This window comes from Cupriavidus sp. 22TCCZM01-5, from assembly GCF_057798915.1.
Map to the genome: position 1 here is coordinate 219,900 of NZ_JBYOJR010000001.1, position 56,019 is coordinate 275,918.

Genomic DNA, 56,019 nt, shown 5'->3' on the forward strand with positions numbered 1-56,019 from the left:
CGCTTGCCACGATCAGCCCGTCGTCACGCTTGCGGTGCTCAAGCACGCGGAAGCGCTGGCGGCCGCGCGTTTCGATCAGCAGCACGCCAAGCTGCTCCATATTGCAATCGACGATCTCTGCCAGGCAACCGATCGATTCCGGCACGGTTTGCGCGCCGGGCCGCGCGACTTCCTCGCCACTGGCGATCAGGCAGACGCCGAACGGTGTTGCATCGCGCAGGCAATTGCGCACCATGTCCACATAGCGCTTCTCGAATACGCGCAACGGCAGGCGGCCATCCGGGAACAGCACCGTGTGCAGCGGAAAGAGGGGCAGGTCATCCAGCGTCGGCGGCGTCGCGTCGACGGGAGCGGTGTGACGGAGAAGGTCTGTCGAGGACATGCGATGGCTGGCGTTCCACTGGATCGGGGAAACCGGCCGCCGGATCGGGTGCGGCGACCGCCATGGCTGCCAGGGCTTGACTTGCCTGGCGGCACCGTAGGGCCACGCAAGCGGCTATGCAGCCGGTGCGAGCTCGCGGTGTCTCACCAGCACATTACCATGCGCCCGGAAATAGTTGGCAAGCCTTTCCGCAATATAGACGGAACGGTGCTGTCCACCAGTGCAGCCGATGGCCACGGTCAGGTAGCTGCGGTTGTCCGCAATGAAACTCGGCAGCCACTTTTCGACATAGGCGCGGATATCTTCCGCCATGGCCAGCACCATCGGCTGGGCCTGGAGGAAATCGATCACGGGGCCGTCGCGGCCGGTCAGCGGGCGCAGCGCCAGGTCATAGTAAGGGTTGGGCAGCGAGCGCACGTCGAAGACCAGGTCGGCGTCGCTGGGCACGCCGTGCTTGAAGCCGAATGACTCGAACAGCAGCGTCAGGCGCTGGCTGTCTTCGCGGATCAGCTCCTTGATCCAGCTGCGCAGGGTGTTAGTGCGCACGTTGCTGGTGTCGATGCGGTGCGCGGACTCGGCCAGCGGGCTGAGCAGTTCGCGCTCCATCTCGATGGCTTCCATCAGCGCGCGGTCGTTGAACGCCTGATCGCCTTCGGTGCCTGGCGCGCCGTTGGTCAGGATCGACAGCGGGTGCCGGCGCCGCGTTTCCGAATAGCGCTGCACCAGCGCATCGGTGCTTGCCGTCAGGAACACGACTTCGACCTGATGGGTCTCGGCCAGTTCGCGAACCGTGTCGGGCAGGTGGTCCAGCGATTCGCGGCTGCGAATGTCGGTGGCCACGCCAAGGTGCGTATAGCCCTCGGCCGCAAGGTAGCGGGCCAGGTCGGGGATGAATTGGGCCGGCAGGTTATCGACGCAGTAGTAGCCTGCATCTTCAAGCACGTTCAGTGCGACGGATTTGCCGGAGCCGGAGATGCCGGTGATGAGGATGATGCGCATAGCATGGAAAGCATAGCATCCGGAGGTGGCCACGTCATGACAGTGGCCTCTCCACGCAAAAATGGCGAACCGCCCGGTTCGCCATTCTGGTCAGCATCGGCAGCTGATTACTTCGACAGGCATTCCTTCATGAACGCCTTGTAATCGTCGCCCTTCTTGCCCTTGCCTTCCTTGCTGCAGGCCGACATCTTTTCCTGCTGGGTCTTGGTCGGCTGCACGCCCTTGGCCGAAAGGCACTGCTTCATGAAGGCCTTGCGATCGTCGCCTTTCTTGTCGCCAGCCTGGTCGTTGCAGTCCTTCATCTTCTGCTGCTGCGCGGTGGGAGCCTTTGCGGCGGATGCGGGCGCGGCCTTGGGCGCCGCGGCCGGAGCAGCAGGCGTCGCCGGTGTTGCCGGGGTGGCGGGCGTTGCCGGGGTGGCCGGCTGGGCAAAGGCGCCGGTGGCCAGCAACGGCGTCACCAGCACACACATCGCGATCAGTTTCTTCATGCTTGCTCTCCTGGCTGTGGAAAACTTCGTGGCCGCATTTTCGCCAGCCAACGGCGGGCGCTGCGGCTCCGGACTGGGCTCGATGCCCATTACAGCACAAAACGAGGCATATCCCCACCGCGTTGACTTATTTGTCAACGCCGATGTAAGCAATTGAAAACGTGCCGCGGCTTGTCGCGATCGCCGCTCAGAGCAGGCGGCCCTGTCCGCGCGAGACCGCGTCGGCCTGCATTGCGGCGCGCTGGCGGTCCATGAAGTCGCGCAGGGTATCGATGCCGCGCAGGCGCAGGATGGTGTTGCGCACGGCGGCCTCGACCAGCACGGCGAGGTTTCGGCCGGCCGCCACCTGGATCTTGACCATATGGATTGGCAGGCCCAGCACGTCGAGGTACTGGGAGTCGAGCGGCAGGCGTTCGAACTCGCCGTCGTTGCGGCGCACCAGCTGGACCACCAGCTTCATCTTCATCTTCCGCCGCACGGCGGTCTCGCCGAAGATGGTCTTGATGTCGAGCAGGCCCAGGCCGCGCACTTCCAGCAGGTTCTGCAGCAGCGGCGGGCAGCGGCCTTCAATGAAATCGGGCCCCAGGCGCACGAAATCCACCGCATCGTCGGCGACCAGGCCGTGACCGCGCGAGATCAGTTCCAGGCCGAGCTCGCTCTTGCCGAGACCCGACTCGCCCATGATCAGCACGCCCATGCCCAGGATGTCGAGGAACACGCCGTGCATGGTCACGCGCGGCGCGGAAATGCGCGACAGATAAAGCCGCAGGTGGTCGATCACCGCCGCCGAGGAGACCGGCGTGGTGAACAGCGGCGTGGACGAGCGCGTGCAGCGCAGCTCCAGGTCCGGCGGCGGTTCCATGCCGTCGGCCACCACCAGGAACGGCGGCTCGAGCAGGATCAGCTCGCCCATCTGGCGCTTGCGGGTCTCGTCGTCCAGGCGCTGGTAATAGGTGATCTCGGGCTTGCCCAGCACCTGGATCCGGTTCGGGTGGATCAGGTTCAGGTGGCCAACCAGGTCCGCGGCCGAGGTAGCCTCGCGGGCAAACTCCACGTCGAAGGCGCGATCCGCACCCTCCAGGCCAGCCACCCACGAGAGTTTGATGTCGGCTGCGTTGTCGTCGAAGATCGACTGGGAGGTGACGCCGGTGAGTTCCATGCGGTATGACTTTCGGAGCGGGGACCGTGCCGGACTTTACGGTTGTCCGGTCTGTTGCCAGCCCAGGGGGAGGATCAGGGATGCCACTGCGTCAGGAGTTCGTGAACCGCGTCCGGCGTGGCCAGCGTTGCCAGGCCTTCGCGCATGTCGCGATCCGATAGCAGCTGGGCAATTTCGGAAAGGATTTCGAGGTGCTGCTGCGTGGCCTGTTCCGGCACCAGCAAGAAGATCAGCAGCGAGACCGGCTTGCCGTCCGGCGATTCGAACGGAATCGGCTCCGCCAGCCGCATGAAGGCAGCCAGCGGTTGCTTCAGACCCTTGATGCGTCCATGCGGAATGGCCACGCCCGCGCCCAGGCCGGTTGAACCCAGCGACTCGCGCGCGAACAGGTTGTCGGTCACGGTCGCCCGCGCCACGCCATGATTGTTCTCGAACAGGAGCCCGGCTTGCTCGAAGACACGCTTCTTGCTGGTGACGCTGACGTCGAGATTGATGTTGCCGGGTGGCAGCAGTTTGGCCAAACGATTCATGGGCGATGCGAGGATTTCAGTTAGCAGGCAGATCGGACTGCTCAGCCCGGAAACGAAGCAGGGCCGGATTGCGGCGAGGCCATGGTTTGCCAGGCGTTCGGCCATTAGTTCGGCCATTATAGAGCAGCGTCTCCCCTGTTCTTGTGCAATGCAGCGCCGGTCCCTGTAGGTCCCGGCCCGTGCTGGTGCCGCCGCACCAGGGTCAGGCGGGCGCACCGGAGTCGCCACCGGCTATGTCTTGGAGAGCATACACCGTGCGGCGCCAGTTGCGAACACTTGTGCCGGCGGCCCGGGCAAGGCTGGGGCCGCGGATGCAAAAAAGCCGCGCTACATGGCGCGGCTTGCTTTTATCAGTCCCTTTCTAAGGGCCAGCCTAACGACTGGCAGGCATGATCATTGCTGCTGTAATTGTGACTCGGCCATCTGGTACTTGACCGCTTCGCGGTCGTGGCCTTGCACGCGGTCCTTGTAGCGAATCACCTGGCGGTCCAGCTTGTCGACGAGTGCGTCGATGGCCGCATACAGGTCTTCGTGGTGGGCTTCGACAAAGATGTCCTTGCCCCGGAGGTGCAGATTGATTTCCGCGTACTGCCGCCTGTCCTTTTCCTTGTGATTGTCGACTGAGAGTAGCACGCTGACGCCAATGACTTGATCGAAATGCCTGACGATACGCTCCAGCTTCGTTTCCACGTACTCACGCAGAGGGGGCGTGATGTCCAGGTGGTGTCCACTGATCTTGAAGTTCATAGCGCTTCTCCTTCTGAAAGAGCTGCACCAGGCAGGCGGTGCAACTCGGCTACAAAGTCTTGCGGAGATTGACAGCAGGGATCTTCAGGGCTTCGCGATACTTGGCGACGGTACGGCGCGCGACGACGAAGCCTTGTTCACCCAGCAATTCGGCAATTCGGCTGTCGGAAAGAGGACTCCTCGGGTCTTCGGCTCCTATAAGTTGCTTGATCAAGGCGCGGATGGCCGTTGATGAAGCCGCGCCACCGGTTTCGGTGGACACGTGGCTGCCGAAAAAGTACTTCAGTTCGAAAGTACCCATTGGCGTTGCCATGTATTTATTAGTCGTCACCCGGGATATGGTTGACTCGTGTAATCCCAGTGTATCGGCAATCTCCCGCAAAACCAAGGGGCGCATCGCGATTTCGCCATGCGTGAAAAAGTTCTTCTGACGTTCGACAATTGCCTGCGAAACTCGCAGGATCGTGTCGAACCTTTGCTGGATATTCTTGATCAGCCAGCGCGCTTCCTGCAGCTTCTGCTGCAGGCCGGCCGCGCCGGACTCTCCCTTGGCTCCGCGCAGGATCTGCGCATACATATCGTTGATGCGCAGGCGCGGCATCACGTCCGGGTTGAGCTGCGCGATCCATCCGCCGCCACCCTTGCGCACGAACACGTCCGGCACCACGAAGTCGGCTTCGGGGCGGCTGTACGCGTGGCCCGGATATGGCGCGAGCGAGCGGATCAATTCGTGGGCGGCCTTGAGCGCCGCTTCGTCCACCTGCAGTGCTTTTTTCAACCGCGTGTAGTCGCGCACGGCAAGCAGCTCCAGGTGATGGTTGACGATCGACAATGCCAGCTCGCGCTGCGGGTGCTGCAGCCGGCGCAGCTGCAGGGTCAGGCATTCGGCGGCATTGCGCGCGCCTACGCCGGGCGGGTCGAAGCTTTGCAGCAGCGCGAGTATGGCCTGCACTTCCTCGACCTCGAATTCGAGTTCCTCGGGCAGCTCGGCGCAGATCTCCTCTAGCGACGCGCTCAGGTAGCCGTCGTCGTCGAGCGATTCGATCAGGAAGATCGCGAGCCCCTTGTCACGTGTAGAGATCTTCAGCGGCGCGAGCTGTTCCATCAGGTGTTCGCGCAGGGTGGGCTCGGCATCGCGCAACTGCATGGGCGTCTTCTCGTCGTCATCGCCCTGCGGGCGCCGCGCGAAATCGTCCAGGCTCCAGTCGCTGCCGTAATCGTCGCCACCGCTGTCACTGTAGCCTTCTTCATCTGCGCCCGCGCCGTTGGCGTTTGCTTCGCCATTGCCCTGCGGTTCCGCTGGTGCGGGTGCCGGTGCGCTCTGCAGATTGACCGAGCCGTCCGCAGCCACGCGCAGCGGGCTTTCGATCCAGTCGTTCTCGCGCTCGAGCAGCGGGTTTTCGGTCAGGGCCTGCTCGACTTCCTGCTGCAGTTCCAGCGTGGAAAGCTGCAGCAGCCGGATCGACTGCTGCAATTGCGGCGTGAGGGCAAGATGCTGGGAGAGGCGGAGCTGTAGCGACGGTTTCATGCGACCTATTCTATGCGCATCTTCCCGTTGTTGGAACGGAAATTGCTATCGCTGATGCTGCATGATCGTCTCTGCCAAGGGGACAGTTTCAGCCCCGGCTTCACATGCGGAAGTTCTCGCCCAGATAGACGCGACGCACCGACTCGTTGGCGATGATGTCTTCGGGCTGGCCCGCTGCGAGTACGGTGCCTTCGCTGATGATATACGCGTGGTCGCAGATGCCGAGCGTTTCGCGCACATTGTGGTCGGTGATCAGCACGCCGATGTTGCGTGCCTTGAGGAAGCTGACGATGCGCTGGATCTCGCCGACCGCGATCGGGTCCACGCCGGCAAATGGCTCGTCGAGCAGGATGAAGCGCGGCGACGATGCCAGCGCGCGCGCGATTTCCACACGGCGGCGCTCACCGCCCGACAGCGACAGCGCGGGATTGTTGCGCAGGTGGGCGATCTGCAGGTCGTCGAGCAGCGTATCGAGGCGGCGGTCGATCTCGGCCTTGGGCAGCGCCTTGCCGTTTTCGAGCTGGAGCTCCAGCACCGCGCGGATGTTCTCTTCCACATTGAGCTTGCGGAACACCGAAGCTTCCTGCGGCAGGTAGGACAGGCCCATGCGCGCACGCTCGTGGATGGCCAGGCCGCTGATGTGCTTGCCGTCGAGCACGATATCGCCCTCGTCCAGCGCCACCAGGCCCACGATCATGTAGAACGACGTGGTCTTGCCCGCGCCGTTCGGACCGAGCAGGCCCACGACCTCGCCGCTTTTCACGTCGAGCGACACGTCCTTCACCACCGTGCGCGACCCGTAGCGCTTCTTCAGGTGGCGCACGACCATCGTGCTGCTGTCGGCACGGACGTCGTTGGCGGCGGAAGCGGACGTGGGGGCGAGCATTGCGGTATCGGTCATGGTGGCGGTGGTGCGCTCGGGCGCGTAATTCAGGGCTTGCTGGACGGCGCGGGCGCCGGCTTCAGGTCGAGTGGCGGGGCGGCGGCCGCACCGCTAGCTTGCTGGCGCGGCGAGAGCACTGCGCGCACGCGTCCCGACGGGTTGCCGGCCGAGGTGTTGTCACCGCCGCCGGCAGCTGTGTAGAACTCGTTGCGGCTGTCGTAGGTCAGCACCGCGCCACGGATCTCGTCGACCAGCTTGGCGCCCTGCAGGCGGGCCATGCGGGCGTGGCCGATCAGCTTGGACATTTCCTGCTTGCCGTCGTACTCGATGCGATCGCCCCAGCCGTCCATGTACTCGTCCACGCCTTCACGCTTCTGCCGGATATAGGCCTGCTTGCCGGCCTTGGCCGTGGCCACCGCGAACTGGTAGCCCTCGGGATCGGTGCGGATCTCGGCCGCGTCCGACTTCAGCACCATGGTGCCCTTGGTCAGGATCACGTTGCCCGTCAGCGTGTAGATCTGCTTGACGTCGTCGTAGCTGGCGTTGTCGGCTTCCAGGACCAGCGGCTTGTCCCGGTCCGCGCGTTCGGCATGGGCGCCCAGCGGCGCCAGCACGGCAAGCGTGGTCGCCACGGCCAGCAGCAACGGGGTGGCGCGCCGGCGGGACAAGGTCGTCAGGGAAGCAATCATGTTGGCAAGGGTCGCAGGAAGGCGGAGGTTCAGGCGCGGTGCTCAGGTCCGCGGTGCCGCCCCGTCGTGCGCGGGCGGCTGTTGTTGTCAGGATCCCGGGGTCCGGGTGGGCGCACCGGTAATGATGGTGCCGCGTACGTTGCCCAGCAATTGTACTTCGCGGGTAACGTTGTTGAAGATCAGCCCGTTGGCGGTCATGAGCGACGGGCCGCGCGTGAGCTTCACGGCCTTGTCGGTCTTGACAATGTCGTCATTGACCAGAACCCGGAAGTACTCCGAGGCGGCCGTCATCAGCGGGTCCTTGGCTGCGTCGGCGCCTTGTTGCCGCTCGACGAAGCCGTTGCCGTACAGGTCGATGACCGAGCCTTCGGCATTCATGTTGCCGCGATCGGCGCGCACGCTCACCGGCGGGCGGTCAGGCTGGTAGGCGCGCATGGCGGGACGGGTCACTTCGTAGGACTGATCGTCGCCGAAGTGGACCATCTTGTCGCCGGTGAAGCGCATCTTGGTGCTGCCGTCCTGCGCGAGCTCGGTGGCCGAGAAGCGCTCCATGTAGTAGTCGGGCTCGTGCTTGCGTACGGTCGGCACCTTGGTGCCTTCCTGCTGCGTATTGATCTGCACCAGCCAGAACGTGCTGCCGGCCACCACTGCCATCAGCAGCAGCGGCAGCAGCCGCAAGACGATCCCGGTGAGGGAAGACAGGAGAGCCTGCATGGTGTCGTTGCGTGCGCGCCGGGGTTCAGATGACCTTGGCCCGGGTCAGGTCGTGGATGTGCAGCGCGCCCACCAGGCGCCCGTCATGGTCGACCACCAGCAACTGGTTGATGCGGTTGGCTTCCATGACCTGCACGGCTTCGACGGCGAGCTGGTCTTCATGGACCACGCGCGGGTTGCGGTGCATCACCTCGCCGATCGGCACGGTCTTCCAGTCGCGCGGGGTTTCCAGCAGGCGGCGCAGGTCGCCGTCGGTGAACACGCCGATGGCAACGCCGTCCGGGTCGACCACCGCGGTCATGGCCATGCCCTTGCGCGTGATCTCCATCAGTGCCTGGGCCAGCGGCGTGTTCTCGCGGACTTCAGGCACGGCATTGCCGGTTCGCATGACATCGCGCACGTGGGTCAGCAGCTTGCGGCCAAGCGCGCCGCCGGGGTGCGAGCGGGCGAAGTCTTCCTCGCCGAAGCCGCGCGCATCGAGTACCGCCACCGCCAGCGCATCGCCAAGCGCCAGCGCCGCGGTCGTGCTCGCCGTCGGCGCCAGGTTCAGCGGGCAGGCCTCCTGTTCCACGCCGGCGTCGAGATGCACGTCCGCCAGCTTGGCCAGGTTCGATTCCGGGTTGCCGGTGATCGAGATCAGCCGGGCGCCGATGCGCTTGACGATCGGGATGATCGACAGCAGCTCGCCGGTCTCGCCGGAATTGGAGAACGCGATCAGCACATCGTCGCGCGTGACCATGCCCAGGTCGCCGTGGCTGGCTTCGGCCGGATGCACGAAGAACGACGGCGTACCGGTGGAGGCCAGCGTGGCGGCGACCTTGCGGCCGATATGGCCGGACTTGCCGATGCCGGACACCACGACACGTCCGCTGCACTGGAGGACGAGCTGCACGGCATGCGCGAAGTCGGCGGTCAGGCGCCCGGAAAGCGCGGCGACCGCGTCGGCTTCAATCTGGAGGGTACTGCGGGCGAGCCGGAGTGCTCGATCCGCATCGAAATTGGCTATCATGGCGACGAAGTATACCAACGAATGCGGCGACGCCCGGGCTGTCCCGGCGAGCGCCGCGCTTGCCGTGTTCCGCCGGCAGGGCGCCCGTGCCGGGGCACAGCCGGCTGCCCTGGCCGGTTCATCCTGAGCGTCCGATGCATTCTCCGCTGGAACTGACCCTGGTGCTGCTGGCTGCCGCCGTCTTCGGCGTGGTCGCGTTCCGCATGCTGCAGCTGCCACCCATGCTCGGTTACCTGGCGGTCGGCATCCTGATCGGCCCGCATGCGCTGGGCCTGGCCAGCGACACAGCCCAGACCAAGTACCTGGCCGAGTTCGGCGTGGTTTTCCTGATGTTCTCGATCGGCCTGGAGTTCAACCTCAGCAAGCTGCGCGCCATGAAACGGCTCGTGTTCGGGCTGGGCGGCTCCCAGGTGGCGCTGTCGATGCTGGCCGTGGTGCCGGCGAGCTGGCTGTTCAACTGGCTGTTTCCCTTGTCGTGGCAGGCGTCGGTGGCGCTCGGCGGGGCGCTGGCCATGTCGTCCACGGCGATCGTCTCGAAGATGCTGGCCGAGCGCATGGAGCTGGAAAGCGAGCACGGCCGCAACATCATCAGCGTGCTGCTGTTCCAGGACCTGGCCGTGGTGCCGCTGCTGATCGTGATCCCGGCGCTGTCGCGCGACCCGGGCGACCTGGCCGTGGCGCTGGGCATGGCCACGGCCAAGATCGCCGTGGCGCTGGGCGCGATCTTCTTCCTGGGCCAGCGCCTGATGAGCCGCTGGTTCCACGTGGTGGCGGCGCGGCGGTCGCAGGAGCTGTTCATGCTGAACCTGCTGCTGGTCACCCTCGGCATGGCCGCGCTGACCGAGCGGCTGGGCCTGTCGATGGCGCTGGGCGCGTTCATGGCCGGCATGCTGATCTCGGAGACGCCGTACCGGCATCAGGTGGAAGAGGACATCAAGCCCTTCCGCGATGTGCTGCTGGGGTTGTTCTTCGTCACCATCGGCATGCTGCTCAATATCCAGGTGGTGCTGGAGCATGCATGGCTGGTGTTGATGCTGCTGGTCGTGCCGATCCTGTTCAAGCTGGTGCTGATCGCCGTACTGGCAAGGCTATTCGGCTCGCGCCAGGGGGTGGCGATCCGTACCGGCCTCGGGCTGGCGCAGGCCGGCGAATTCGGCTTCGTGCTGCTCAACCAGATCGACGGGCTGAACCTCGTGGATCCGGTGCTGATCCAGGTGATCCTGGCGTCGATGCTGCTGTCGATGCTGGCCGCGCCATTCCTGATCCAGTACAGCGACGCCATTGTGCTGCGCTTTGCCGCGAACGAATGGCTGATGCAATCGCTGAACATGACGCGCATTGCCGCGCAAAGCCTGCAGACCGAGAAGCACGCCATCATCTGCGGCTACGGGCGCAGCGGCCAGAACCTGGCCCATATGCTCGAGCGCGAGGGCATCACCTACGTGGCCCTCGACCTGGATCCGGACCGCGTGCGCGACGCCGCCGCGGCGGGGGACACGGTGGTCTATGGCGACGCCGGCCGGCGCGAGGCGCTGATTGCCGCGGGTATCCACCGTGCCGCGGCGATCATCGTCACCTACGCCAACACGCCGTCCGCGCTCAAGGTACTGCACCACGTGCAGGAGCTGGCGCCGGCACTGCCGGTGATCGTGCGCACGGTCGACGATTCGGAACTTGACACGCTGCAGAAGGCCGGCGCCACCGAGGTCGTGCCTGAGATCATCGAGGGCAGCCTGATGCTGGCGTCACATGCGCTGGTGCTGCTCGGGGTGCCCATGCGGCATGTTCTGCGCGGCGTACAGGAAGCGCGTGACGCGCGCTATAGCCTGTTGCGCGGCTACTTCCACGGCCGCGACGATGAGGAGGACATGGTCGAGCGCGAGACAGTGCGGCTGCACTCGGTGTCGCTCGGGCCGGCGGCGACGTCGGTGGGCCGGCGCATCGGCGCGCTGGGGCTGGAGCGGATCGGCGCCGAGGTCACGGCCGTGCGCCGCCGGGGCATCCGCGCCTTCGACCCGGAGCCGGACACGGTGCTCGAAGCCGGCGATATCGTCGTGCTGCGCGGCACGCCCGAGGCGCTGGAGGCGGCGGAGACGCGGATCCTCAGCGACTGAACGGATCCGCAGACGCCTGAAAGCGGCTAGTGCGCCGCACCGGCCGGTGCCTCCACCCACGACGGCGGCAGGCTGTCCAGCACCGAGCGCGCATCAAGCGAGCCGATCGGAACGCCGGTATCGGCAGGAATGCGGCCCTTGCCTTGCAGCATCAGGTAGCGCAGGCAGCACACACGCAGGAACGATGAAAAATTGCCGGCCACGGCCTCGTCACCGCGATGCGTGGTCAGTTCGTCATGCAGCCGGGTGATGAGCTGGTTGACGGTCATGCCGTCGCGCTGCGCCAGCTCGTCGAGCACTTCCCAGAACAGGTTTTCGAGCCGGATGCTGGTGGCAACGCCGTGCAGCCGCAGCGATCGCGCCTGGCACGCGTAGGACTGCGGGTTGGCGCGGATAAAGATCTCACACATCGTAACTCCCGTGCTGGCGGCGCTGGCCAGTGCCGGCCGCGCCGTGATCGGAAGCCTCTAATGTACGATCCGCGTCCCCAGCACGGCAAGGAACTGGGCCAGCCACGCGGGATGGGCGGGCCAGGCTGGCGCCGTCACGAGGTTGCCGTCGGTGTGGGCCTGGTCGACCGGGATATCCGCATACTTGCCGCCGGCCAGCTTCACTTCCGGCGCGCAGGCGGGGTAGGCGGAGCAGGTGCGGCCTTCCAGCGCGCCCGCGGCGGCCAGCAACTGCGCGCCGTGGCAGACCGCCGCGATGGGTTTGCCGGCGCCGGCAAAGTGCTGCACGATCTCCAGCACGCGCGCGTTCAGGCGCAGGTATTCCGGGGCGCGTCCGCCGGGGATGACCAGGGCGTCATAGGCAGCCGGGTCGATCTCGGCAAAAGTCGCGTTGAGCGCGAAGTTGTGGCCGCGCTTTTCGGTGTAGGTCTGGTCGCCTTCGAAATCGTGGACGGCGGTGGCGCAACTGTCGCCGGCCTTCTTGTCCGGGCATACCGCGTGCACGGTGTGGCCCACCATCTGCAGTGCCTGGAACGGGACCATCGTTTCGTAGTCTTCGGCGAAGTCGCCCACCAGCATCAGAATCTTCTTTGCCATCACGGTCTCCTGTATGGTTACGGGTGTTCGGCCGGGCCTGTCGGGCCCGGCATGGCACCGGCAGGGCCATTTTGCGGGCGGCCCGCGCGGCCCGGGTGGTAACCCGTTACCGCAGCTGCCGCCCGGCCGGCGTTTCCGGAGCGCCCGTGGCGCAACCTACCTTTCACGATTTCCATGGCAGATTCCATCATCCAGTCCCCCGACCTCGGCGACGTCACAGGCTACCTGCGCGAGCGCATCCGTACCGTGCCGGACTGGCCGTTGCCCGGTGTGCAGTTCCGCGACATCACGCCGCTGCTGCAAAACCCCAAGACCCTGCGCGTGCTGATCGACGTCTTCGTGCACCGCTACATGGACGCGCAGCTCGACCTGGTCGCGGGCATCGACGCGCGCGGCTTCATCCTCGGCGCCATCGTCGCGTATGAACTGAACCTTGGCTTCGTGCCGATCCGCAAGAAGGGCAAGCTGCCGTTCCAGACCGTGGCCGAAGAGTACGAGCTCGAATACGGCAGCGCCACGGTCGAGATCCACGCCGATGCCTGCAAGCCGGGCGACCGCGTGCTGCTGGTCGACGACCTGATCGCCACCGGCGGCACCATGATGGCCGGACGCAAGCTGCTGGAGCGTCTTGGCGCCACGGTGGTGGAGGGCGCCGCGATCGTGGACCTGCCCGAGCTGGGCGGCTCGCGCCTGCTGCAGGACGGCGGGCTGCCGCTGTTCACGGTGTGCCGGTTCGACGGCCACTGATCTGGCCGAGCGCTGATGCGCCAGCCGCCCGATCCATTCCGACGGAGATCCCATGCCCGACTTGCTGCTGTTCCTGGTGACCTCGATCGCCATCACCCTCGCTCCCGGCCCCGACAACCTGCAGGTGCTGGCGCGCGGCATGGCGCAGGGCCGGCGCGCGGGCGTGGTGGCCGCGCTCGGGTTTGCGGTTGGCTGCCTGTTCCACACGATGATCGCCGCGGTCGGGCTGGCGGCGGTCTTGCGTTCGTCGCCGCTGGCGTTCCAGCTGATCAAGTATGCGGGCGCCGCCTACCTGATCTGGATCGGCATCCAGGCGCTGCGCGCCAGGGGCGGGCTGGCGCAGGGCGCCGACGTGGCCGCGGTGCCGCTGCGCAAGGTGTTCCGGCAGAGCGTGCTGGGCAACATGATGAACCCGAAGGTCACGCTGTTCTTCCTGGTGTTCCTGCCGCAGTTCGTGCGCGCGGACGCCGCGCACCCGGCGCTGCAGTTCGTGCTGCTGGGCCTGGTGTTCATGCTGCAGACCGCCGTGGTGTTCTCGCTGTTCGGCTTGTGCGCGGGCTGGCTCGGCGCGTGGCTGCGCAGGCGTCCGGCCACCGGCCGCTGGCTGGACCGCGCGGCCGGGGCGATTTTCGTCGGCCTCGGCATCAAGGTTGCGCTGCCCTGAACGGGGGCTTGGCCCTCGCGCCCGCGGCGTTGCCCCGCCCCCGGGGCGGGCGCATAATGAGCCCTTGACAACAACATGATGACCGGGCGGAGCCTCCGAGCTGTAACCGACACCGGTCACACAGGGGCGCACAATGGGCGTACTTCTGCATCTCCTTTCCGGCGTGGCCCTGCTTGTCTGGGGCACGAACATCGTCAAGGTCGGGATCCTGCGCGTCTACGGCGCCAATCTCCGGCACGTACTCTCGACCAGCGTCGCCAACCGCTTCACCGCCTTCCTGGCCGGGCTGGGCGTTACCGGGCTGGTCCAGAGCAGCAACGCCACCGCCGTCATCGTCAGTTCCTTCGTGGGCCAGGGCCTGATCGCCGTGGCGCCGGCACTGGCCATCATGCTTGGCGCCAATGTGGGCACCGCGGTCATGGTGCAGGTCTTCTCGCTGGATCTGTCCTGGCTGTCGCCGCTGCTGATCTTCGTCGGCGTGATCCTTCATCTGTCCTGGAAGGGCAGCAAGCCGGGCCACGTCGGCCGCGTGCTGATCGGACTGGGCCTGATCACGCTGGCGCTCGAACTGATCTCGATCGCGACGCGCCCCATGGTGCAGGCCGCGGGCGTCAAGGTGCTGTTCGGCACGCTGACCGGCGACGCGGCGCTGGACATGCTGATCGGCGCGTTCCTGACCATCCTCTGCTATTCAAGCCTGGCCGTAGTGCTGTTCTGCGGCGCGCTGGCCTCGGCCGGCGTGGTGTCGATCCCTGTGGCGCTCGCGCTCGTGCTCGGCGCCAATCTCGGGTCCGGCATCTCGGCGCTGCTGACGACGTCGGGCAACAACCAGCCAGGCAAGCGCGTCACGCTCGGCAACCTGCTGTCGCGGCTGCTTGGCTGCCTGGTCGCCTTGCCGTTCCTGACCGAGGCGGAGAGCCTGCTCGCGCTGATCGACCATGACCCGCAGCGCCTGATCGTCAATTTCCATCTGCTGTTCAATGTGGCGTTGGCCGTGCTGCTGCTGGGCGCGACAGGGCCGCTGGCCAGGCTGTGCGAAGCGGTGCTGCCGGGACGCAACACCGGCGAAAGCCAGGTCACGCCGCGCCATCTCGATCCCGCCGCATTGCCCACGCCGACACTCGCGCTGGCCAACGCCGCACGCGAGGTGCTGCGCATTGGCGACCGCATCGAGCAGATGCTCGACAACATGCTGCGCGTGCTGCGCACCAACGACGCCAAGCTGGCGACCGCCACCTGCCGCATCGACAACGAGGTGGACGACCTCTACACCGCCATCAAGCTCTACCTGACCCGCATCAGCCTGGAAGCGCTGGATGAGCGCGACGGGCAGCGCTGGACGGAGATCATCTCGCTGACCATCAACCTCGAACACGCGGGCGACATCATCGAGCGGGTGCTGGTCGATGCCAAGGAAAAGAAGATCGCCCACAACCTGATGTTCTCCGAGGCGGGCATGCAGGAAATCGCCGAGATGCACGCGCGGCTCGTGGCCAACCTGCGGCTCGGCCTGTCCGTGTTCCTCAATGGCGATCTCAAGAGCGCGCAGACGCTGATGGCCGAGAAGGCCAACTTCCGCGAACTCGAGCAGAAATACGCGCGCACCCACCTGCAGCGCGTGGCCGTGCAGACCGCGGAAAGCGTGGAAACCAGTTCGCTGCACCTGGACGTCATCAGCGAACTCAAGCGCCTGAACTCGCTGTTCTGCGCGACCGCTTACCCGGTGCTCGAGCAGGCTGGCGTGCTGAACCGCAGCCGCATGAAGGAAGACGATGCTTCGGGCACGCCGCCGGTGCGGCAGCTGAGCGCCGCGGCGCGGCAGTGAGCTACAGCTTGTAGCCGAACTTGCGCAGCAACTCGCGCCGCTCCTTGATATCGGCGTCCGTCTCGATGCCCAGCGGCGGGGCGCCATCCACCACGCCCAGCACGGCCCGCCCGCCGTCGGTCTGCGCGATGATGATCTCGGCCGGGTTGGCTGTCGCGCAGTAAATCCGGCAGACCTCCGGCACCGCGCGCACAGTGCTGAGCACATTGACGGGGAAGAACCCGTCGCCAAGGAAGATGAAGAACGAGTGGCCCGCGCCGACCGTGCGGGCGTTCTCGCAGGCCAGGTCGATCAGCGCCTCGTCGTTGCCCGACCAGCGCACCAGCCGCTTGCCGGAGGCCTCGCAGAATGCCAGTCCGAAGCGAATGCCGGGCACGGTGCCCACCAGCGCCTCATGCAGGTCTTCCACGGTCTTGATGAAGTGCGACTGGCCGAAGATGAAGTTGGTCGCTTCCGGCTTCGTGACCGGTACCGACAGGAGTTCCATGGCGGGCCTCCATGTGTTGGTGGCGACGGCCGTCGTGGCCGTCCTTGCCGTTCATGGTAGGCACTGCGGCACCGAATGCAAGCCGTTACCGCCAGTCCCTCAACGCTTCAGGCCCGCTTGAGCAGCGGCGCGAGATACCTGCCCGTAAAGCTCGCCTTGCTCTTCGCCACATCCTCCGGCGTGCCGCGCGCGATCACCTGGCCGCCGCCGGCGCCGCCTTCGGGGCCCATGTCGATCAGCCAGTCCGCGGTCTTGATCACGTCGAGGTTGTGCTCGATGATCACCACGCTGTTGCCCTGGTCGCGCAGCTTGTGGATGACCTTGAGCAGCAGTTCGATGTCATGGAAGTGCAGGCCAGTGGTGGGCTCGTCGAGGATATAGAGCGTGCGGCCGGTATCGCGCTTGGACAGCTCCAGCGACAGCTTCACGCGCTGCGCCTCGCCGCCCGACAGTGTGGTGGCGGACTGCCCCAGGCGGATATAGCCGAGGCCCACGTCCAGCAGCGTCTGCAGCTTGCGGCGTACCACCGGCACCGCGCTGAAGAACTCGTGCGCCTGCTCGACCGTCAGCTCCAGTACCTCGGAGATGTTCTTGCCCTTGTACAGGACTTCCAGCGTCTCGCGGTTGTAGCGCTTGCCGTGGCACACATCGCACGGCACATAGACGTCGGGCAGGAAGTGCATCTCGACCTTGAGCACGCCGTCGCCCTGGCACGACTCGCAGCGCCCGCCCTTGACGTTGAACGAGAAGCGGCCCGGATCGTAGCCGCGTTCCTTGGCCGACGGCACGCCCGCGAACAGTTCGCGGATCGGCGTGAACAGGCCCGTGTACGTGGCCGGGTTCGAGCGCGGCGTGCGCCCGATCGGGCTCTGGTCGACGTTGATGACCTTGTCGAAATGCTCGAGCCCCTCGATGCGGTCGTGCGGCGCGGGCTCCGGCGTGGAGCCGTACAGGTGGCGCGCCACCGCGTGATAGAGCGTGTCGTTGATCAGCGTGGACTTGCCCGAACCCGACACGCCTGTGATGCAGGTGAGCAGCCCGACCGGGATCTCCGCCGTGACGTTGCGCAGGTTGTTGCCGCTGGCGTTGACGATGCGCAGCAGGCGTTCATCATCCGGCGCCGCACGCTTGCCCGGGACTTCGATGCGCCGCTGGCCGGACAGGTACTGCCCGGTCAGCGACGCGGGCGACTCCTCGATCTGGCGCGGCGTGCCCTCGGCCACGATCATGCCGCCGTGCACGCCGGCACCGGGGCCGATGTCGACGACGTAGTCGCTCGCGCGGATCATGTCCTCGTCGTGTTCCACCACCAGCACCGAATTGCCGATGTCGCGCAGATGCTTGAGCGTGCCGATCAGCCGGTCGTTGTCGCGCTGGTGCAGGCCGATCGACGGCTCGTCGAGCACGTACATCACGCCGGTCAGGCCCGAGCCGATCTGCGAGGCCAGGCGGATGCGCTGCGCCTCGCCGCCCGATAGCGTGTCGGCGCTGCGCTCCAGCGACAGGTAGTCCAGCCCCACGTTGTTCAGGAAATTCAGCCGCGCGGTGATTTCCTTGATGATCTTGTCGCCGATCTCGCGCTTGGCGCCATGCATGTCGAGCGTGAGAAAGTACGTCAGCGTGTCGCGCAGCGGCCAGCCGTTGATCTCGAAGATGGCGCGCGCCTGTTCGCCTTCGCCGACCTTGACGTGGCGTGCCTCGGTGCGCAGACGCGTGCCGTGGCAGGCCGGGCAGGGCTGGTTGTTCTGGTACTTGGCCAGTTCCTCGCGCACGGCCACCGAATCGGTCTCGCGGTAGCGGCGCTCAAGGTTGGGGATGATCCCTTCGAACACGTGCGAGCGCACCGTGGTACGGCCGCGCTCGTTCATATAGGTGAACGGGATCTCCTCTTCGCCCGAGCCATGCAGCACCACTTGCTGCACGTTGGCCGGCAGCTCCTCGAACGCGGTCTCGGTGTCGAATTCGTAGTAGGCCGCCAGGCTCTGCAGCATCTGGAAGTAGAACTGGTTGCGCCGGTCCCAGCCCTTGATCGCGCCGGAGGCGAGCGACAGGTTCGGGAAGGCCACCACGCGCTTCGGGTCGAAGAACGTGATCTGGCCCAGGCCGTCGCAGCTCGGGCAGGCGCCCATCGGGTTGTTGAACGAGAACAGGCGCGGTTCGAGTTCCTGCAGCGAGTACGAGCAGATCGGGCACGCGAAGCGCGAGCTGAACATGTGCACCTTGCCGGTGTCGAGTTCCAGCGCCAGGGCGCGGCCGTCGGCCAGGCGCAGCGCGGTCTCGAACGATTCGGCCAGGCGCTGCTTGATGTCCGGACGCACCTTGACGCGGTCCACCACGACTTCGATGGTGTGCTTCTCCGTCTTCTTCAGCTTGGGCAGCGCATCGACCTCATAGACCTTGGCCTCGGCCTCATGCGCGGTGCCGCCGCCCGAGCGGACGCGAAATCGCACGAAGCCCTGCGCCTGCATGGTGTCGAACAGGTCGGAGTGCTCGCCCTTGCGGTCGGACACCACGGGTGCCAGGATCATCAGCTTGGTGTCTTCGGGCAGCGCCAGCGCGGCGTCCACCATCTGCGCCACGCTCTGTGCCTGCAGCGGCAGGTTGTGGTCGGGGCAGTAGGGCGTGCCTGCGCGTGCATACAACAGACGCAGGTAGTCGTGGATTTCGGTCACCGTGCCGACCGTGGAGCGCGGGTTGTGGCTGGTGGCCTTCTGCTCGATCGAGATCGCCGGCGACAGGCCCTCGATCAGGTCCACGTCCGGCTTTTCCATCAGTTGCAGGAACTGGCGCGCGTAGGCGGACAGCGATTCCACGTACCGGCGCTGGCCTTCCGCGTACAGGGTATCGAATGCCAGCGACGACTTGCCCGAGCCGGACAAGCCGGTGATCACGATCAGCCGGTTGCGCGGCAGGTCGAGATTGATGTTCTTCAGGTTGTGGGTACGAGCCCCACGGATCTTGATTTCTTCCATATGCCGAAAAGTCGTCGCCGGGCAGGCCGCCGGTCGGTGCTGTGCGCATGGACAGGTCGGTCTAACGAAAATCCCAAACTGAAATGCAGGTGCCTCACACGCCATCTTTGGGCGCCGCCGCAGGTCGTTCGGGCCGCCGCGAACCGCCGGGGGATGCGCGCGCCGACGGTTGCCCGGTGCGGGCAGGTGACCCGGAAAGCGCGGAGAAGCAAACCTGTTAATATACCGAACTTCGGTTTCCCGGGTTGCCTGCGCTAGGCGCGCACCACCAGTGGGAGCCGGGCCGAATGCCGCGCTTGCCTGGTCGACCGGGATGGCAACTTCCGCCCCGGGTGCCGATCGAAACAGCCATTGCCGCCAGCGCCGGCAGCCAGCCTGACCCATTCCCACGATCGCCATGTCGCCGATCCCGTCTTCTTCCCCGGATGCCGCCGTTGCCGGCGATTCCAAAACCGTGCCCCAGCGCGAACGCATGACGCGTACCGAGATGCGTGCCAGCCTCTCGCTGGCCAGCATCTTCGCGCTGCGCATGCTGGGCCTGTTCCTGATCCTGCCGGTCTTTGCGGAGTACGCGCGCGGCCTGCCCGATGGCCATGACGCCCAGCGCGTCGGGCTGGCCATGGGCATCTACGGCCTGATGCAGGCTTTCCTGCACATTCCGCTTGGCTGGCTGTCAGACCGCGTCGGCCGCAAGCCGGTCATGGTGGCCGGCCTGCTGCTGTTCGTGGCCGGCGGCCTGGTGGCCGCGTTTTCGCACACGCTGTTTGGCATCACCGTGGGCCGCGCATTGCAGGGCACCGGCGCGATTTCCGCCGCCATCACCGCTTGCATCGCCGACCTGACGCGCGAACGCCACCGTACCAAGGCCATGGCCATGGTCGGCGGCAGCATCGGACTGACCTTCGCGCTGTCGCTGGTAATTGCCTCGCCGCTGCTGCACGCCATTGGCATGCCGGGAATCTTCGCGCTGATGTCGGTGCTGGGCGCAGTGGCAATCGTCGTAACGCTGTTCGTGGTGCCGAGCCCGCCGCCGCCGCATCCGGTCCGGCTGCCGTTCCGCCAGGTACTGCTCAATCCGGACCTGGTGCGCCTGAACGTCGGCGTGCTGGCGCTTCACGCCTCGCAGGTCGCCATGTTCATGGTGGTGCCCGCCATGCTGGCGGACGCGGGCATGCCGCTCGACCAGCACTGGAAGGTCTACCTGCCTGTGGTGCTGGTGTCCTTCGTGCTGATGCTCGCGCCGATGATGGCCGCGGAGCGCTATGGCCGCGTGCGGCCCGTGCTGCTGAGCGCCGTGGGGCTGATGACGGCGGTCCAGCTGCTGTTCGCCGCCGTGCATGGCCTGTGGGCCATCGTCGTGGTCCTGCTGTTGTTCTTTGTCGCCTTCAACGTGCTGGAGGCCATGCAGCCTTCGCTGGTCTCGCGCTACGCGGCTGCCTCGCGCGGCGCGGCGCTCGGCGTGTACAACACCACGCAGGCGCTGGGTCTCTTCCTTGGAGGCGTGGTGGGGGGCTGGCTGCTCAAGCACGAAGGCCGCAGTGCCGTGTTCGTCGGTTGTGCGGTGGTGCTTCTGGTCTGGCTTATAATCGCCTGGAGCATGAAACCGCCGCCGGCCAGGGGGCAGGCGAGTGCGCAGGCAGCAGCCTGACGCGGTGCCAGCCGCATCACTTTGCAACAGATTCCGGCCAAATAATGGCCTAGCATGACCGCGCTTCCCGACTAGTCTGGCCGGGGGCGCGTTATTCGTTTACGTTGTCGCTTTTGCAGTCGTCGCAGTCGTCGCCCACGCGGTAGCCGCACCTGCAGCAATCCGGTTCAAACTACTACTTACGAGCGTATGCCACGCTTTTCAGCACAGCGCGTGGCTTTTGGAGAACATTCACATGGCATCGGTCAATAAAGTCATTCTCGTCGGCAACCTGGGCGCGGACCCGGAAACCCGCTACATGCCCAGCGGCGACGCCGTGACCAACCTGCGCCTGGCAACCACCGACCGCTACAAGGACAAGCAGAGCGGCGAGATGAAGGAAGCCACCGAGTGGCACCGCGTCTCGATGTTCGGCAAGCTTGCCGAAATTGCTGCCCAGTACCTGCGCAAAGGCTCGGCGGTCTATATCGAGGGCCGCATCCGCACCCGCAAGTGGCAGGACCAGAGCGGCCAGGACAAGTACAGCACCGAAATCGTCGCCGAACAGATGCAGATGCTGGGCGGGCGTCAGAGCGCCGGCGGTGGCGGCGATGAAGGCGGTTACGGTGGCGGCGGTGGTGGCGGTGGCTACAGCCGTGAATCGTCGGGCGGCGGCTATGGCGGCCGCGGCCAAGGCGGCGGTGGCCAGGGCGGTGGCGGCCAGCAAGGCGGCGCGCGCCGTCAGCAGCAGGCGCCGTCGAACGGGTTCGAGGATATGGATGACGATATTCCGTTCTAGGATGGAATGAACAAGAATCTGTAAATTTTGGTTGTCAGGATTCTTGTTAAGTAATAGTGATTTTTGGCGCGAGGATGAAACGTAAGTTTTGCCTCGCGTTTTTGTTGGTGGGGCCGGGAAAAGAAGAACGACAAAAAAGTGAGATTCGTGTGTGGATGCGCTGCTGGTGAGCGGCAGCACATCATCCCACGCTTGAAAACCGAGCCAGCAATGACGGCTCACAAGGCCAGATGGTTGCTAGTCTTTGGCCTATCTACCGCAGGCGGAAACACACGCCAGCAGCCATCATCATGCCGAAAGAAGAACAACGCGCGTAAACCGGACTGTTGCGTGGTCTCGACGCATACGTAGCGCCGCCGGCCCGAGAGGGTACGACTAAATTCAACTACATGGACCGACGCCGTGTGGCTAGGCGCGAGCCATTTTTCGACCTGAAAGCGCAACGAATGCTCATTTGTGCTTTTCATGTCCCCCTCCATTACCCGGTTCTTGCTTTTCACAGCGCTCCAGAGGCCCAAGGCTCAGAATCGCCTAGGGGAGCTCCGCTGCTCTGCAATGCGCCTCATGCTTCACTATGGGTCGCGGTCAAACCTTGAGAAAGCACTTTAAGTCTAGGCTACAACCTGGTGCCTCTACTTATCGTTTTGGGAAATAGCAACAGCGAGAGGGATGCGTGTACGCGCATCAAGGATGTTTGTGCTGATGCATCGCAGTATGTCCAGCTGACTACAAAAACGGCTGACATTCATAGAAGGTTGACCCGCGCGCTTAGCGCGCAGCGGCTCTTCCAATTGCGCATTCTCAGGTGCTTTGGGGTCATCCTTGGATAGGCGCCCGGTCCAAGTGAGTTCGTCGACGGGGCACATCGTGCCGCTTTAGAACGGCCTGCCTTGCCCATCACAGACTTTGTGGCGTCTGTGTCGAGCCGCCATGCTCGCGCTGCCTGGTTTATCGATGGATACTGGGAGATGCGGGCATTGGTGGGCGGTCTTGCTGGCAGGGTGCTGTGTGGCGGGGCCTTGGTTCCTATGGCGACCGCCCGCGCGCAGTTGCGGCCTGGCGCATGCTGAGCGCTAGGCTACTTCATCTGGGAAATGAGCTGGGTACTGTGGGCCATTCACTACCGCTCATCATCCATTATCAGGAGGACGTATGCGCATCCTGGTCATCGGAGCCTCGGGGCTTCTAGGGAAAGAAATTGTGGCTTTATTGTCGGAAGAGCATGACGTTGTAGCGGCCAGTCGCAGCTCTCCGAGGGTCTCGGTGGACATCTCCGACAAGCAGTCGATTCTGGCGATGTACAAGCAACTGGGTACGGTCGACGCCGTGGTCTGCGTAGGTGGCACTGCGAAATTCGCACCGCTGGACGTCCTGACTGACGATGATTTTGCATTCAGCCTGGCCAACAAGCTAATGGGGCAAGTCAATCTCGTCCGGTATGGGATTCCATACATCTCCCAGGGCGGGTCGGTAACGCTCACCAGTGGTACTCTCGCCCAGCATCCAATGCTTGGTGGTGCTGCAGTGAGCACCGTGAACGCCGGCATCGAGGCGTTCGCGCGGGCCGCAGCGCTTGAATTGCAAGGCAAGGTTCGCGTGAACGTCGTCAGCCCCGGATGGGTGTGGGAAACGCTCGAAGCGATGGGACGCGATACCGCAAAGGGTGTTCGGGCGGCGGTGGTCGCACAGGTTTACCAGAAATGTATTCTGGAGGACATTACCGGACAGGTGGTTTCAGTTACCCACTGAATCACAGTGTCCGCGCGGCACTCCAGGCGTCAACGTTTCCTGAATCCCTATGGGGGCGCTCTCATGCAAGCAGATGGCAGCGACGGGCCCATCGAGACGCGGCTGGTACGCGTCCATGGTCGTGTGCAGGGTATCGGCTATCGGGAGGCGTGCGTGCGCCGTGCCCATGAGCTGGGGGTTACCGGTTGGGTCCGCAATCGCATGGACGATACGGTAGAGGCAATGCTTCAGGGCTCGCCAGAGCAGCTCGCCGACATGTGCGGTTGGTTGAGTGAAGGCATGTCGGCAGCGCTTGTGGAAGAGCTTGAAGTGACCGAAGTGAAGCCACCCTTTGCGCGCTTTGACCGGTTCGAACGCTTGGCCACCCTGTAAGGGCATTCGTGCACCGTGTCGTTGACTGCTTCCGTCGCGCTTCGCTGCGGGCTAGGCAGGCGCTCAAACGAAAGGACAGGAGAACAAGGCGCCACCGACTAGCGCTGGGGGTATAGGCGGTTCCCTTCTGAAATTCGCTGTCCGTTCCCTCGCCGAGTGTTACAAGGAGCCCGCAAATTGCGGGCTCTTTTTTGTCAGCATGGCTTCCTGCAGCGGATCGCGCGCAGGATCCACGCCTCAGGCAGGCGGCGCGGTGGCATCCATGCAGTCACCAGTGGCGCTTCAGTCTCCTTCACGCGCGTCATCTACGTGTTTTCCCCGGTGCGGCGACATGCCCCGTGTAAGAAGCAGGTAAGGGGCAGGTCGTACCTTATCGTCACGGACCGGGACTGAGACCACCACGCACGCGCTGGTTGGCGCATGCACTGTCAGTCCACGGCAAGCCCGTAGCACGAATGGCAGGAGACAAAGATGAATGAAGAACTGGTCGCAAGACTGAAGACGAACCCCACGTACCGCGAGCTTGTGCACAAGCGCTCGCGGCTGGGATGGGCGCTGACCGCGGTGATGCTCGTGATCTACTACGGGTACGTGCTGCTCATCGCCTTCGACAAGGAACTCCTTGCCGCCAAGACCGGCGCAGGCGTGATGACTTGGGGCATGCCGATCGGCCTGTTCGTGATTCTCTTCACCGTTGTCATCACCGGGCTCTATGTGCGCCATGCCAACCGCGCCTATGACGAACTGACCGAGCAGATCAAGCGGGAGGTGGCATGAAAGCGAACCACGCAATCCTTGCCGGCAGCACGCTGCTGCTTTCGACGGCCGCACTGGCGGCCGGCGGTGACATGGGACAGGCAGTCCGCCAGCCGACCAACTGGACCGCCATCGGCATGTTCGTGCTGTTCGTGATCGGCACGCTGTTCATCACCAAGTGGGCGGCCAAGCGGACCACCTCGGCCGCCGCGTTCTACACCGGCGGTGGCGGCATCACCGGCTTCCAGAACGGCCTGGCAATCGCCGGCGACTTCATGTCCGCGGCTTCGTTCCTGGGCATTTCCGCGGCGGTCTATGCCAACGGCTATGACGGGCTGATCTATTCGATCGGCTTCCTGGTCGGCTGGCCCGTCATCACCTTCCTGATGGCCGAACGGCTGCGCAACCTGGGCCGCTTCACGTTCGCCGACGTCGCGGCGTACCGCTTCAAGCAGGCACCGATCCGCGCGTTCGCGGCGTCGGGCACGCTGGTGGTGGTGGCGTTCTACCTGATCGCGCAGATGGTCGGCGCGGGCCAGCTCATCAAGCTGCTGTTCGGCCTGGAGTACTGGGTCGCGGTGGTGATCGTCGGCGCGCTGATGATGGTGTACGTGCTGTTCGGCGGCATGACCGCCACCACGTGGGTGCAGATCATCAAGGCCGGCCTGCTGCTGGGCGGTGCCACCTTCATGGCCTTCATGGTGCTGGCCCAGTATCACTTCAGCCCCGAGGCGCTGTTCGCCAAGGCGGTCGAGGTCCATGCCAAGAAGGACTCGATCATGAGCCCGGGCAACTTCATCAAGGACCCGATCTCGGCGATCTCGTTCGGCATTGCGCTGATGTTCGGCACGGCGGGCCTGCCGCATATCCTGATGCGCTTCTTCACCGTGCCCAACGCCAAGGAAGCGCGCAAGTCGGTGTTCTGGGCGACCACGTGGATCGGCTACTTCTACATCCTGACGTTCATCATCGGCTTCGGCGCGATCGTTCTGGTCGGGACCAACGCTAGCTTCCAGGACGGCAGCGGCAAGCTGCTCGGCGGCGTCAACATGGCGGCGGTGCACCTGGCCAGTGCGGTCGGCGGCAATGTGTTCCTCGGCTTCATTTCGGCGGTGGCGTTCGCGACGATCCTGGCGGTCGTGGCCGGCCTGACCCTCGCCGGCGCCTCGGCCGTGTCGCATGACCTGTACGCCACCGTCTTCAAGCACGGCAAGGCGACCAGTTCGATGGAGCTGCGCGTCTCGCGCATCACGACCATCATCCTCGGCCTCGTCGCCGTGGTGCTGGGCATCGTGTTCGAGAAGCAGAACATCGCGTTCATGGTGTCGCTGGCGTTTGCGGTCGCGGCGTCGGCCAACTTCCCGGTGCTGTTCATGTCGGTGCTGTGGAAGGGCTGCACCACGCGCGGCGCGACCATCGGCGGTTTCCTCGGCCTGCTGTCGGCGGTCGTGCTGACGGTCCTGTCGCAAGCGGTCTGGGTGGACGTGTTCCACTTCAAGGATGCGCCGTTCCCGTACACCTCGCCCGCGCTGTTCTCGATGACCATCGGCTTCCTTGGCATCTGGATCTTCTCGCTGGCCGACAAGTCCGCACGCGCTCGCGTGGACAGGGCTGGCTTCGAGGCACAGGAGCTGCGCTCGGAGACCGGGATCGGAGCAGGCGAGGCAACCGCGCACTAAGCCACACTAAGTCGCACTTCGTCGCGGCAACTTGCGGGGCGTCTGCTATCTTGGATCGAGGATCAGCAACGTCCCGCCGTCGGCATGCAACAGGCAATGCGGGCGCAGGCCCCGCGCGCAACCGACGACGCCGGTGGCCACTTCTGAACACAGCACAGGCCCCGCGGGGCCTGCGCTGCCGGAGGCCGCCAACCATGAAGCCGCAACCCTTCGCAGTGACTCCCGACGCGCATGCGCGCGCGCTTAACGTAGTCGGCGAGAAGATCACGGTGCTGGCACCCAATACCGCCACGCAGGGCTACGAGGTGTTCCTGCAGCAGGGCGAAGAGGGCAGCGGACCTCCGCCGCACTGCCACGACTGGGACGAGTCGTTCTACGTCACGCGCGGCACGATCGACATTGGCTATGACGACGAGGTCATCACGGCCACGGCCGGCACGTTCGTGCACGTACCAGCAGGCACCATGCATCACTTCCGCTTCGGGCCAGGCGGTGGCGAGATGATTTCCATCACCAGCCAGGGCGGACGCGCATCCCGCCTGTTCACCCGCATCGACGAGGAAATCCCGCCGGGCGAGCCCGATATCGCCAAGCTGCTCGCGGTGGCGAGCGAGTGCGGGGTGACGGTCGCCGCGGGCGATTCGCCGCACGCCTGACCGGCAGCCCGCCGCAGACATCGGGGGATTGCCCAGTGAAGAATTGGCTTGCGGTGGGGGCGGTAACGATTGCCGCGCTGCTGTCGACGGCGGTGGGTGCCGCGGACTTCGGCAGCAAGGGTGGGCCCGAGCCCGCCAATGTCGGGGAGATTGCCGATCGCCTGCGCGCGGACCCCTATGACCTGGAGCTGTTGATCAGCTTCGGCACTTCCAAGGGCGGTTCAGCCGGCCACATTGCGCTGGCGATCCGTGACCAGGCGCCGGGCGACGACCTCGTCTACTCGGCCAACTTCTATGCCGACCGTGACCGCAAGCACGCGGCAGGCTATTACACCGATGACCTGATGGTGGCCATCCCGAAGCGGGAATACCTGTTCGGGACGGTCTCCTCGGTTGCGCCGACCGCCGCGTTCGGCCTGGACTTCGGCGAGATCTACAAGCGCTCGGTGATCGGCGTGCGCGTGCGCGGCGTGCCGGCGCGCGACAAGGAAGCCCTGGCCGCCTACTTCGGGCGCATCAACGACGACTTTCACCGGCGTGCCAGGAACACCGAGTACCACCGGGGCGAAATCCGCTATGACTACTTGCGCCTCAACTGTGCCAAGACCATTGGCGCGGCATTCCGCTATGGCGCAGGCTACAAGGACCTGGAGGTCACGAGCGCCAGGCTGCTGTCCGGGCGCCGGGTGGTGGCGGCCGCCACGGCCAACGTCCCGACCGAGATGGCGATGAAGCTTATCCGCGAGTGGGGAACACGCGGGTACGGCATGGATGTCGTGCTGTACAAGAAATACGGCGGTTCGACCTATGTGGATCCGCTGGAGGAGGAGAAGGTGGCCTTCAAGGACTTGCCCAATCGCTTTCCTTCGGTCCTGTCGCTGGATTTCCGCAGGGAGCAGGGTGCCTACAAGGACTTCGACAACCTGTATGCGATGTACCTCCTGTACAACCTTGGCCGGTACAGCGTGCGCGTCAACGCGCAGACGCTGCGGCTCGAGATCGAGCAGGAGAAGGCACCGATGGCCTACACAGAGGCCGCCGAGCTCGCCAGGCGCAACGCCAGGTCCGACAGCAGGAATTTCCGTCGCGGCGTCCTGTTCCGGCCGCTTGGCACCAGCATCGGGGAAACGCCGGACAATACGCATCTTTATGACTTCTCCGCGGGCGGTGCGGACAGCGGCCATATGCCGGGCGTTGCCGAGACCGCTGGCGTGGGCACGGCAGCCGGCCACATTGCGATGGCGGCCGCGGCGGGCACGGGTGTGCACGGGGTGTCGGAAGTGAAGCGCGGCGGCGTGTCCGCCGACGTTGTGCGGCTGGCGGATTCGATCGCCACGCAGGTGACCGCGGCGAGCACGGAAGAAGGGTGGCTGTCGGCAGCCGCCGGCGACTGAATGCAGTTCGGGAGCCTCCGGGTGCTCGCGCGTTGCGTGCATCAGAGGGCACACCCGGGCTTCCTGAAAGCGTGTGCCGCGATTTGTGACTAAGCTGGTAGTGGCTGTCCGCTTGCACCGGCAGTTCGGTTTTCCGTACGCAAGGAGATCACCATGAAGACAAAAAAAGCGCTACCCGCGCTGTTGCTGATCGCTGGCGTCCTGACGGCTTCCGCCAGCTTTGCCCAGCACAAGGGCAAGTCGAAGATGGCCGAGCCCGCTGCGCCGGCCTCTGCTGCTGCCACGTCGCCCTACATGCAGGTCCAGGAATGGAAGAAGGGCGATCGCCTGCCCACCGAATTCCGCGACAGGCAGTATGTGATCGATGACTGGAAGCAATACAGCCTGCCGGCGCCGCGCAAGGGCACGCACTGGGTCGGTGTCGGTGCGAACTACTATCTGGTGGCGCCCAACGGCGTGATCCAGCAGGTAGGCGCCGGAACCTGACGCCGATCGCGGCACCTTCGTCCTCCTGCAATAAAGAAGCCGCCCGCGCTGACCTGCGCGGGCGGCTTTTTCCTTCACGTTCCGGCAGCGCGTCAGATACCGAGGATCTTCTTCGCTTCGAGCAGCGACTTCATGGCTTCGTCATGCTGGCCGGCCTTGTGGTAGGCCTCGCCTTCGGCGCGCAGCTTCTGCACGCGCGCAGCGTCTTGCGGCGACAGCGCCGGCTTGGTCGAGAGTTTGGCGTCGATGGCCTTCATCTCGTTGGGGCAGTTGTGGGCCAGGGCAACGGTGCTGGCGCCGGCCAGCAGGATTGCCGTGAGGATAGAAAGAGTCTTGCGCACGTTCCCTCCCGTTCGTGAGGTTGGGAAATCCAGCATAGTCCATGCGCGCTGGCGGCGCCTGCGTTGCTGCGGCAAGGTGCGCCGGCAGGCATTCCGATGCTATGTTGGAGGTGCCCGCACTGGCTGGCATCGTCCCGACCGCCCTGACCGCGCATGGAATCCTCTGCCGAGCACTACTCACTGGCCTTGCTGAGCGCCGCCATCCTGACGGTGACCGTGGTCGCGATTCACTATGAAGCGCTGCGCCTGTTCTCGGCGCTGCACCCGAAGCGCTGGAGCGGGCGCGTCAATATCGGCGTGCTGATCGTGTGCATCATCGTGGTTCATTGCCTGGAGGCGATGGTGTTCGCGCTGGGCTTCTGGCTGTGCGACCACGGGCTTGGCCTGGGCGGGCTCACCGGCAGCCGCGAGATTGCGCCGGTGGTCTATATCTACTTCGCGCTGGAGACCTACACCACGCAGAGCCTCGGCGATATCTACCCGGTCGGCGCCAGCCGGCTGATCGCCAGTATCGAGCCGCTGGTGGGCCTGATCCTGATCGGTTGGTCGACGTCGTTTACCTACGTGATGATGCGGCGCGACTGGGAGTTCGATGAGAAGGCACACGCCGAAAGACGGTCAGGACAGTAGCGTCTGCCAATGGGGGCCATTCATCATTCATCAAGAGGGAGAACCTGTCATGCAGAGTCAATTCAGGGGCGCGTTCCGGATTGCCGTGGTCCTGGCGCTGGGCGCCGCGTGCAGTGCCCATGCGCAGCGGCAGGACGGCAAGGACGCAGCCGCCGCGGCAATCGGGATTGCGGTGCAGGAGGGGGCGTCGCCGTACCGGCCTGAAACCCGCAGCGAGTCGCTTGCCGCCGAATGCCGCGAGCTGGCGGCGCAGATTGGCGCGGCGCCAATGCGGGAATATCAGGTGGGCAGCCAGTCCATTGAAACCAGTCAGGGGAGGATGGTGCCCGAGTTGGAGAGGGGAGCGGCCTAAGAAGGGAATTGCAGGAGGCCTATCGGGTCAAGTGTACGCAGTAAGGCACCCGCCAGGACCAGCGATCCATCCAATCCCGGGAAAAACAAGCGTTTCATGGTAATCAATGATGGAACAGTTGTTGCTAACCACCTAGCATCCCATCACCCCGACGGCGAATCCGGAATTCGCCAATCAAGGAGCTATCATGAACGCCGTGAAATTCATCTGCCTGGGTCTCGCCTTGACCGGTGCCCTGACCGCGGGCACCGCGCTGGCCGTTGATGTTGCGAGCAGCCCGACGCTAAGCAAGATCAAATCGTCCGGAACCATCGCCATCGGCCACCGCACGTCGTCGATTCCGTTCTCGTACTACGACAGCAACCAGAAGGTGATCGGCTTCTCGCAGGATCTCTGCGACCGCGTGGTGAATGAGGTGAAGAAGCAGGCCGGCGTGCCCAACCTGCAGGTCCGCATGGTGCCGGTCACGTCGCAGAACCGCATGTCGCTCGTGCAGAACGGCACGGTGGACCTGGAGTGCGGCGTCACCACCAACCTGAAGTCGCGCCAGGAGCAGGTGGCGTTCTCGACCACGTTCTTCGTGGCCGGCACCCGGTTGCTGGTGAAGAAGGGCAGCTCGGTGCATGACTTCTCCGACCTGTCCGGCAAGGCGGTGGTCACCAATGCGGGTACGACCTCGGAACGCATCCTGCGCCGCCTGAACGACGAGAAGAAGGCCAATATCACTATCCAGAGCGCCAAGGACTACGGCGAATCGTTCCTGATCCTGCAGTCGGGACGCGTGGCCGCGTTCATGATGGATGACGTGCTGCTGTCCGGCGCGCGCACGCTGGCGCCGAATCCGGCCGAATGGGTGGTGGTCGGCACGCCGCAGTCGTTCGAGGCCTACGGCTTCATGATGCGCAAGGACGATCCGGGGTTCAAGCAGCTGGTCGACGGCGTGCTGACCGGCCTGATGAAGAGCGGCGAGATCAACACGCTCTACGACAAGTGGTTCCTCAAGCCCGTGCCGCCCAAGAACATCAACTTCGAGTTCCCGATGAGCGAGCCGGTGAAGAAGGCCTACGCCAACCCGAACGACCAGGCGTTCGAGTAAGCCGTGGTCAGTCGCGGTCGGCCCGCACGTAGGCGCCGGCGCGGTGCAGTTCGCCTTCTGCCTGCTCCAGCGCACGGATGGCGCCCTTGCCTTTGCGTGCGAGGAGCTGCTCCACCAGCGCTTCGACCGTGGCGATGCCGGCCGTGATCGACGGGAAGAACGACGGGCTTTCCACCGAGAACAGCAGCGTGCAGTCGGCGGCCAGCGCAATCGGCGCGACCGAGCTGTCGGTCAGCGCCACGACCTTGCAGCCGGCCTCGCGCGCGGCGCTGGCCACGCGGATGATCTCCTGCGAATACGGCGCAAAGCTGATCACCAGCACCGCGTCGCGCGGGCCAAAGGCGCGCAGCTCCATCTCCAGGCTCCCCGCATCGCCGCGCACCAGTTGCACGGTGCTGCGAAACAGCCGGTAGACATAATGGAAGGTGTAGGCAATCGGGAAGCATGAGCGGAACCCGGCCACATGCACGCTGGCTGCGGCGGACAGCAGCTCGGCGGCGGCCTGCAGGGCCTTCTCGTTGCCCGCGCCGATCTGGTCGAGATTGTTGTGCTGGGCTTCCAGCATCTCGCCGAGCATGCGGCTCGTGCCGCCATCGCGCACCACCTTGCGGGCTCGGCGCGCATAGGGCTGCGAACTGCCGCGCAGGGCGTCGACGAACAGTTCGCGCAAGCCCTGCCAGCCTTCGAAACCCAGATGCTGCGACAGCCGCACGAGCGTGGCCGGCTGCACCCCCGCGCTCACCGCGATCTTGCGCATCGACAACACCGGCACATCCTGCGGATGGTCCAGCAGGTAGCGCGCGCCGCTCTGGAATTGCACGCTCAGCGTTTGAAAGCTGGCGCGCAGCCGGGCCTGCAAGGCATCCAGGTCTTCTGGCGGGTTGATGCTGGCGGACGACATCGATGCTCCGGATTGAGGTTGTAACGATTGTTGCACAGGCGGCGCGGCCCGACATCACCCGGTCGCGTGGCCCGTTATGCGCCAGGGCCGGCGCCAAGCGTCCCATCGGCCGCCCGCGGTGGATTCATTCGATTCTTTTATCGGTAGTGATGAAACATACGTTGCATATCACCGCGCCTTCTCCTTATACTTTCCGATAGCCGCGCTGCCGGCTGGCTATATATCGACCATCTGGTCCGGAACCTGTATGTCGGCGGCGCGTTGCCCAATTCCTCCTTTATTGCAGGAACGATCGCCATGACTCACGTCTTTCATCGCAATCCGCGCCAGACCTTGCCCGTCGCGGTCGCCGGCAGCGGCATCGAGCTGGTCGACAGCGAAGGCCGGCGCTACCTCGATGCCTCCGGCGGCGCGGCGGTGTCGTCGCTGGGCCATGGCCACCCGCGCGTGATCGCGGCGATCAAGGCGCAGCTCGACACCATTGCCTACGCGCACACCTCGTTCTTCACCACCGAGGTGTCCGAGACGCTCGCGCAGACGCTGGCGCAGGCCGCGCCCGGCGACCTCGATCATGTCTACTTCGTCTCGGGCGGGTCCGAGGCGGTCGAGGCCGCGCTCAAGCTTGCGCGCCAGTATTTCGTCGAACTGGGGCAGGGCAGCCGCCGCCATTTCATCGCGCGGCGCCAGAGCTATCACGGCAACACGCTCGGCGCGCTGGCCATCGGCGGCAATGCGTGGCGCCGCGAGCCGTTCCTGCCGCTGCTGGTGCCGGCGCACCATGTGTCGCCGTGCTATGCCTACCGCGACCAGGCGGCCGGCGAGACCGACCACCAGTACGCACGACGGCTGGCCGACGAACTGGAGGCCAAGATCCTGGAACTCGGCCCCGAGAGCGTGGCGGCCTTTGTCGCCGAAACCGTGGTCGGTGCCACGGCCGGTGCCGTGCCGCCGGTGGCGGACTACCTGAAGCGCATCCGCGCCGTGTGCGACAAGTACGGCGTGCTGCTGATCCTGGACGAGGTCATGTCCGGCATGGGGCGCACCGGCTATCTCTTTGCCTGCGAGGAGGACGGCGTGGTGCCCGACATCGTCACCATTGCCAAGGGTCTCGGCGGCGGCTACCAGCCGATCGGCGCGATGATCTCCACGCGCCGGATCTACGACACCATCGTGGCCGGCAGCGGCTTCTTCCAGCACGGCCACACGTATATCGGCCATGCCACCGCATGCGCGGCTGCGCTGGCCGTCCAGCGCACCATTGCCGAAGACAAGCTGCTGGCCAACGTGCGCGAGCGCGGCGAGCAGTTGCGCGCGCGCCTGCGCGAGGCGCTTGGCAGCCATCCGCATGTCGGCGACATCCGCGGCCGCGGCCTGTTCGTCGGCGTGGAATTCGTGGCCGACCGCGTCAGCAAGGCCACGCTCGACCCCAAGCTCAAGACCCACGCGAAGCTGAAGGCCGCGGCGGTCCAGAATGGCTTGCTGGTCTACCCGATGGGCGGCACCGTCGATGGCGTCAACGGGGACCACGTGCTGTTCGCCCCGCCGTTCATCTGTACGGCGCGGGACATTGACGAGATCGTCGAGCGTTTTGCGGGGGCGGTTGCCGCTGTCTTGCCGACGTAACTACGCCCGATTGTGATGCTGCGGCGACATGGGTGGTCTGTCTTGTAACCGCAACGCCGCGGCGTCGGCATAGCAATTTCTTTGACCCTTGCAAAAGCGTGGCTTACACTTCGCGCCATAGCGCTGGAAATAGGTCATCCGGCACATAATAAGCATCGGAGCGCGAGCATGGGACATAGAAGCCCTGCAGTGCGACACGACAGCAGGGTCAAGTTCTTAGGGCTGTCGTTTCGGGTCATAGGGGAATATCGGTCTTCCACTGGCATGCCATGCCGGTGCGGGCATGCGCGTTCGCGTCATGCCAGGCCGGCGTTCGGGTTCACGCTGATCGAGCTGATGATCACGGTTGCGATCATCGCCATCCTGGCCACCATCGCGTATCCCTCCTACACGCAGTACGTCATCCGCAGCAACCGCTCCGCTGCGCAGAGTTTCATACTGGGCGTTGCCAACCAGCAGGAGCAGTACAGCCTGGATGCGCGTCAGTACGCCGCAAACCTGGCTGCACTGGGCGTCACTGTTCCGGCCGAGGTCTCAAGGAATTACAACGTCACGCTCACGGCTAACAACGCGGCGACACCGCCGACGTACACCGTCACGGCCACGCCGGTCGGCGGTCAACTGGCCAATGACACCCAATGCCTGAATCTCACTGTGGATCAGGCAGGCACCAAGGGCATCAGCGGTCCGGGCCCCGTGACCAGTTGCTGGTGAGTTCGACCATGACCACTCCCCGCTGGCTTCCCGCATCAGGCAGGCCCTGCCTGCCGGCACGACGTCACGCAGGCTTCACACTGATCGAACTGATGGCCGCGGTGATGATCGCGGCCATCCTGATATCCGCCGGCACGCCTTACTTCCGCGAATTCATACTTGGCCAGCGCATACGGACTGCTGCCTACGATCTTGCGGCAACGCTGGCCTACGCGCGCAGTGAGGCAGTCAAGCGCAATATGGGTATCACGGTCGCTCCGGCCACTGGCGGCTGGCAGAACGGCTGGACGGTGACTGCCGGCGCGGCCGTGCTAAGCCGGCATGAAGCGGTGTCGGGCCTGACCTTGTCCGGCCCCGGTGGCGGTCTCGTTTACACCAGCAATGGTCGATTGGCCGCACTGGCAGTTCCGTTCGGCATTTCCGCATCGGACAGCACCGCAACACCGCGCTGCGTCAACATAGACCTGAGCGGCTTGCCAAGCAATTACGCGGGGAGCTGCTGATGCGCCATAACCTGCCCCGCAAGCGCCGACAGCGCGGCTTCGGCCTGATCGAGGCGCTGGTCACCCTGATCGTCTTGCTGCTTGGCATGCTCGGGCTCGTCAGCCTGATGCTGGCGAGCCAGCGGGCGGAGGTGGAGTCCTACCAGCGCGCCCAAGCACTCATCCTGCTGCAGGACATGGTCGAGCGCATCAATGCCAACCGCACCGCGGCAGGTTGCTATGCCATCACCACGGATACTGCGAACGGCGTGCCGTATATGGGCACCGGCGCCGGCGCGCTGCCCGCATGTTCGCTGGGCACGGTCCAGGCCTATACCCTTGCCAATAATGATCTCGTTGCCTGGAACAACCTGCTTGCTGGTGCAGCCGAGGCCAGCGGCACCTCAAATGTCGGTGCCATGATCGGCGCGCGAGGCTGCATCAGTTTCAACGCGGTATCGAACGCGTACGTGGTAAGCGTTGCCTGGCAGGGCAAGAACAAGACGGTTGCGCCTGTCTCCGGTATCCCGTGCGGGCTGGGGCTGTATGGAGACGAAGCGCAGCGTCGCGTGGTGAGCGCCACGCTGCAGATCGCCAACCTTAACTGATTGTCGCCGTGACAACCTCTGTCTCCTTGCGCCCGCTGTCATTCTTACGTCGCCGCCAGACAGGTATGTCGCTGGTGGAACTGATGGTTGGTATTGCCATCGGGCTGTTCCTGCTGGCAGGCATCACGGTGTTGATCAGCCAGCAAAGCAGTGCCCGCGCGGAACTGGACAAGTCGAGCCGCCAGATCGAAAGCGGCCGCTACGCCTTTACCCTGTTCCAGGACGATATCGAGCACGCGGGCTACTACGGGCAATACGGCAGCGCCATTGCAGCGCCGACCGCGTTGCCCAACCCCTGTGCCACGGACAAGGACAGTATCGACAAGGCGCTGGGGATGCCGCTGCAAGGCTACGACGCGCCGGCCGCCGTGCCGCCGCCTCTTTCCGGCTGCCTGTCCGATGCGGACCACATACCCGGGACCGATATCCTGGTGACCCGCCGGCTGGACACCAGCGATGTGCTGGCCACAGTGGCCAATGCCGTTGCGGGCCAGGCCTACGTACAAGCCACTCCAAGCAGCAAGATCACCGCCATCGGCCCGGATCCAACTCCGGCTGCGCCGAGCACGTACACCCTGGTGCTGAAGGATGGCGTTACGCCGGCCGGGTTGTGGCGCTATGTTCAGTCCATCTACTTCGTCAGTCCGTGCAACAGGTACGCGGCTGGCGCAACCACCTGCACGGCTGCCGCCGATGGCGGCAAGCCCGTTCCGACACTCAAGCGTCTCGACCTTACCGCCACAGGCGGCGCCCCCGTTTTTGTCATGACACCGCTGGTGGAGGGCATCCAGAACCTGCAACTCGACTACGGAGTCGACGGCATCGGTGCCGGATCGCCTGCGGTGCCGTTCGTCACCTCCCCGGCGCTCGCCGACTGGCCAAACGTGATGGCTGTGCAGGTCAGCCTGCTCGCTCGAAATTCGGAGACGACGGCAGGCTATTCAGACGCGAAGGCGTACAGCATGGGCGTTACCGGCACCGTAGGTCCGTTTTCGGACGGCTACAAACGCCATGTCTATACCGGGACCGTGCGCGTGATCAATCCCAGCAGCCGGAGAGAATGAAATGAGGCGCAATGCAGCGCTGGACAAGCACAGGAAACAGGCAGGCATCAGCCTGGTGGTGGGCCTGGTGATGCTGATCGTGCTGACACTGCTGGTCGTCTCCGCGGTGCGCATGGGCAACTCCAGCCTGCGCATCGTCGGCAATCAGCAAGCCAAGGCCGAAGCGAGCGCCGCGGCGCAGCAGGCCATTGAAAAGGTCGTCGGCACGTCGGCGAACTTCTACACGCCGGTTGCGCAGAACTTCGACATCGACATCGACAACGATGGCGTGGCCGACTACGCAGTCCAGACCGGCGCTCCGGTATGCCTGCAGAAGACGGCGGCCGACGGCTACAGCTATGACTTCGCGGCATCGGCGCCGCAGGACACCTATTGGGACGTGACGGCCATTGCCACGGACAAGCGGGGCAGCGGTGTTTCTGTCACCGTGCACCAGGGCGTCAGGGTACGAATGGATTCGACCGCCACCTGCACATAAGAAAAGCAGGCGCGGAATAAAAAAACATATCAGTATCGGCGGGGGTTACATCATGTCAATGCTCAGACTCTTGCGGGCCTTTGTGCTGGCCGCGCTGGTCGTCATGCCGGTCGTCGGTCACTCCGACGATACGGATATCTTCGCCCCAACGACGGGATCCTCCCAGGCGGCGCCCAATATCCTGTTCGTTCTGGACAATACTGCGAACTGGTCGAAGGCCTCCCAGCATTGGGTGGGTTCCCCGACTCAGGGGCAGGCCGAGTTGCTGGCCATCAAGAAGTTCGTGGCAAACCTGAAGAAGCCGGCCAATGTCGGCCTCATGATGCTGAGCACGGCTAACAAGCGTGATGGCGGCTACGTGCGGTTCGGCATCCGAGACATGATGAACGCCGCAAATAACCAGGCCCTGCAGGACATTACCGCAGGCATAGCCAGCGACAACAATAATTACAACGTTAACGCCACCGATGAGAAGGTGGATGAGAAATCGGGCAACTATGCCAACGCCCTGTACGAGGCCTGGCTTTACCTGTCGGGAGCAAGCAATAGCTGGGCAGGGATGGATCCGCTGGCGGACTACGCCGGCAATTCCGGCACGAACAAGGACAACCTGACCACGACTGCAACCGGCAAACTTTCCAGCGGGTTTGCCTATAAGGGTTCGGCCAACGGATCCGGATACAACAGCCCGCTCGGGGGAGGGTGCGCGCAAACCTACATCATCTTCATCGGCAATAACCGGCAAGGGTTGCTGCCCCCCGTGCCAGCCCCGACGGATCCCGCCGTGACGACGCTGAGCAAGTACAACGTATCCAGTTCTCCAGACATCCAGTCTGCCTGGGCCCGTTTCCTCAGGACGCGCCCGGATCTTGGAGTAGGCACCACTGCTGCCAAGAACGGTTCGATCATGACATTCACGATCGACGCCTATCATGACCAGTACAACGCGGACTTCACCACCATGATGAAGAACATGGCGAGGGAAGGCACGGAGACCAATGGCGCCTATTTCCAGGCCGGCAGCGACACGGAACTCGAGGCTGCGTTCAACAAGATCCGGGACCGGATCCTGGACACCAACTCCGTGTTCGCTTCCGTATCGCTGCCGGTGTCGGTCAGCGTGCGGGGTACCTACCTGAACCAGGTGTACCTGGGCATGTTCCGTCCCGATGCCTACTCCCAGCCGAACTGGGTCGGCAACCTCAAGCAGTACCAGCTTGGTGCGGACAAATCGACCAATCCCCCAACCGTGTTTCTTGCCGATGCGGGCGGCAAGGCGGTGGAGAATGCAAAGACGGGCTTCGTCAATGGGGACGTGACCAGTATCTGGACAACCGCCTCGCTATTCTGGGATCCACAGAACTACCCGGGTTCGCAAGGCCAGGGTGGCGTCTCGGATGCGCCGGATGGCGATCTGGTCGAAAAGGGCGGTGCGGCGCAATACCTGCGCACGACGTTCAAGTCGGGCCAGAGCAGCCGGCACGTCTATACATGTACCACCGGTTGCAATGATGGCTCGCTGCTGAGTAGCACGCCATTCAGTACGGCGAACAACAGTATCGTGGCCGATGCGTTGGGCCTGTCAAGCTCGGCGAACGCGGAGCCGGTCATAAACTGGGTGCGTGGCGGCAATACCCTGGCCGACGATCCTAAGGTTGCCAATCCTTCTGCCCCGCCGACTTACAACATCCGTGGCTTCGCCCATGGCGACGTTCTGCATTCGCGGCCGGCGGTGATCAACTACAGCCGTACCGTGGACGACGTCGTGGTCTTTTATGGCTCCAACGATGGCATGCTGCATGCGGTCAAAGGCGGGCCGGTCGGGAGCAATGAGCTCTGGAGCTTCATTCCGTCGGAGCATTTCCCGAAGTTCGCCCGCATGTACAACCATGCTCCGGTCATTTCCGCGACTTCGCCCAAGCCCTATTTCGTCGACGGTTCGGCAACGGTCTATACGTATTCGACCAGGGGCGACGGCGTAATCGATGCCACCCGTGGCGACAAGGCTTACCTGTTCCTGACCATGCGTCGTGGTGGACGCTTCATCTATGCCTTGGATGTCAGCGACCCGAGCACGCCGAAACTGCTCTGGAAACGTAGTAATGCGGACTTTCCCGAATTGGGCCAGACCTGGTCTGACTTGCGCGTCGCGAAGGTGCGCGCCTCCGCTGACCCGGTGCTGATTTTCGGGCTTGGCTACGATCCGGGTGCCAATGACCCGATCGTTCAAATGAATGCCACCATGGGGCGTGGCGTGATGGTACTGGACGCCGTCGACGGCTCCGTCGTGTGGCAGGCCGGCCCCTCGGCGACAACCGGCGACAAGGGTCTGAACGTGCCCGGAATGGCCTATGCCATCCCGGCGAACATGGCCATCATCGATTCCGATCATGACGGGTATATCGACCGGATCTACGCGGCCGACACAGGCGCCAATATCTGGCGTATCAACATCAGCGACGCCTCGCCAAAAAATTGGAAGGTTGGTTTGCTGGCCACGCTGGGCGGTACCGGCGCCGATGCGCGCAAGTTTCTCTTCGCTCCCGACGTTGTGCCGCCCGTCGCCGGATCGAATCCTGCCTATGACACGTTGCTGATTGGTTCTGGCGACCGCGAGCATCCATTCGATACCACGATCCAGAACCGCTACTACATGATCAAGGACTACCACGCCCTCAATGCGATGCGCTCGACCGCGATCGTCGAGGGCGCGCTCGGATCGAGCGCTGTTGCCGATGGCTACCTCTATGACGCCACGGCTAATCTGGTGCAGGATGGTACCCCCGCAGAGATCGCGCAAGCCAATGCAGCACTGACCGCAGCGAGCGGGTGGTACATCGTGCTTGGGACCGGCGAAAAGGTTGTCAGTGGCTCCACGACGCTTTCGGGCACCGTGATGTTCGGCACCAATACGCCCAAGGCGGCTTCTCCCAACTCCTGTACCGGCGATCTCGGCACTGCGCGCATCTATCAGTTGAACTACCTGAATGGCGCCGCCATGAGCGACCTCAACAAGGCTAATGGCGTGACGGTCCAGGACCGCTTCCAGGAGCGCGCCGGCGGTGGCTACCCTCCGACGCCGGTCCCGGTTTCGGTGAGAATTGGCAACGACGACTACAACGTCGCCATCAGTGGTACCCAGGTGCTCAGCCCGCCGGGCCCGAAGCTCGGCCGCCGCTACCGAATCTACTGGCGCAGGGCTTTGAACTGATTGAGGTGACGCGTACAGCGTTACCGTACCGGGCGGGCAATCATGAAGCTGGGGCAGGGTCCCAACCTGCTACATCCGGTTCGACCGCAGCGGCCTGGTATTCGTAACCGCCAAGGCCGAACACACTGCTGGCGACGCCCTCGCGTGCCTGCCACAATATAGGCTTCGTCGTCGCTGTGTGGCATTGACGTATCCCGTGTTCCTCAGATCCGTTGTTTCGTTCTTCGTGTTGCTGGCTGTGATGCCCGCTGCCCGTCCCGCAGGGACGAAGGACGCGAGCGTGCCCGTTGCGGCATCCGCAGCTCAGGCAGCGCGACCAGCTCGCTCCGACCAGTATGCCTTGCGGCCCGGTCGTGACGATCGGGTGCAAAGCAGCTTTGGCCTGAAGCTGAAGCCATCCGGTGCGGCTCAGGAAGAGGGGCAGCGCGCGCCGGGCCTGTACAGTCCCGCGAGGTAGCGCCGCTGGCGGTCACTGTCCCGGCATGGTTCTCGGCTTTGCGGTACGCTTGGCATCCCATGCCTACCGCAGGAGCGCCCGTGTCCGACAGACCAAGCCGCCACCCGTCCGAACCGGACATTCCAGTCGCCCGCCCCGCCGTCCGCCACCTGCGCGCCTCGCGCATCCGCGAAGTCGCCAATGCCGGCATCGGCCTGCCTGACGTGCTGCCGTTCTGGTTCGGCGAATCGGACCAGGCCACGCCGGACTTTGTCCGCGACGCCGCGGCGCGCGCGCTGGCTGGCGGCGCCACGTTCTATACCCACAACCTTGGCATCGCGCCGCTGCGCGCCGCATTGGCCGACTATGTCGGCGCGCTGCACGGTGCTACCGCAATCGACAACGTCGCCGTCACCAGCGCCGGAGTCAATGGCCTGATGCTGGCCGCGCAGCTGATCGCCAGTCCCGGCGACCGCGTGGTGGCGGTGACGCCGCTGTGGCCCAACCTGGTGGAGATCCCGAAGATCCTCGGCGCCTCGGTCGAGACCGTCTCGCTCGACTATGGCGCGCACGGCTGGACGCTCGACGTCGACAAGCTGCTGGCCGCGCTGACGCCGGACACGCGCGCGCTGATGGTCAACTCGCCCAACAACCCGACCGGCTGGGTGATGTCGCGCGCGGCGCAGCGCACCGTGCTCGACCATTGCCGCCGGCATGGCATCTGGATCATCGCCGACGAAGTCTACGAGCGCCTCTACTATGGCGACGAGCCCGGCGGCGGAGACAGCCGCACCGCGCCGTCGTTCCTGGACATCGCCTCGCGCGAGGAGCGCGTCATCTGCGTCAACTCGTTCTCCAAGGCCTGGCTGATGACGGGCTGGCGGCTCGGCTGGATGGTGCTGCCGTCATCGATGATCGACGACCTTGGCAAGCTGATCGAATACAACACCTCGTGCGCGCCGTCGTTCGTGCAGGAGGCAGGCGTTGCGGCCGTGCGCGAGGGCGAGCCGTTCACGCGCGACCTGGTGCAGCGGCTGCGCGGCGCACGCGACCATCTGGTGGGCGCGCTGTCCGCATTGCCGGGCGTGGATGCGCATGCGCCAGACGGTGCCATGTATGTGTTCTTCCGCCTGTCCGGCACCACCGACAGCCTGGCCCTGTGCAAGCAGCTCGTGCGCGAGGCGCGGCTGGGGCTGGCGCCGGGCAGTGCATTCGGCGACGAGGGCGAGGGTTTCGTGCGCTGGTGCTATGCGTGCGATCCGGCCCGTCTCGACGAAGGCGTGCGGCGCCTGCGCGGCTTCCTCGGCCGCTGACCCGGACCTTGCTTATTGCACGGCCGGCGCAGCGGCGCCGGCCTGTGCATTCTTCTCTTCCTCCCACCAGCCGCCGCCCAGCGCCTGCAGCAGCGCGGCGGAATCCGCGAGCCGGCTCGCGGTCGCCTGGGCCAGGTCCAGCGCGGCCTGGCGCGACTGGCGCTCCGCATCGAGCAGCGTGAGCTGGCTGACGCCGCCGAGCCGGTACTGCTCCGAGACGATGGCCAGCGTGTCGCGCGCCTGCCGCGCATTGTCGGCGCGCGCGCGCAGCGTGGCGGCGTCGGCTTCCAGCGCGCGCAGGGTATCGGCCACATTCTGCAGGCCCTGCAGCACGGCCTGGCGGTAGGCCGCCAGCGACTGCTCATAGGCGGCCTCGGCCGCGCGTTTGCGCGCGAGCAGTTCGCCACCGTGGAACACAGGCTGCACCAGGCCGGCTGCCAGGCTCCAGACGTTGAAGCTGTCGAACAGGTTGCGCGCCGTGGTGGACTGCCAGCCGCCGCTCGCACTGAGCGTGATCTGCGGATAGAGATTGGCCGTGGCCACGCCGATATTGGCCGAGGCCTGGTGCAGCAGCGCTTCGGCCGCGCGGATGTCCGGGCGGCGTCGCGCGAGCGTCGATGGCAGGCTGAGCGGCAGGGCCTCGGGCAACTGCAGGTCCTCGAGCCTGAACTCGGGCAACTGCGCCGCGGCGGGCGTCTGGCCCGTGTAGACCGCGAGCTGGTGGCGCGTGGCCTCGATCTGCTGCGCGAGCCCGGGGATCAGCGCCTGTGTCTGCGCCAGTTCGGAGCGCTGCCGTTGCACATCGACACGCGCCACGCCGCCGGCGCGTAGCCGGTCCTCGGCGATGCCCACTTCGCGCTGCTGCGCCTCGGCAATCGCCACGGTCTCGGCCAGCTGCGCGCGCAGCCCTGCTTCGCGGATCGCTGCCGTGGCGACGTTGGCGGCAAGCGCCAGGCGCGCGGCCTCGAACTCATAGCGCTGGTAATCCACGGCCGCCTGCAGGCCTTCGAGCTCGCGCCGCTGGCCCCCGAACAGGTCGAGGACGTATGAGACCTGGACTGTCGCGCCGTATAGCGTGAAGGGCCCGGGGCTCGGGATCGCCATGATGCCGAGCGACTGGAAGTTGACCTGCTGACGGCTCGTGTTGAGGTTCGCGTCCACCGTCGGCCAGCGCGTGGCGCCGGTGCGCGCGGCCAGGTTTTCCTGTGCCTCGCGCAGTTTCGCCTGGGCCTGCGCGAGCGTGGGGCTGCCATCGAGCGCGGCGCGGATGGTTGCATCGAGCGCGGGGCTGCGGAACAGCGCCCACCATTGCGCGGGCACGTCGGCACCGGCCGCGAATGCCTGCGGCTGGCCGTGCGGCAGGCTGCCGGGCATGTCGGCGGCAACCGTGGCCTGTGGTTGCGGGCCCGCCACGTAGCCAGTGTCGGCAGGCGGTGCCGGTGCGTGGAAATCGGGACCGACCGCGCACGCCGTCAATAGCAGGCAGCCAAGAAGCGGAAGTCGTGGACGCATGGCGTTGGCTCCGTCAGTCCAGCGTGCGGCGATAGAAGCGCACCGCGATCGTCATTACCACCACGATGAACAGCGCCATCGGCCAGACATTGGGCCACAGCTCCGTCCAGCCGTTGCCCTTGAGCAGGATGCCGCGGATGATGCGGTGGAAGTACGTCATCGGCAGGATGTTGCCGATTGCCTGCGCCCAGCCCGGCATGCCCGCGAACGGGAACATGAAGCCGGACAGCAGGATATTGGGCAGGAAGTAGAAGAAGGTGAGCTGCATCGCCTGCAGCTGGTTCTGCGCCAGCGAAGACAGCGTGATGCCGACTGTCAGGTTGGCTGCGATGAACAGCAGCGCCGCCATGTACAACACCAGCACGGAGCCGAAGAATGGCACCTGGAACACCCAGCGCGCGGCGATCAGCACGATGGTGGACTGGATCAGGCCGATGAAGATGTACGGGACGATCTTGCCGGTCATGACCTCGATCGGCTTCACGGGCGTGGCGAGCAGGTTCTCCATGGTGCCGCGCTCGCGTTCGCGCGTCATGGCCAGGCCCGTCATCATGACCATCGTCATGGTCAGGATCACGCCCATCAGTCCGGGAATGATGTTGTACTGCGTGATGCCTTCGGGGTTGTAGAGGCGCTGCACCTGCACGTCGAAGGGCGCCTTGCCGCCGGCCAGCGGCGCGAGCGATCCTTTCAGGTCGGTGCGTGCCACGCTGAACGGCAACTGCGTGAGCGCGGCAATCGCGGCGCTGGTGGCGGACGGGTCGGTGGCGTCCGCCTCCACGAGCAGCGCGGGCCGTTCGCCGCGCAGCAGCTTGCGTGTGAAATCGGGCGGAATGCTGACCACGAACTGCACGTTGCCCTTCATCAGCGCCTCGCGCCCGGCATCTTCATCCGGCAGCGTGCCCACCATCCTGAAGTAGGTGGAGTTCTCCATGCCGGCGATGAACGATCGCGTGAATTCGCTCTGGTCCGCGGCGATCACGGCGGTAGGCAGGTGGCGCGGATCGGTGTTGATGGCAAAGCCGAACAGCAGCAGCTGCATGATGGGCAGGCCCACGATCATGGCGAAGGTGACGCGGTCGCGCCGCAGCTGCAGGAACTCCTTGAGCACGATGCTCCACCAGCGATCGAAGGAGAAGCCGAATCGTCCGTTTTGTTTCATGACTGTTCCTTGCGCGTCTTGCGGCCCGCACCGGTGCCTGCGCCTATGTTGTCTTCGGCGCGGCTCATCATGTGGATGAAGACGTCTTCCAGGCTCGTCTGGGTTGGCTCGACACGCCGTCCCGGGCCGGCCAGGCGCCGCAGCGTTTCGCCAAGCAGCGCGGCGTCGCGGCCGGTCACGTGCAGCGCGGTGCCGAAGACGACGGTCTGCTCCACGCCCGGCGCGCCGCGCAGCTGTTCGGACAGCTCGGCCAGCTCGTCGCCTTCGACGCTCCAGGTGGCGAGGTTCTGGCTGGCGACCACTTCGTCGGCGGTGCCTTGCGCGAGCAGCTTGCCGTAGGCGATGTAGGCGAGCTTGTGGCAGCGCTCGGCCTCGTCCATGTAGTGCGTGCTGACCAGCACCGAGATGCCGCGCGCGGCCAGCAGGTGAAGCTGCTCCCAGAAATCGCGCCGGGCCTTCGGGTCGACGCCGGCAGTCGGTTCGTCGAGCAGCAGCAGCTCGGGTTTGTGCAGCAGGCACGCGGCCAGCGCCAGCCGCTGCTTCCAGCCGCCCGAGAGCGAGCCGGCGAGCTGCGCCGAGCGCGTGGCCAGGCCCAGGCCTTCTAGCGCGCGGTCGACCGCCTCGCGCCGGTTGGACATGCCGTAGACGCGCGCGACGAAGTCCAGGTTCTCGCGGATCGACAGGTCGTCCCAGTACGAGAATTTCTGCGTCATGTAGCCGACGCGGCGCTTGATCTCGTCGGACTCGCGCAGGATGTCGAAGCCCAGGCAGGTGCCTTGCCCGGAGTCGGGCGTCAGCAGGCCGCACATCATGCGGATCGACGTGGTCTTGCCGCTGCCGTTCGGTCCCAGGAAGCCGAAGATCTCGCCGCGCGCGACCTGCATGGTGAGGTCGTTGACCACGTGCTTGTCGCCGTAGTGCTTGTTGAGGCCGCGCACGTCGATGGCCAGGCCGCCGTTGGCACCATTCGCGGTGGGCGTGCTGCTCATGGCCGATGCACCTCCACCGGCTGGCCCGGGCGCAACTTGGGCGCGTCGGCCTCAGACGGACGCGCCTCGATCAGGAACACGAGCTTGCGCCGCGTCTCGTTGCTGTAGATGACCGGCGGGGTGTACTCGGCTTCGTTCGAGACATAGCTGATGGTGGCCGCCACCGGCGCCGGGCAGCCATCGCAATGCACCTGCACCGACTGGCCATTGCGCAGCGCCCCGACCACGGTCTCGGGCACGTAGAAGCGCACCTTGACGTTGCCGGGCGGCAGCATGCGCACGACAGGGCTGCCAGCGGGGATCCATTCGCCAAGGCGATAGGGCGTGTCATACACGAGCCCGGCCTGCGTCGCCGCTACCGCCTTGCGCGAGAGCTTCCATTCGGCCTGGGCCAGCGCCGCACGCGCGGCCTCGACCTGCGCGGCCTGCGCGGCTTGCTGGGCATCGCGGCCGGGCAGGCGGGCGACGTCGATATCACGCTGCAGTTCGCGCACGCGCGCGGCATCGCTCGCGGCGGTGGCGCGCGACTCTTCGAGCTGCGCCTGCGAGATGCCGCCGATGTCGTACTGACGCTGGTCGCGGCTGAACTGCGCGGAGCTGCGTTGCGCGGTGGCCTGCGCCTGCGCGAGCTGGGCGCGGCTGACATCGACCTCGACCGGGCGCTTGCCGGTCTTCATGTCGGCGAGCTGTGCCTCGGCGGCGCGCAACTGCTCGGCCGCCTGCTGGCGCGCCGCGCGTTCGTCGTCGGATTCCAGCACGAACAGCGCCGTGCCCTTTGCGACCTGCTCGCCGCGCTTTACCGCAAGGCTGTCCAGCCGGCCCGCGAACGGCGATGCCACGCTGACGAATTCGCCTTCGACATAGCCCTGCCACGTGGCGGACTTGTCCTGGCCGCAAGCCGTCAGGGCCGCCAGCGGAAGCAGCAGGGCCAGCGTTGGCCACATGCGTCGTGCGATGGCCAGGGAATCAGGCAGGAATCGGGGTGCTTGCATGGCAGTGCGAGAGTGCGTCAGTCGGTGGCGCCGTCGGGCGGCGTAGGGGCAGCTGGTGCCAGCCCCTGCGTCAGCAGCGTGCTGACGTGGCGGACCAGGGTCTCGGTATCGACATGCCCGGCGCCGGGCAGCCGCTGCCAGATATGCGATGTGGCCAGCGGCAGCAGCGCCAGTCCGACCAGCGATGGCATCACCAGTGTCGGCTCCAGGCCGGGATTGAGCTTGCCGGCGGCGATCGCCGTCGCCAGCGGCGCGCTCAGGGCGCCGGCGCGCTGCAGCGCGAAGCGGTTCAGCACGCGCTCGCGCAGCAGACCGTCGGCACCGGCGACTTCACGGATCCATAGCCCCGGAAACCAGGGTGTGGCAGCGGCCACGCGGATCATCCGGCCGGCAATGCCGACCAGCATGGCCACCGGGTCCGCGGGCGCCACCGGGGGCGTGAAGATCGCGTCGACGAGCTGCTGCAAGCGTTCCTCGACGATGGCGTCGAGCAGCTGGTCGCGGTCGCGGAAGTAGTAGTGCACTAGGGCGGGCGTCACGCCCGCGTGCTCGGCGATCGCGCGGATCGGTGTGCCAGCCACGCCGTGGCGTGCGAACAGTTCGGTGGCCGCGTCGAGCAGTTGATCGCGCTGGCCGGGATTCCCGGAGGTCGGGCGACCAGGGCCGCGACGCTCGGCGCGGGGCTTGGCGGTCTTGCGGGCGGCTGGGCGGTCTGGCATCGGCTGGAATCGCTGATCTGACGGAAAGCAGTTTGATATTAATTTTCGAGTTAATTAATTCAAGGCCTGTTACAACGTTGATGCGGAGTCACGCTCATGTCATGTAAAGATGTTGCGTTGCAGCAAGGGCGGGTAGACAGGTCATACCGCCTTGGCTATCCTTCGACCCGCCCATAGTCCGCTTCCAGCCGGAACCGGAAAAACTGTCCACCGCCCATGCGTTTTCGATTCCCGGCTGCGATGCCGCGCCACATCTTTGCCCGCTGCCTCGCCGCCATGCTGTCGGTGGGGGCGAGCGTGCCGGCGCTGGCGCAGGATGTGGCGGCAGAATCCGGCACGGAGGCGGTGGCAACCGAAAGCCCGTTCGCCTTTCACGGCCAGGCGACCTACGTCTGGCAACGCAAGCCTGCCTTCAACGCGGCCTACTCGGGGCCGAACAGCCTGACCACCGATCGCGCCAAAAGCTACTCGTTCACGAGCACGCTCGACCTGGGCCTGCGGTTGTGGCAGGGCGCGGAATTCCACTTCAACCCTGAAGTCGCGCAGGGCGTGCCGTTCTCGCAGTTGCACGGCATGGCGGGCCTGAGCAATGGCGAACTTGCCAAGGGCGCCAGCACCAATCCCGTCTTCTACCGCGCCCGTGCCTTTATCCGGCAGACCTGGGGGCTTGGCGGAGAGACCGAGAAGCTGGACGACGACTTCAACCAGTTCGCGCGCACGGTGGACAAGCGCCGCGTGGTGCTGACCGCCGGCAACTTCGGCGTGCTCGACGTGTTCGACCAGAACGACTACGGTTCCGATCCGCGCACGCAGTTCATGAACTGGTCGTTCCTGACGCACGGTGCGTGGGACTACCCGGCCGATGCGCGCGGCTACAACTGGGGCGTGGCACTCGAATACATCGGCGACGACTGGTCCGCGCGCATCGGCCGTTTCCTGCAGCCGCTGGAATCGAACGGGCTGGAACTCGACACGCGCATGTTCGAGCACTACGGCGATGTGCTCGAACTCGAAAGGCGCTACACGGTGTCCGGGCGGCCCGGCACGGCGCGGTTGCTGTTCTTCCGCAACAAGGCGCGCATGGGGGCGTTCAACGACGCGATCCAGTTCGGCCAGGCCAACAATGTCACGCCCGACGTAGCGGACGTGCGGCAGGAACACGCCAAGGTCGGTGTGGGGCTGACATTGCTGCAGCAGGTGAATGATTCGCTGGGGGTGTTCTTCCGGGCCAGCATGTCGGATGACAAGACCGAGACCTATGCCTTTACCGAGATCGGGCGGCAGGTGTCGTTCGGCGGCGTGCTGAACGGCAGCTCATGGGGCCGGGCGCATGATGCGGTGGGTATGGCGTTTGCCGTGAACATGCTCGGGTCGAACCATCGGGCATATCTTGCCGCTGGCGGGCAGGGGGCGTTCCTGGGGGATGGGGCGCTCAACTATGCGCCGGAGCAGGTGTTCGAGATTTATTACAGCTTTCAGCCGTTTAAATATCTGAGTATCAGTCCGGATTTTCAGTATGTGAGGAACCCCGGGTACAACGCTGATCGGGGGCCGGCGAAGTTTTATGGGGTTCGGTTTCATGCTGAATTTTGAGGGGGCGCATGCCAAGCAAGACGAGCTAATCAAAACTACAAAGCCCCCGCCGGCTACGCCGGCGAAACAGCAGCGCCTGCCAAGCACGACACAACCAACCCTTTACTGCCGAGCATTCCTAAAATTATCCGGCCAAGCCGTATTGAAATTAGTCCGAAACGGATTGATATCCAGCCCGCCGCGCCGCGTATAACGCGCATAAACCGCCAGCTTCACCGGCTTGCACTGCCGCATCACATCCATAAAAATCCGCTCCACGCACTGCTCATGAAACTCATTATGGTTGCGGAATGAAATCAGATACTTCAGCAGCCCTTCCTGATTGATCGGCGCCCCGACATACCGGATCTGCACGCTGCCCCAGTCCGGCTGGCCGGTCACCAGGCAATTGGACTTCAGCAAGTGCGACACCAGCGTTTCCTCGACCGGCGTTTCGCTCTGATCCGCATGCAGCAATTCGGGCGCGGGCTCGTAGCGGTCGACTTCGATATCCAGCCGGTCCAGCAGCAATCCCTCCAGCTCGCCCATCTTCTGCTTGCCAAGGTCGGCTTCGGTCACCAGCCGCACCTGCACGGTCCCGCCCGTTGCTTCCGACAGGTCATGGTGCAGCAGTTGCTGCAACGCTTCCGGCGACGCGATCTTGCTCTGGTTGAACGAGTTCAGGTACAGCTTGAACGACTTGGACTCGATGATATTGGGCGTGCCGGCGGGAATGATGAAGGTGGCCAGCGCCACCTGCGGCTTGCCTTTCATATTCAGCCACGACACCTCGTACGCATTCCAGATGTCCACGCCGAAAAACGGCACGGGCTTGCCTTCGGGCAGGCCGATCTCGGTGCGCTTGGGCTGGCGCGGGATCGGGAACAGCAGCGTCGGATCGTATTCGGTCTTGTATGCCGAGGGCTTGCCCAGCGGCGAGTGTTCAGGAAGGCTCATGCTTGAGCTCCGCGATCGGAGAGGAACAGCCTGTAGACCGGATTCTCGGTCTCGTCCCAGTGTACGTAACCGAGCGTCGAAAGGAAGGCGCGGAAGGCGCGCTTTTCGTTCTTCGGCACCTGGATGCCGACCAGGATGTTGGACGTGTCGCCACCCTGGTTGCGGTAGTGGAACAGGCTGATGTTCCAGTTCGGGCTCATGCTCGACAGGAACTTCATCAGCGCGCCCGGGCGCTCGGGGAATTCGAAGCGATAGAGCAGTTCGTCATGCGCCAGCGGCGAGATGCCGCCGACCATATAGCGGATGTGCTGCTTGGCCAGTTCGTCGTTGGACAGGTCCAGCGTGTCGAAGCCGTGGCGGCGGAAGCCCGCGGCGATCTTGTCGTTCTCGGCGCGGCTGGCGATCTGCACGCCGACGAAGATGTGCGCGATCTTCTTGTCGGCGATGCGGTAGTTGAACTCGGTCACGCTGCGCGTGCCTACCAGTTCGCAGAAGCGCCTGAAGCTGCCGCGCTCTTCGGGGATGGTGACGGCGAACACGCCTTCGCGCGCCTCGCCCACTTCGGCGCGCTCGGCGACGAAGCGCAGGCGGTCGAAGTTCATGTTGGCGCCGCACGCGATCGCGACCAGGTGCTGGCCCTTGAGCTTTTCGCGCTCGGCATACAGCTTGAGGCCGGCCACGGCGAGCGCGCCGGCGGGCTCCAGGATGCTGCGCGTGTCCTGGAACACATCCTTCAGGCCCGCGCAGATCGCGTCGGTGTCCACCAGCACGATTTCATCGACCAGTTCGCGCGTGATGCGGAAGGTCTCCTTGCCAACCAGCTTGACCGCGGTGCCGTCGGAGAACAGGCCCACGTCCTTGAGTTCGACGCGCTTGCCGGCTTCCACCGAGCGCTTCATCGCGTCGGAGTCGACGGTCTGCACGCCGATCACCTTGACTTCGGGACGCACGGCCTTGATATAGGAGGCGATGCCCGAAATCAGCCCGCCGCCGCCGATGGCGACGAAGATCGCATGGATCGGGCCCGGGTGCTGGCGCAGGATCTCCATGGCGATGGTGCCCTGGCCGGCAATGACATCGGGGTCGTCGAACGGGTGGATGAAGGTCAGCTTGTGCTTCTTCTCCAGTTCCGCGGCATGGTTGTAGGCGTCGCTGTACGATTCGCCATGCAGCACGATCTCCACCCACTTGCCGCCGCGCTCGCGCACGGCGTCGATCTTCACCTGCGGCGTGGTGACCGGCATGGCGATGATGGCGCGGCACTGCAGGCGCGCGGCGGACAGGGCCACGCCCTGCGCGTGGTTGCCGGCCGAGGCCGCGATCACGCCGCGCCTGAGTTCGTCTTGCGTGAGTGACGCCATCTTGTTGTACGCGCCGCGCAGCTTGAACGAGAACACCGGCTGCGTGTCCTCGCGCTTGAACCACACCGAGTTGCCGGTGCGCGCCGACAGATTGTGCGCGAAGGTCAGCTCGGTCTCCTGCGCCACGTCATAGACCTTGGCGGTCAGGATCTTCCTGAGATAGTCGGGTTTGGAGGAGGCGGGCTTGCGGTTCATGTCTGCGGGTTGGCGAAAGGCCCTGGCGGCGCGACGCAACGGCGCGGGGAAGGGCAAAAATGGGGCGCAAGGAGCGCGCGCAAAAAAGCCGGAAATTTCGGCGGAAACCGCCAATGATAAAGGATCGGAACGCCGCACAAGTCCCCGGACACCACCGGGCATCCGGGGTGGGGTGGCGCCGCGAGCACTACGGCGCGGACGAGGACGGGCCAATGTGACGAACTGTCCCGTGTAGGACAGCGCCCGGTGGACGCTCGCCAGAATCACATGCTACGGTTTGACGCGATGCCCCCGTTACCGCTCATCGAACCCAATACCGCGCTGTTTCTCGACTTCGACGGTACCCTGGCCGATCTTGCGCCCCGCCCCGAGCTGGTTCAGGTCGAGCCCGAACTGGTCGGGACGCTGCGCAGGCTCTACGAGCGCCTGGAAGGCGCGCTCGCCATCGTTTCCGGCCGGCCGATCGTCGAACTCGACTACTTCCTGCAGCCACTGCTGCTGCCGGCCGCCGGCGTGCACGGTGCCGAACTCCGCACCGAAGGCGCCCAGGTCGAAATGAAGCCGGCGCCAGGCCTGGAGCCGCTGATCCCGCCGCTGGAAGCGCTGGTGCGCCGGCATCCGGGGCTGCGTCTCGAGCGCAAGTCCGTGGCGGTCGCCATCCACTATCGCGAGGCGCCCGAACTGGAAGGGCTGGTGCGTGCCGCGGTGACGGACGTGCTGCGCCATGCAACCGGCCTCGAGGGCATGCCCGGCAAGATGGTCGTGGAGATCAAGCCCGCGGGCATTAACAAGGGCGACGCGATCGCGGCCTTCATGAACATGCCGCCGTTTGCCGGGCGCGGCCCCATCTTTGCCGGCGACGATGTGACAGACGAGGCGGGCTTCGCCGTGATCCGCAAGCTCGGCGGCGTCGGCGTGCTGGTCGGCCAGCGCGACACCCTGGCCACGGTCAGCGTCACCGGGCCGGCCGCGCTGCGCTGCTGGCTGCACCGGTCCGCGCGCGCGCTCGATGGCACACCGGCCCCGGATGAGTTGCCGGGTGTCCGCTCCACAACGACATCTTGAGGGGGATTCGCTGTGACATCCGTAACCAATCCAAGCAGCCCATCCGAACTGGGCCACCCGCCGTCGGAAGGCGTGCACAAGACCGTCGATGGCGGCACGCGCCACGCGGCGCCGTCGCTGTCGCTCGGCATGATCGGCAATTGCGCGTTCTCGGCGCTGGTCGACTGCCGCGGCCGGATCGTGTGGGCGTGCATGCCGCGCTTTGACGGCGACCCGGTCTTCAACGCGCTGCTCGACCCGAGCGAGAACGCAGGCCACTTCTCGATCGAGATCGAGGACTTCCACGCTTCCAGCCAGTGGTACGAACCGAATACCGCCGTGCTGCGCACGCGCCTGACCGACATCCACGGCAACTGCCTGGAGATCACCGACTTCGCGCCGCGCTTCTTCCGGCTGGGCCGCTATTTCCGGCCTATCACGATCGTACGCCGCATCCGCCCGGTGCGCGGCGCGCCGCGCGTGCGCGTGGTGGTAGCGCCGCGCTTCGAGTGGGGACGCAAGGTGCCGGAGATCACGCGCGGCAGCAGCCATGTGCGCTACATCGGCGACAGCATGACGCTGCGCATGACCACCGATGCGCCACTGGCCTACGTGCTGTCGCACACGCCCTTCCTGCTCACGCGCAGCCATAACTTCATCCTCGGCCCCGATGAGACGCTCAATCACGGTGTCGAGGAAACCGCGCGCGACTTCGAGCAGGAGACCACCTCCTACTGGCGCATTTGGAGCCGTCGCCTGGCGGTGCCGCGCGAATGGCAGGACGCGGTGATCCGTGCCGCGATCACGCTCAAGATGTCGCTGTATGAGGAAACCGGCGCGATCGTTGCCGCGATGACCACCAGCATCCCCGAAGCGCCTGGCAGCGGGCGCAACTGGGACTACCGCTTCTGCTGGCTGCGCGACGCTTTTTTTGTGGTGCGCGCGCTCAACAGCCTGTCCGAAGTCGGCACCATGGAGGACTACCTGCGCTGGCTGTCCAATGTGGTGATGCAGTCGCAGGACGGGCATATCCAGCCGCTGTACGGCATCGGGCTCGAGCGCGAACTGCCGGAAAGCATCCTCGACCACCTGCCCGGCTACCGTGGCATGGGTCCGGTGCGCGTGGGCAACCAGGCGCAGGAGCACTTCCAGCACGACGTCTACGGCAATATCGTGCTGGGCGCGGCGCAGGCCTTCCACGACCACCGGCTGCTGCATCGCGGCGGCCCGTCCGAATTCCGGCGGCTCGAGGAAGTCGGCGAGCAGGCCGTGAAGGTGTTCGGCACGCCCGATGCGGGCATGTGGGAGCTGCGCACGCGCGCACGCGTGCACACCTCGTCGGCGCTGATGAGCTGGGCCGCGTGCGACCGCATTGCCAAGGTCGCGGAAAAGCTCGCGCTGCCGTCGCGCGCGGAGTACTGGCATGAGCATGCGCAGCGCATGAAAGGCCGCATCCTGGCCGAGTCGTGGAATGCGTCGCGCCAGGCCTTCACTGAAAGCTTCGGCGGGCGCGAACTCGATGCCAGCGTGCTGCTGATGGCAGAGGTGAACTTCATCGATCCGCGCGATCCGCGCTTCATGTCCACGGTCAAGGCACTGGAAGGGACGCTGTGCGACGGCCCGTATATGCGCCGTTATGAAGCGCCCGACGATTTCGGCAAGCCCGAGACCGCGTTCAATATCTGCACCTTCTGGCGCATCGATGCACTCGCACGGATCGGGCGGCGCGATGAAGCGCGGGAGATCTTCGAGGCGATGCTGGCGGCGCGCAATCCGCTGGGCCTGTTGTCCGAAGACACCCATCCGGTGACGGGCGAGATGTGGGGCAACTTCCCGCAGACCTACTCGATGGTCGGGCTGATCAACGGCGCCATGCGTCTGTCGTCGCCCTGGGATAGCGTGATCTGAGCGGGGCCGGCATGACGAACACCCACGACCTGATATGCCAAGACTAGTAGCGGTATCCAACCGGGTTGCCGATCCGCGCAATATGGCCGCGGGCGGGCTCGCGGTCGCGTTGTCCGAGGCGCTGCGCCAGACCGGCGGCCTGTGGTTCGGCTGGAGCGGCAAGGCGCTGGAAGCCAGCCAGGGGGGCACGCCGGGCGAAGGCGAGCTCCACCTGCAGCAAGCCGGCAATGTCACGCTGGCCACCGTGGACATGAGCCGCGAAGACCATGACGCCTACTACCTCGGCTACAGCAACGGCGTGCTTTGGCCCGCGTTCCATTACCGCCTGGACCTGGCCGACTTCGACTCGAACTACCTCAACGGGTACCGCCGCGTGAACCAGCTGTTCGCACGCAAGCTGGCGCCGCTGCTCGAGCCCGATGACATCATCTGGATCCACGACTATCACCTGATCCCGCTGGCGGCCGAATTGCGCGCCATCGGCTGCGGCCAGCGCATCGGCTTCTTCCTGCATATCCCGCTGCCGCCGCCGCTGATCCTCGCGGCCATCCCGCAGCACGACTGGCTCATGCGCGCGCTGTTCGCCTACGACTTGCTTGGCTTCCAGACCCACACCGACCTGGAGCACTTCTCGCGCTACGTGCAGAACGAAGCGTTCGCCGAGCCGATGGGCGAGCATCGCTTCCGGGCCTTCCATCGCACGGTGCGCGCCGAGGCCTTCCCGATCGGCATCGACGTGGACGAGTTCATCGAGCTGGGGCGTGGCACTGAAGCACAGGAAACGTTCGAGATGATGCGCGGCCAGTATGCGCAGCGCAGGCTGCTCCTCGGCATCGACCGGCTCGACTACTCGAAGGGCCTGCCGCAACGTCTGAAAGCGTTCTACCGGCTGCTTGCTGAGTACCCGGAGAATCGCATGAGCGCGACGCTGGTACAGATCGCGGCACCGTCGCGCGAGTCGGTGGATGCGTATGCCGACCTGCGCAACGAGATGGAGCGGCTGAGTGGCGCCATCAATGGAGAGTTCGGCGAGCTGGACTGGATGCCGGTGCGGTACATCCACCGCACCACGGCGCGCAAGCGGCTGCCGGGCCTGTGCCGTGCCAGCAGCGTGGCGCTTGTCACACCGCTGCGCGATGGCATGAACCTGGTGGCCAAGGAATTCATCGCCGCGCAGGACCCGGATGATCCGGGTGTCCTGGTGCTTTCGCGCTTTGCCGGTGCGGCGGAGCAGCTCAAGGAGGCGTTGCTGGTAAATCCGTATGATACGCGCGCCACGGCGCAGGCCATTCAGCAGGCCTTGCATATGCCGCTTGCCGAGCGACAGGCTCGGCATCAGAAGTTGCTGGAACGCGTGCGCTGCCAGGATGTGCACTGGTGGAGCCAGGAGTTCCTGCGGGCCCTGTCGGAAACCGAGGGTGGCTGAAGTCTTGCTGCGGCTGCCGAAGGAGGATTGCCATGAGCGAGAAACTGGAATCGCAGACCTGCACGCCTTGCCGTGGAGGCATTCCGCCGCTGGAACGGGCAGAGGCGGAAGCGCTATTGGCCGAGACGCCTGGGTGGACGCTGGCCGACGACGCCGGCCGGCTCGAACGCCGCTTCACCTTCGGCAACTTTGCGCAGGCGCTGGCCTTCGTCAATGGGGTGGGGGAACTGGCCGAGGCGCAAGGCCATCATCCGGAGATCAGCTTTGGCTGGGGGCATGCCACGGTGTCGTGGCGGACCAAGAAGATCAAGGGGCTGCATCGGAATGATTTTATTATGGCGGCTAAGACTTCGGGGGTGGCTGAAGGGGTTGTTCGGGGGTAAGGGGTTCTTGGCATGCGCTGCTGTTTCGCCAGCTACGCCGGCAAAACAG

The 56,019-nt window shown here is 65.2% G+C and carries 54 protein-coding genes (1 of these 54 cut by a window edge); 29 read left to right on the forward strand and 25 right to left on the reverse strand.

What is annotated here, in order from left to right:
- The 11 genes from AC3FNH_RS01135 to AC3FNH_RS01185 form a co-directional block, all read right to left on the reverse strand.
- Positions 1-382 carry the 5' portion of an LON peptidase substrate-binding domain-containing protein gene (locus AC3FNH_RS01135; RefSeq protein ID WP_488718784.1) on the reverse strand. It extends 281 nt beyond the left edge of the window, so 382 of the gene's 663 nt are visible here — the first part of the coding sequence; it begins with the start codon at positions 380-382; its stop codon lies beyond the left edge, outside the window.
- A gap of 114 nt (positions 383-496) precedes the next feature.
- Entirely contained in the window at positions 497-1,381 is an 885-nt protein-coding gene (gene rapZ, locus AC3FNH_RS01140) for an RNase adapter RapZ (RefSeq protein ID WP_488718785.1), read from the reverse strand.
- A 107-nt stretch (positions 1,382-1,488) separates the two neighbouring features.
- A complete protein-coding gene (locus tag AC3FNH_RS01145; protein ID WP_488718786.1) occupies positions 1,489-1,869 on the reverse strand; it encodes a PsiF family protein in 381 nt (126 codons plus the stop codon).
- A gap of 187 nt (positions 1,870-2,056) precedes the next feature.
- Entirely contained in the window at positions 2,057-3,028 is a 972-nt protein-coding gene (gene hprK / locus AC3FNH_RS01150) for an HPr(Ser) kinase/phosphatase (RefSeq protein ID WP_011296542.1), read from the reverse strand.
- 74 nt (positions 3,029-3,102) lie between these two features.
- A complete protein-coding gene (locus tag AC3FNH_RS01155; protein ID WP_483710338.1) occupies positions 3,103-3,558 on the reverse strand; it encodes a PTS sugar transporter subunit IIA in 456 nt (151 codons plus the stop codon).
- Positions 3,559-3,951: 393 nt separating this feature from the next.
- Complete coding sequence (hpf, locus tag AC3FNH_RS01160; RefSeq protein ID WP_276099372.1) at positions 3,952-4,305, reverse strand: ribosome hibernation-promoting factor, HPF/YfiA family; 354 nt, start codon at positions 4,303-4,305, stop codon at positions 3,952-3,954.
- A 49-nt stretch (positions 4,306-4,354) separates the two neighbouring features.
- Positions 4,355-5,833 carry an RNA polymerase factor sigma-54 gene (locus AC3FNH_RS01165; protein ID WP_276099373.1) on the reverse strand — a complete coding sequence of 493 codons (1,479 nt, stop codon included), beginning with the start codon at positions 5,831-5,833 and terminating at the stop codon, positions 4,355-4,357.
- Positions 5,834-5,933: 100 nt separating this feature from the next.
- Positions 5,934-6,734 (reverse strand): LPS export ABC transporter ATP-binding protein, encoded by an 801-nt coding sequence (lptB, locus tag AC3FNH_RS01170; protein WP_488718787.1) that lies wholly within the window; start codon positions 6,732-6,734, stop codon positions 5,934-5,936.
- Between the two features lie 29 nt (positions 6,735-6,763).
- The gene (gene lptA, locus AC3FNH_RS01175) at positions 6,764-7,405 is read right to left on the reverse strand and encodes a lipopolysaccharide transport periplasmic protein LptA (RefSeq protein ID WP_488718788.1); all 642 of its coding nucleotides are present in this window, start codon (positions 7,403-7,405) and stop codon (positions 6,764-6,766) included.
- A gap of 87 nt (positions 7,406-7,492) precedes the next feature.
- Entirely contained in the window at positions 7,493-8,119 is a 627-nt protein-coding gene (gene lptC / locus AC3FNH_RS01180) for an LPS export ABC transporter periplasmic protein LptC (protein ID WP_488718789.1), read from the reverse strand.
- A 25-nt stretch (positions 8,120-8,144) separates the two neighbouring features.
- Positions 8,145-9,128, reverse strand: a complete 984-nt coding sequence (locus AC3FNH_RS01185) for a KpsF/GutQ family sugar-phosphate isomerase (protein ID WP_488718790.1) — start codon at positions 9,126-9,128, stop codon at positions 8,145-8,147.
- Positions 9,129-9,262: 134 nt separating this feature from the next.
- On the opposite strand from AC3FNH_RS01185, the gene AC3FNH_RS01190 reads away from it, so the two are divergent.
- A complete protein-coding gene (locus tag AC3FNH_RS01190; protein ID WP_488718791.1) occupies positions 9,263-11,242 on the forward strand; it encodes a monovalent cation:proton antiporter family protein in 1,980 nt (659 codons plus the stop codon).
- Positions 11,243-11,268: 26 nt separating this feature from the next.
- On the opposite strand, the gene AC3FNH_RS01195 is transcribed toward AC3FNH_RS01190, so the two are convergent.
- A complete protein-coding gene (locus AC3FNH_RS01195) occupies positions 11,269-11,652 on the reverse strand; it encodes a ribbon-helix-helix domain-containing protein (RefSeq protein WP_488718792.1) in 384 nt (127 codons plus the stop codon).
- 57 nt (positions 11,653-11,709) lie between these two features.
- Positions 11,710-12,288, reverse strand: coding sequence for a DJ-1/PfpI family protein (locus tag AC3FNH_RS01200; protein ID WP_488718793.1), 579 nt, complete (start codon positions 12,286-12,288; stop codon positions 11,710-11,712).
- A gap of 174 nt (positions 12,289-12,462) precedes the next feature.
- On the opposite strand from AC3FNH_RS01200, the gene AC3FNH_RS01205 reads away from it, so the two are divergent.
- From AC3FNH_RS01205 to AC3FNH_RS01215, 3 genes are all read left to right on the forward strand, one after another.
- A complete protein-coding gene (locus AC3FNH_RS01205; protein ID WP_488718794.1) occupies positions 12,463-13,035 on the forward strand; it encodes an adenine phosphoribosyltransferase in 573 nt (190 codons plus the stop codon).
- A gap of 52 nt (positions 13,036-13,087) precedes the next feature.
- The gene (locus tag AC3FNH_RS01210; protein WP_276099382.1) at positions 13,088-13,699 is read left to right on the forward strand and encodes a LysE family translocator; all 612 of its coding nucleotides are present in this window, start codon (positions 13,088-13,090) and stop codon (positions 13,697-13,699) included.
- Between the two features lie 133 nt (positions 13,700-13,832).
- Positions 13,833-15,524 (forward strand): Na/Pi cotransporter family protein, encoded by a 1,692-nt coding sequence (locus AC3FNH_RS01215; protein ID WP_488718795.1) that lies wholly within the window; start codon positions 13,833-13,835, stop codon positions 15,522-15,524.
- 1 nt (position 15,525) lies between these two features.
- Here the strand turns inward: AC3FNH_RS01215 and AC3FNH_RS01220 are convergent, their stop codons facing one another.
- Both AC3FNH_RS01220 and uvrA read right to left on the reverse strand, forming a co-directional pair.
- Positions 15,526-16,011 (reverse strand): adenosine-specific kinase, encoded by a 486-nt coding sequence (locus tag AC3FNH_RS01220; RefSeq protein ID WP_488718796.1) that lies wholly within the window; start codon positions 16,009-16,011, stop codon positions 15,526-15,528.
- A gap of 107 nt (positions 16,012-16,118) precedes the next feature.
- Entirely contained in the window at positions 16,119-18,983 is a 2,865-nt protein-coding gene (gene uvrA, locus AC3FNH_RS01225) for an excinuclease ABC subunit UvrA (protein WP_488718797.1), read from the reverse strand.
- Between the two features lie 397 nt (positions 18,984-19,380).
- Between uvrA and AC3FNH_RS01230 the strand changes: the two genes are divergently transcribed.
- Both AC3FNH_RS01230 and AC3FNH_RS01235 read left to right on the forward strand, forming a co-directional pair.
- Entirely contained in the window at positions 19,381-20,631 is a 1,251-nt protein-coding gene (locus AC3FNH_RS01230; RefSeq protein WP_488718798.1) for an MFS transporter, read from the forward strand.
- A 235-nt stretch (positions 20,632-20,866) separates the two neighbouring features.
- Entirely contained in the window at positions 20,867-21,409 is a 543-nt protein-coding gene (locus AC3FNH_RS01235) for a single-stranded DNA-binding protein (RefSeq protein WP_488718799.1), read from the forward strand.
- Positions 21,410-21,627: 218 nt separating this feature from the next.
- Here AC3FNH_RS01235 and AC3FNH_RS01240 read toward each other — a convergent pair whose 3' ends face one another.
- A complete protein-coding gene (locus tag AC3FNH_RS01240; RefSeq protein WP_488718800.1) occupies positions 21,628-21,876 on the reverse strand; it encodes a hypothetical protein in 249 nt (82 codons plus the stop codon).
- 685 nt (positions 21,877-22,561) lie between these two features.
- On the opposite strand from AC3FNH_RS01240, the gene AC3FNH_RS01245 reads away from it, so the two are divergent.
- From AC3FNH_RS01245 to AC3FNH_RS01275, 7 genes are all read left to right on the forward strand, one after another.
- A complete protein-coding gene (locus AC3FNH_RS01245; protein WP_488718801.1) occupies positions 22,562-23,158 on the forward strand; it encodes a short chain dehydrogenase in 597 nt (198 codons plus the stop codon).
- A gap of 63 nt (positions 23,159-23,221) precedes the next feature.
- Positions 23,222-23,530 carry an acylphosphatase gene (locus AC3FNH_RS01250; RefSeq protein WP_488718802.1) on the forward strand — a complete coding sequence of 103 codons (309 nt, stop codon included), beginning with the start codon at positions 23,222-23,224 and terminating at the stop codon, positions 23,528-23,530.
- 471 nt (positions 23,531-24,001) lie between these two features.
- On the forward strand, positions 24,002-24,307 hold the full coding sequence (locus tag AC3FNH_RS01255; protein WP_488718803.1) for a DUF485 domain-containing protein: 306 nt from the start codon (positions 24,002-24,004) through the stop codon (positions 24,305-24,307).
- Entirely contained in the window at positions 24,304-25,965 is a 1,662-nt protein-coding gene (locus AC3FNH_RS01260) for a cation acetate symporter (protein WP_488718804.1), read from the forward strand. Before AC3FNH_RS01255 ends, AC3FNH_RS01260 begins: the two co-directional genes overlap by 4 nt.
- Positions 25,966-26,159: 194 nt before the next feature.
- Positions 26,160-26,621 carry a cupin domain-containing protein gene (locus tag AC3FNH_RS01265; protein WP_488718805.1) on the forward strand — a complete coding sequence of 154 codons (462 nt, stop codon included), beginning with the start codon at positions 26,160-26,162 and terminating at the stop codon, positions 26,619-26,621.
- Positions 26,622-26,656: 35 nt separating this feature from the next.
- Positions 26,657-28,015, forward strand: a complete 1,359-nt coding sequence (locus AC3FNH_RS01270; protein WP_488718806.1) for a hypothetical protein — start codon at positions 26,657-26,659, stop codon at positions 28,013-28,015.
- Between the two features lie 153 nt (positions 28,016-28,168).
- Positions 28,169-28,501: an RcnB family protein gene (locus AC3FNH_RS01275; protein WP_488672142.1), complete on the forward strand. Its 333-nt coding sequence runs from the start codon at positions 28,169-28,171 to the stop codon at positions 28,499-28,501.
- 92 nt (positions 28,502-28,593) lie between these two features.
- Here AC3FNH_RS01275 and AC3FNH_RS01280 read toward each other — a convergent pair whose 3' ends face one another.
- Positions 28,594-28,842 carry a hypothetical protein gene (locus AC3FNH_RS01280; RefSeq protein ID WP_488718807.1) on the reverse strand — a complete coding sequence of 83 codons (249 nt, stop codon included), beginning with the start codon at positions 28,840-28,842 and terminating at the stop codon, positions 28,594-28,596.
- A gap of 153 nt (positions 28,843-28,995) precedes the next feature.
- On the opposite strand from AC3FNH_RS01280, the gene AC3FNH_RS01285 reads away from it, so the two are divergent.
- The 3 genes from AC3FNH_RS01285 to AC3FNH_RS01295 all read left to right on the forward strand — a co-directional run bounded on the left by AC3FNH_RS01285 (position 28,996) and on the right by AC3FNH_RS01295 (position 30,920).
- The gene (locus tag AC3FNH_RS01285) at positions 28,996-29,472 is read left to right on the forward strand and encodes an ion channel (protein WP_488718808.1); all 477 of its coding nucleotides are present in this window, start codon (positions 28,996-28,998) and stop codon (positions 29,470-29,472) included.
- A gap of 49 nt (positions 29,473-29,521) precedes the next feature.
- Positions 29,522-29,824 carry a hypothetical protein gene (locus tag AC3FNH_RS01290; RefSeq protein ID WP_488718809.1) on the forward strand — a complete coding sequence of 101 codons (303 nt, stop codon included), beginning with the start codon at positions 29,522-29,524 and terminating at the stop codon, positions 29,822-29,824.
- A gap of 187 nt (positions 29,825-30,011) precedes the next feature.
- A complete protein-coding gene (locus tag AC3FNH_RS01295; protein WP_488718810.1) occupies positions 30,012-30,920 on the forward strand; it encodes a glutamate/aspartate ABC transporter substrate-binding protein in 909 nt (302 codons plus the stop codon).
- A gap of 7 nt (positions 30,921-30,927) precedes the next feature.
- Here the strand turns inward: AC3FNH_RS01295 and AC3FNH_RS01300 are convergent, their stop codons facing one another.
- Complete coding sequence (locus AC3FNH_RS01300) at positions 30,928-31,821, reverse strand: MurR/RpiR family transcriptional regulator (RefSeq protein WP_488718811.1); 894 nt, start codon at positions 31,819-31,821, stop codon at positions 30,928-30,930.
- Positions 31,822-32,118: 297 nt separating this feature from the next.
- Here AC3FNH_RS01300 and AC3FNH_RS01305 point away from each other — a divergent pair, with 297 nt between their 5' ends.
- The 8 genes from AC3FNH_RS01305 (at position 32,119) to AC3FNH_RS01340 (ending at position 41,750) form a co-directional block, all read left to right on the forward strand.
- Positions 32,119-33,444, forward strand: coding sequence for an aspartate aminotransferase family protein (locus AC3FNH_RS01305; RefSeq protein WP_488718812.1), 1,326 nt, complete (start codon positions 32,119-32,121; stop codon positions 33,442-33,444).
- 264 nt (positions 33,445-33,708) lie between these two features.
- Positions 33,709-34,158 carry a type IV pilin protein gene (locus AC3FNH_RS01310; RefSeq protein WP_488718910.1) on the forward strand — a complete coding sequence of 150 codons (450 nt, stop codon included), beginning with the start codon at positions 33,709-33,711 and terminating at the stop codon, positions 34,156-34,158.
- Between the two features lie 8 nt (positions 34,159-34,166).
- Positions 34,167-34,661, forward strand: coding sequence for a GspH/FimT family pseudopilin (locus tag AC3FNH_RS01315; RefSeq protein WP_488718911.1), 495 nt, complete (start codon positions 34,167-34,169; stop codon positions 34,659-34,661).
- A complete protein-coding gene (gene pilV / locus AC3FNH_RS01320) occupies positions 34,661-35,248 on the forward strand; it encodes a type IV pilus modification protein PilV (RefSeq protein ID WP_488718813.1) in 588 nt (195 codons plus the stop codon). Before AC3FNH_RS01315 ends, pilV begins: the two co-directional genes overlap by 1 nt.
- Before the next feature lie 8 nt (positions 35,249-35,256).
- Positions 35,257-36,312: a PilW family protein gene (locus tag AC3FNH_RS01325; protein WP_488718814.1), complete on the forward strand. Its 1,056-nt coding sequence runs from the start codon at positions 35,257-35,259 to the stop codon at positions 36,310-36,312.
- A 1-nt stretch (position 36,313) separates the two neighbouring features.
- Positions 36,314-36,790: a pilus assembly PilX family protein gene (locus AC3FNH_RS01330; RefSeq protein WP_488718815.1), complete on the forward strand. Its 477-nt coding sequence runs from the start codon at positions 36,314-36,316 to the stop codon at positions 36,788-36,790.
- Between the two features lie 52 nt (positions 36,791-36,842).
- A complete protein-coding gene (locus AC3FNH_RS01335; RefSeq protein ID WP_488718816.1) occupies positions 36,843-40,001 on the forward strand; it encodes a pilus assembly protein in 3,159 nt (1,052 codons plus the stop codon).
- 537 nt (positions 40,002-40,538) lie between these two features.
- A complete protein-coding gene (locus AC3FNH_RS01340; RefSeq protein WP_488718817.1) occupies positions 40,539-41,750 on the forward strand; it encodes a pyridoxal phosphate-dependent aminotransferase in 1,212 nt (403 codons plus the stop codon).
- Positions 41,751-41,762: 12 nt separating this feature from the next.
- Here the strand turns inward: AC3FNH_RS01340 and AC3FNH_RS01345 are convergent, their stop codons facing one another.
- The 5 genes from AC3FNH_RS01345 to AC3FNH_RS01365 are packed head-to-tail and all read right to left on the reverse strand — an operon-like array spanning position 41,763 to position 47,124.
- Positions 41,763-43,262, reverse strand: coding sequence for an efflux transporter outer membrane subunit (locus AC3FNH_RS01345; protein ID WP_488718818.1), 1,500 nt, complete (start codon positions 43,260-43,262; stop codon positions 41,763-41,765).
- A 13-nt stretch (positions 43,263-43,275) separates the two neighbouring features.
- Complete coding sequence (locus AC3FNH_RS01350; protein WP_488718819.1) at positions 43,276-44,424, reverse strand: ABC transporter permease; 1,149 nt, start codon at positions 44,422-44,424, stop codon at positions 43,276-43,278.
- Positions 44,421-45,413 (reverse strand): ABC transporter ATP-binding protein, encoded by a 993-nt coding sequence (locus AC3FNH_RS01355; RefSeq protein WP_488718820.1) that lies wholly within the window; start codon positions 45,411-45,413, stop codon positions 44,421-44,423. The genes AC3FNH_RS01350 and AC3FNH_RS01355 overlap by 4 nt, the downstream gene beginning before the upstream one ends.
- Entirely contained in the window at positions 45,410-46,405 is a 996-nt protein-coding gene (locus AC3FNH_RS01360; RefSeq protein WP_488718821.1) for an HlyD family secretion protein, read from the reverse strand. The genes AC3FNH_RS01355 and AC3FNH_RS01360 overlap by 4 nt, the downstream gene beginning before the upstream one ends.
- A 17-nt stretch (positions 46,406-46,422) precedes the next feature.
- Positions 46,423-47,124, reverse strand: a complete 702-nt coding sequence (locus AC3FNH_RS01365; RefSeq protein WP_276099410.1) for a TetR/AcrR family transcriptional regulator — start codon at positions 47,122-47,124, stop codon at positions 46,423-46,425.
- 240 nt (positions 47,125-47,364) lie between these two features.
- Here AC3FNH_RS01365 and AC3FNH_RS01370 point away from each other — a divergent pair, with 240 nt between their 5' ends.
- Entirely contained in the window at positions 47,365-48,717 is a 1,353-nt protein-coding gene (locus AC3FNH_RS01370) for a carbohydrate porin (protein WP_488718912.1), read from the forward strand.
- Between the two features lie 102 nt (positions 48,718-48,819).
- On the opposite strand, the gene queF is transcribed toward AC3FNH_RS01370, so the two are convergent.
- Complete coding sequence (gene queF, locus AC3FNH_RS01375; protein WP_276099412.1) at positions 48,820-49,653, reverse strand: NADPH-dependent 7-cyano-7-deazaguanine reductase QueF; 834 nt, start codon at positions 49,651-49,653, stop codon at positions 48,820-48,822.
- On the reverse strand, positions 49,650-51,209 hold the full coding sequence (gene ilvA / locus AC3FNH_RS01380) for a threonine ammonia-lyase, biosynthetic (RefSeq protein WP_488718822.1): 1,560 nt from the start codon (positions 51,207-51,209) through the stop codon (positions 49,650-49,652). Before ilvA ends, queF begins: the two co-directional genes overlap by 4 nt.
- Before the next feature lie 285 nt (positions 51,210-51,494).
- Between ilvA and otsB the strand changes: the two genes are divergently transcribed.
- The 4 genes from otsB (at position 51,495) to AC3FNH_RS01400 (ending at position 55,970) form a co-directional block, all read left to right on the forward strand.
- Positions 51,495-52,274 (forward strand): trehalose-phosphatase, encoded by a 780-nt coding sequence (gene otsB / locus AC3FNH_RS01385; protein ID WP_488718913.1) that lies wholly within the window; start codon positions 51,495-51,497, stop codon positions 52,272-52,274.
- A gap of 72 nt (positions 52,275-52,346) precedes the next feature.
- Complete coding sequence (locus tag AC3FNH_RS01390; protein WP_488718914.1) at positions 52,347-54,161, forward strand: glycoside hydrolase family 15 protein; 1,815 nt, start codon at positions 52,347-52,349, stop codon at positions 54,159-54,161.
- A 34-nt stretch (positions 54,162-54,195) separates the two neighbouring features.
- Positions 54,196-55,587, forward strand: coding sequence for an alpha,alpha-trehalose-phosphate synthase (UDP-forming) (otsA, locus tag AC3FNH_RS01395; protein WP_488718823.1), 1,392 nt, complete (start codon positions 54,196-54,198; stop codon positions 55,585-55,587).
- A 32-nt stretch (positions 55,588-55,619) separates the two neighbouring features.
- Entirely contained in the window at positions 55,620-55,970 is a 351-nt protein-coding gene (locus AC3FNH_RS01400) for a 4a-hydroxytetrahydrobiopterin dehydratase (RefSeq protein ID WP_276099416.1), read from the forward strand.
- The last annotated feature ends 49 nt before the right edge of the window (positions 55,971-56,019 follow it).

Coding starts and splice junctions, on each gene's coding strand:
- rapZ (WP_488718785.1), bottom strand. CDS start 1,381: ATGCGCATCATCCTCATCACCGGCATCTCCGGCTCCGGCAAATCCGTC.
- AC3FNH_RS01145 (WP_488718786.1), bottom strand. CDS start 1,869: ATGAAGAAACTGATCGCGATGTGTGTGCTGGTGACGCCGTTGCTGGCC.
- hprK (WP_011296542.1), bottom strand. CDS start 3,028: ATGGAACTCACCGGCGTCACCTCCCAGTCGATCTTCGACGACAACGCA.
- AC3FNH_RS01155 (WP_483710338.1), bottom strand. CDS start 3,558: ATGAATCGTTTGGCCAAACTGCTGCCACCCGGCAACATCAATCTCGAC.
- hpf (WP_276099372.1), bottom strand. CDS start 4,305: ATGAACTTCAAGATCAGTGGACACCACCTGGACATCACGCCCCCTCTG.
- AC3FNH_RS01165 (WP_276099373.1), bottom strand. CDS start 5,833: ATGAAACCGTCGCTACAGCTCCGCCTCTCCCAGCATCTTGCCCTCACG.
- lptB (WP_488718787.1), bottom strand. CDS start 6,734: ATGACCGATACCGCAATGCTCGCCCCCACGTCCGCTTCCGCCGCCAAC.
- lptA (WP_488718788.1), bottom strand. CDS start 7,405: ATGATTGCTTCCCTGACGACCTTGTCCCGCCGGCGCGCCACCCCGTTG.
- lptC (WP_488718789.1), bottom strand. CDS start 8,119: ATGCAGGCTCTCCTGTCTTCCCTCACCGGGATCGTCTTGCGGCTGCTG.
- AC3FNH_RS01185 (WP_488718790.1), bottom strand. CDS start 9,128: ATGATAGCCAATTTCGATGCGGATCGAGCACTCCGGCTCGCCCGCAGT.
- AC3FNH_RS01190 (WP_488718791.1), top strand. CDS start 9,263: ATGCATTCTCCGCTGGAACTGACCCTGGTGCTGCTGGCTGCCGCCGTC.
- AC3FNH_RS01195 (WP_488718792.1), bottom strand. CDS start 11,652: ATGTGTGAGATCTTTATCCGCGCCAACCCGCAGTCCTACGCGTGCCAG.
- AC3FNH_RS01200 (WP_488718793.1), bottom strand. CDS start 12,288: ATGGCAAAGAAGATTCTGATGCTGGTGGGCGACTTCGCCGAAGACTAC.
- AC3FNH_RS01205 (WP_488718794.1), top strand. CDS start 12,463: ATGGCAGATTCCATCATCCAGTCCCCCGACCTCGGCGACGTCACAGGC.
- AC3FNH_RS01210 (WP_276099382.1), top strand. CDS start 13,088: ATGCCCGACTTGCTGCTGTTCCTGGTGACCTCGATCGCCATCACCCTC.
- AC3FNH_RS01215 (WP_488718795.1), top strand. CDS start 13,833: ATGGGCGTACTTCTGCATCTCCTTTCCGGCGTGGCCCTGCTTGTCTGG.
- AC3FNH_RS01220 (WP_488718796.1), bottom strand. CDS start 16,011: ATGGAACTCCTGTCGGTACCGGTCACGAAGCCGGAAGCGACCAACTTC.
- uvrA (WP_488718797.1), bottom strand. CDS start 18,983: ATGGAAGAAATCAAGATCCGTGGGGCTCGTACCCACAACCTGAAGAAC.
- AC3FNH_RS01230 (WP_488718798.1), top strand. CDS start 19,381: ATGTCGCCGATCCCGTCTTCTTCCCCGGATGCCGCCGTTGCCGGCGAT.
- AC3FNH_RS01235 (WP_488718799.1), top strand. CDS start 20,867: ATGGCATCGGTCAATAAAGTCATTCTCGTCGGCAACCTGGGCGCGGAC.
- AC3FNH_RS01240 (WP_488718800.1), bottom strand. CDS start 21,876: ATGAAAAGCACAAATGAGCATTCGTTGCGCTTTCAGGTCGAAAAATGG.
- AC3FNH_RS01245 (WP_488718801.1), top strand. CDS start 22,562: ATGCGCATCCTGGTCATCGGAGCCTCGGGGCTTCTAGGGAAAGAAATT.
- AC3FNH_RS01250 (WP_488718802.1), top strand. CDS start 23,222: ATGCAAGCAGATGGCAGCGACGGGCCCATCGAGACGCGGCTGGTACGC.
- AC3FNH_RS01255 (WP_488718803.1), top strand. CDS start 24,002: ATGAATGAAGAACTGGTCGCAAGACTGAAGACGAACCCCACGTACCGC.
- AC3FNH_RS01260 (WP_488718804.1), top strand. CDS start 24,304: ATGAAAGCGAACCACGCAATCCTTGCCGGCAGCACGCTGCTGCTTTCG.
- AC3FNH_RS01265 (WP_488718805.1), top strand. CDS start 26,160: ATGAAGCCGCAACCCTTCGCAGTGACTCCCGACGCGCATGCGCGCGCG.
- AC3FNH_RS01275 (WP_488672142.1), top strand. CDS start 28,169: ATGAAGACAAAAAAAGCGCTACCCGCGCTGTTGCTGATCGCTGGCGTC.
- AC3FNH_RS01285 (WP_488718808.1), top strand. CDS start 28,996: ATGGAATCCTCTGCCGAGCACTACTCACTGGCCTTGCTGAGCGCCGCC.
- AC3FNH_RS01290 (WP_488718809.1), top strand. CDS start 29,522: ATGCAGAGTCAATTCAGGGGCGCGTTCCGGATTGCCGTGGTCCTGGCG.
- AC3FNH_RS01295 (WP_488718810.1), top strand. CDS start 30,012: ATGAACGCCGTGAAATTCATCTGCCTGGGTCTCGCCTTGACCGGTGCC.
- AC3FNH_RS01300 (WP_488718811.1), bottom strand. CDS start 31,821: ATGTCGTCCGCCAGCATCAACCCGCCAGAAGACCTGGATGCCTTGCAG.
- AC3FNH_RS01305 (WP_488718812.1), top strand. CDS start 32,119: ATGACTCACGTCTTTCATCGCAATCCGCGCCAGACCTTGCCCGTCGCG.
- AC3FNH_RS01310 (WP_488718910.1), top strand. CDS start 33,709: ATGCCATGCCGGTGCGGGCATGCGCGTTCGCGTCATGCCAGGCCGGCG.
- AC3FNH_RS01315 (WP_488718911.1), top strand. CDS start 34,167: ATGACCACTCCCCGCTGGCTTCCCGCATCAGGCAGGCCCTGCCTGCCG.
- pilV (WP_488718813.1), top strand. CDS start 34,661: ATGCGCCATAACCTGCCCCGCAAGCGCCGACAGCGCGGCTTCGGCCTG.
- AC3FNH_RS01330 (WP_488718815.1), top strand. CDS start 36,314: ATGAGGCGCAATGCAGCGCTGGACAAGCACAGGAAACAGGCAGGCATC.
- AC3FNH_RS01335 (WP_488718816.1), top strand. CDS start 36,843: ATGTCAATGCTCAGACTCTTGCGGGCCTTTGTGCTGGCCGCGCTGGTC.
- AC3FNH_RS01345 (WP_488718818.1), bottom strand. CDS start 43,262: ATGCGTCCACGACTTCCGCTTCTTGGCTGCCTGCTATTGACGGCGTGC.
- AC3FNH_RS01350 (WP_488718819.1), bottom strand. CDS start 44,424: ATGAAACAAAACGGACGATTCGGCTTCTCCTTCGATCGCTGGTGGAGC.
- AC3FNH_RS01355 (WP_488718820.1), bottom strand. CDS start 45,413: ATGAGCAGCACGCCCACCGCGAATGGTGCCAACGGCGGCCTGGCCATC.
- AC3FNH_RS01360 (WP_488718821.1), bottom strand. CDS start 46,405: ATGCAAGCACCCCGATTCCTGCCTGATTCCCTGGCCATCGCACGACGC.
- AC3FNH_RS01365 (WP_276099410.1), bottom strand. CDS start 47,124: ATGCCAGACCGCCCAGCCGCCCGCAAGACCGCCAAGCCCCGCGCCGAG.
- AC3FNH_RS01370 (WP_488718912.1), top strand. CDS start 47,365: ATGCCGCGCCACATCTTTGCCCGCTGCCTCGCCGCCATGCTGTCGGTG.
- queF (WP_276099412.1), bottom strand. CDS start 49,653: ATGAGCCTTCCTGAACACTCGCCGCTGGGCAAGCCCTCGGCATACAAG.
- ilvA (WP_488718822.1), bottom strand. CDS start 51,209: ATGAACCGCAAGCCCGCCTCCTCCAAACCCGACTATCTCAGGAAGATC.
- otsB (WP_488718913.1), top strand. CDS start 51,495: ATGCCCCCGTTACCGCTCATCGAACCCAATACCGCGCTGTTTCTCGAC.
- otsA (WP_488718823.1), top strand. CDS start 54,196: ATGCCAAGACTAGTAGCGGTATCCAACCGGGTTGCCGATCCGCGCAAT.
- AC3FNH_RS01400 (WP_276099416.1), top strand. CDS start 55,620: ATGAGCGAGAAACTGGAATCGCAGACCTGCACGCCTTGCCGTGGAGGC.